Below are 57,671 nucleotides of genomic sequence, written 5' to 3'. Positions count from 1 at the left end.
GCTGTTCGGCATTGTATCTGGCCGCTTATTGCCTTTAGAGAAATTCCCTGGGATTGATATTCCAGAAATGGTAGTGCAGATCCCCTACCCTGATGCAACGCCAGTTGAGATTGAAACCATGATCACCCGCCCGGTTGAAGAGGCCGTTGCTACCATGTCGGGGATAAAGCGATTAAGGGCACGGTCGTACGACAATATGGCTGAGGTCATTGTAGAGTTCGATTGGGATGAAAACCTCAAAGCCAAAAGTATTGAAGCGCGGGAGAAGATTGACGCTATTCGCCACGAACTTCCTGACGATATAGAGCGGATCATGGTGTATAAATTTAACACCAACGATATGCCTATATTTCAGCTTCGCGTATCGAGCGACCGCGACTTATCAAATGCCTACGACTTGCTAGAACGCAACCTCAAGCGTCCGCTAGAGCGTGTTCCGGGTGTATCGAAAGTTGAGCTATACGGCACCATGAAGCGTCAAATTACTATTCGCTTAGATCCTAAGAAAATGGCGGCCTACCAAATAGACGGTACACGCTTAGAGCAGCAGCTTCTAAACGCAAACTTCTCGCTAACCGCGGGCTACATGTACAATAACGGTGAAAAAATTCTGGTTAACCCAACTGGCGAATTTACCGATGTAAACGATTTTAAAAATATGTGGGTTACTCGCAGCGTTCGCTTGTCTGATATTGCCAGCGTGACTTACGAGCTCCCTCAACGCAACGAAGGACGTCATTTAGATCGCACCTTTGCGGTAGGCTTTAACGTATTTCGCGAATCGGGCAGCAATCTTGTAGAAGTTTCCGACGCGGTAATGAAAGTTATCGAAAAAGCCAAGGAAGACCCTGAGTTTACAGGCATTAGTTTATTTGTAATGGACGACACCGCGAAAAGCGTAACTTCGTCGCTGAGCGATTTGCTAAACGCTGGCCTTTTAGGTGCGTTACTTTCAGTTATTGTGCTGTACTTATTCTTGCGCCAGCTTACCACCACCTTAATCGTGGTGCTTTCTGTACCATTCTCAATTTGTATTACCTTAGGTGTGATGTATCTATTAGGTTATACACTCAACATCTTATCGTTAATGGGCCTCATGCTAGCGGTAGGTATGCTGGTAGACAACGCCGTTGTGATCACTGAAAGCGTATTTCAAGAACGCCAACAAGAGGGAGACATTAAGCGAGCCACCCAGATTGGTGTAAACAAAGTCAGTCTTGCAGTCATTGCCGGAACTGCAACCACGGCAATAGTGTTTTTACCTAATATTATTGGGGTAAAAATAGACGTGACTATTTTCCTAGAGCACGTTGCTGTGGCTATCTGTATATCTCTGTTCGCGTCGCTTTTCATTGCTAAAACACTTATTCCCTTGCTGACAACTAAGGTAAAGATCCCTGTTGTAAAAACGCCTAAAACACCGTCCTACATAAAAGGCTATGGTCGTGCGCTTAACTGGATGTTGAAACACCAGGGCGTAACTTGTGTTATTGCTCTGCTTATTCTCGCGTCGACCTTTGTGCCTATGCAGGTGGTTACGTCTGACGATGAGGGTAACGACAACCAAGAGCGTATTTGGCTTAATTACCATGTGACGCAAAACTTCACTCTAGAAGAAGTGGAAAAAACCGTAAATAAAATGGAAGCTTATCTTTATGAAAACCAAGAACGCTTTCATATTAAGCAGGTGTATACCTATTTTACTGCTGGTCATGCAGTAAGCGGTATCACACTTAATGACGAGTTGCCCGTAAGTGTGGGTAAAATTAAGGAGGATATTCGCGAAAACATGCCTTCATTCGTTCGTGCTCGCCCCTCTTTCCAGTGGGATAGCGGCAACGGTGGTGGCGTAAGAGTAACGCTGTTGGGCGAGTCTTCAGAAACCTTGCTAAATATTTCAGAGCAGATCATCCCTATTCTTTCCACTATAGAAGGGCTGGAAGATGTAAAAGCCGACACGGGATCTACCCGTGATGAGGTTCAAATACGCATAGACAGAGAGAAAGCAAACCGCTTTGGCATACAAGTAAACGATGTGGCTAAACTTATCTCTACGGCACTACGCGGCAGTAATTTACGTACATTCCGCTATGGTGACGCCGGAGAAGTGGCGGTGCAGCTTAAGTTTGGCAGCGATATTCAAGCCTCGCTAAGCGAACTTAAGAACATCAATATTGGGTTTACGCAGGGTCAATCGGTAACGCTGAACATGATTGCAGATTTCACTGTGGTGCCACAGCTTTCGCAAATTAACCGCAACTATCGTCAAACAGCGCTAGCTATTGGTGCAAATCTAGAGGGTGAAACCACCACCGAACAAGCTCGTGAACGCATAGAAAAAGCATTAGCTAATATCGAATTGCCGACAGGCTATAAGTGGACGCTAGACGGCAGCTTCTCTCGCCAGGATGAAGCCAATGCCGTAATGCAAATGAATATGCTATTAGCGCTTTGCATGATATACGTTGTGATGGCCGCGCTGTTTGAATCGCTAATTCTTCCAACATCTGTAATTACGTCACTACTGTTTTCCTTCACAGGTGTTTTTTGGGCATTCATGGTTACAGGCACATCTATGTCTATCATGGGGATGATTGGCATGCTGATTCTGATGGGTATTGTGGTTAACAATGGCATCGTATTGGTAGACAGAATTAATCAGCTAATTAATGAAGGCTTGTCGCTGTATGACGCAGTGATTGAAGGATGTATGACACGTATCAGGCCTATTCTGATGACAGTAGCCACTACAGTTCTAGGGCTTATTCCACTTGCGATGGGGAGTACTCGAATTGGCGGCGACGGCCCTCCCTACTCGCCAATGGCCATTGCAATCATTGGTGGGCTGGTGTTCTCAACACTAACCAGCTTGTTCTTAGTACCACTTGCTTACGTGTTGCTACTAAAGCTTAGGTTTAAAACGCAACGTTTGTTTAAAACCAGTAAAGCGCGTGTAGCCACGTATATTAAAATCGCTAATTAAGGCGCATTTTAAAGCAAAAAGTAAGACAAAAAGCGGGTCTAGTTTTCACCATTTACGTCAACGTGATTGACGATGAGTGCAAGCTAGCCCGCTTTTTCTGGATTTATCGTAACCGCTACCACGCCTTAGCTACGCGACGTTAAGTATTCATGTACGGCATCAGCGTGACGCTCAACTGAAAACTCAATTAGGCTACTGCCATTGCACGTTAATCCTTCTTCAGACGTTACCATACGCAACACTTCACGCTGACTAGCACCAATGCGACCTACGTTACGTGAAAGACTAGAGCGAAGTACTCTAACATCATCATTTATCACAGCTTTACAAAACCCTGCAAATTGGGTTTCGCCTACAAAGCGTATGTCTTTTTGCGGTGCTGCGGCAGTTGCGTTAACGCTAAATGCTGCGGTTGCAGTTACAGCTAGCACTTTTACCGCGTTGGCTAGTTTCGATTTAACTGGTTTCATGTTTAATTCCTCAATGTGTAGATAAAGGCTTTAATCAAGTTTGTGGCAAACTCTTAGTTTTTGGTTGAACAAAGCTGAACAATCAACAATTCGCTCAACGCCCTTTATTTATGCATCAAGAATTAAAACTTTTCTGTTGAATGATTGTGTAATGGGGGTAAATGTGTGGTAAATCAGTTTGTTACACCATTGTTACTAGGCTAAATCACTGTTTTATCGAGATTAATTTAGATTACATATTACTAATATATCTAGCGATGGAACTTGTAGGATGAAAGAAATATAAGACTTAAGTATAAAAAGGCCCCTTTTGGGGCCTTAAAACTGTAATTTTAACAAAATATATAATGGTAAAGCGCATCTAATGTACAGAAAACCTCACCATTTCCGTAATTAAATTACAGAAAACGTGGGCGATTACTCATATTTGCGTTCGCGCTTAGTTTCAATGGCATCAATATAAGCATGCCATGAAGCGTAGCCGATAATAGGCATTAACACGATAAAACCAATAAACCCGGTTACGTAACCAATCGCAACGGTGGTAAAGATGATCGCCCCCCAAATAAGCATGGGCACCTTATTAAGCCACACTGCGTTAACACTGGTTAATACAGCGGTGGCAAGGTCAACTTTGCGTTCCATCAAAATTGGTTGGGTAAACGCCGTAATGAAAAGCATGGCCAATGTAAAACCCGCACCAACAATTGTGCCTAGCGCCAAAAATGGTAATAAGCTTTCTAAATCGTTTTCGATATAAGGCGGATAAAGTGCATGGATTAGCGATGCAACACGCAACCAGAATATCATCATCACCATAAGTAAAATGGCAAAGCCCCACTCGTTAAACGCATTTCTGCGCATTGCACGCAAAGAATGGCGTAACGTGGGCTTATGGCCTTTCTCCATTTCCCAGCTCACATCATAAAGACCAGCAGCCAAAAATGGACCTACCAACATAAAGCAAACAATGGCCGGTAGAATGACCAAGTGCCAACCTGTCATTTCAACCAAGTACATAATAAACCAAGGAATAACCGCGAAGAGAACGCCATAAAACAATGTGAGACCTGGTGCGCGCATAGCGTCTCGTAATGCCAATGACAACCATTTTATAGGGTCGCCAACGTCTAATTCTTTACAGGGAATAACGCGTGCTATACCACTTTGCGTGATTGCATTCTCTGGTGTTTCTTTGAAATGGTGCGACATATTCTTATCACCTCTGCTTGTTAGCCTGTTTGTTACTAACGCGTTTTTTATACACGCCTTACTACTACGATAGGCGCTGAATGAAAAGTTCACAAGCTATTAACATAAATTTTATACTTAAGTGACAAGCGGATCATTCATCTCGTTATGTGGTCAATAAATAGCCACTTGGTGAAAAAAGTAGTGCTTAAAGCAGAAATACTGCAAAAAGGCCATCGCATATGGCTTTGTATTGCGATAATCTCAGGGTATGTAAATCAACCAGATAGACCATGAAAACTGTATCTCGCTCACATAAATTAGATAACGTTTGTTACGACATTAGAGGCCCAATCGCTGCGCAAGCACGCAAAATGGAAGACGAAGGACACCGCATATTAAAGCTGAATATCGGTAACCCTGCCCCATTTGGATTTGAAGCCCCTGACGATATCGTAAAAGACGTTATTCATAACCTGCCTACGTCTCAAGGATATTCAGACTCGACAGGAATTTATGCTGCCCGTGTGGCCGTGATGCAGTACTACCAGCAGCGCAACATTAAAGACATCCGTGTAGACGACGTTTATATTGGTAACGGCGTATCTGAGTTAATTATGATGGCAATGCAGGCGCTACTTAATCATGGCGATGAAGTGCTTATTCCAAGCCCTGACTACCCGCTTTGGACAGCAGCAGTTAGCCTCTCGTCAGGTTCACCCGTTCATTATCGCTGCGACGAGCAAGCAGGCTGGTTCCCAGATATTGACGACATAAAAAGTAAAATCACCAGTAAAACTCGCGCGATCGTACTGATCAACCCTAACAACCCAACCGGCGCAGTTTACGACAAAGCCCTTTTACAAGATGTGGTTGAAGTCGCCCGCGAACACGGACTTGTTGTATTTAGCGACGAGATTTACGACAAAATTCTTTACGATGAAGCAAAACACACCAGTATTGCTTCACTGGCTGACGATGTTTTTTTTGTTACCTTTGGCGGTTTAAGCAAAAACTACCGTGTGGCGGGCTTTCGTTCAGGTTGGCTAGTTGTCAGCGGCAATAAGCGCCTGGCGTCGGACTATATTGAAGGGCTTAATATCCTATCTTCCATGCGGATGTGCGCTAACGTACCGTGTCAAAGTGCTATTCAAACTGCATTAGGCGGCTATCAAAGCATTGACGACTTGGTGAAAGAAAACGGGCGCCTTCGCATTCAGCGCGACGTCACTACAGATATGCTAAACGGCATTGACGGTATTTCGTGCGTTAAACCTAAAGGTGCCATGTATTGTTTCGCCAAAGTAGATGAAAAGAAATTCAACATTCAAAATGATGAACAAATGGTGCTGGACTTATTAAGCTCTGAAAAAATTCTGCTGGTACACGGTCGCGCGTTTAACCTGACCGAAGGCACGTACTTTCGATTAGTATTTTTACCGCACAGCGATGTATTGGTGCCTGCTCTGCATCGTATTGGCAACTTCTTTAGAACGTATAAGCAAGGGGCGTAATGTGTCTGATAAAAGTCACTTTTTTGCGCACCTGGCGCGCTTAAAGCTTATTAATCGCTGGCCGCTAATGCACAACGTGCGCACAGAAAATGTGCAGGAGCACAGTTTGCAGGTGGCCATGGTTGCCCACGCACTTGCTTTAATAAAAAATAAGTTTTTTGGCGGCACACTAAACCCTGATCGTATTGCTACCATGGCAATATTTCACGACGTGTCGGAGGTACTCACCGGAGACCTCCCTACCCCAGTGAAATACTTTAACCCTGCGATTAAAGAAGAATATAAAAAGATCGAAAAAATTGCAGAGAACAAGCTAATTGAAATGGCACCAGAGGCATTTCGAGAAGACTATGCGGCGCTTATTGATCATCACTACCATAGTGAAGAAGAAGCTTTTATTGTGAAAGCAGCAGACGTACTTTGCGCTTATCTAAAAACGCTTGAAGAATTAGCTGCTGGTAACCAAGAGTTTAAGCTGGCTAAAAAACGATTAGATAAAACCCTTAAAGAGTATCATTCTGAAGAAGTAGACTACTTCTTAACGCGTTACGTACCAAGCTTTTCTTTAAGTCTTGATGAAATTACGCAAGACGATATGTGAGCAAGGCGATTAACAGCGCTTAAATCACTATACTGACGAATAGAAGTAGCATACACAGCAAGGCAGCGAGGTTTTTTTGGCAACAAGCGATTGGGAATTAGCATTACACGAGCGTCGTTTACCCCGCAGTGAAACAAGAGACGGCGATCACCGCAATCCGTATCAACGTGATAAAGCACGCGTTCTTCATAGCGCCGCCTTTCGTAGATTACAGGCAAAAACGCAAGTGCTCGGTGTGGGGCTGAGCGACTTCTATCGCACTCGATTAACCCACTCTCTAGAAGCCGCCCAAATTGGCACCGGTATTACTGCCCAACTTTGGGTGAAATTTCCAGATATCGCCACGACGTTAGCGCTTGATCCTACGTTAATCGAAACCCTCTGCTTGGCTCACGATATTGGTCATCCCCCATTCGGCCATGGTGGTGAAATTGCGCTTAATTACATGATGCACCAATACGGCGGGTTTGAAGGAAACGGACAAACTTTTAGGATCATCACTCAGCTAGAGCCCTATACCGCCGAACACGGCATGAATTTATGCAGAAGAAGCGTGTTAGGCTTGGTTAAATATCCAAACTTTATCGATGCCCTTCATAGTAAAGGACCTACGCCAGAGCGCCCTGTTTCACTTCGTCAGGTAAAGGCCCACGACTGGCATCCGCCAAAAGGTCTGTTTCGCTGCGATGAGCCCCTATTCGACTGGCTACTTGCGCCATTTAGCAATGAAGATAAAGATGGGTTTATGCAGTTTACTGCAAAACTGAATGCACACAGTAAAACGCAATTTAAATCGTTCGACTGCTCAATTATGGAACTGTCTGACGATATCGCCTATGGCATTCACGACTTAGAAGATGCCATTGTAATGGATATGGTCGACAAGCATCATTTTGTCGAGGATGTAACCACCCCGCTAAAAGCGCTAGATGTACCGTGGCTGTCAGACAATATAGAAGTGCTAACCAATAAGCTATTTAGCGCTGCACATCACGAAAGGAAAAATGCCATAGGCGCGCTGGTAAATAGCTTTATTACAGCTATTGAAATAAAAGGCGTTGAGGGTTTCGCTCACCCGTTACTGGCGTTCAACGCCGTAATGCCTGAACATTTTGCACAAGCCTTGGAGCTTTTCAAACGCTTTGTGTTTAACAAAGTAATACGCCGCCCCGATGTGCAGCTTCTTGAATACAAAGGACAGCTGGTGGTTATGGAGCTTTTTGAAGCCTTTGCATCAGATCCTGACCGCTTACTTCCCGAAAACACCCAAGTTCGCTGGCGTAAGGCCTGTGAGAGCGGCAATGGTATGCGCGTTCTCGCCGACTATATATCGGGTATGACCGATGAATTCGCATCTCGCCTATACAGTAATATCTTTTCACCTAAACAAGGCGGTATTCAAGATAGTCTGCATATGTAGATTGTTTTGTTTTTCCAAATTAATTGAAATGAAAAGACCGTACTCTCGGTCTTTTTTATTATGTTGAACTTACTCGTTACATTAACGTAGCTAAATGTACTGGGCGAAGTGACGACCATTTCTCATAGTCTTATCATAATTTAGGTGACGTAATGCCAAAACCATTTAAACCCTCAGTAAAATTAACTGATAACGACGTAACCAATGAAGGCGTTTATATGAATCGCCGTTCATTGCTCAAATCTATGGGCTTTGTGGGAGCGTCTACGCTGTTGGCGAAGTCGGCAGGCGCTGCCGGTTGGTTTTGGGAAGATGAAGAAGAGAAGGCAGCGTTTAAGGGAAAGGCGCTGGAGTTTAGTCAGCCCCCTAAGTTTCAAATAACGGAAACCCAAACGCCTGAAGATAAAGTGACCAGCTACAACAACTTCTATGAGTTTGGCACATCTAAAGATGCACCAGCCAAAAATGCGACTGAATTTCAAACTAATCCATGGACGTTAAAAGTTGACGGGATGGTTAAAAACCCCATTGAGCTTGATCACGATGCCTTAACAAAGCGTTTTCCCCTTGAAGAACGCATTTACCGCTTGCGCTGTGTGGAAGCATGGTCGATGGTGGTGCCTTGGATTGGGTTTGAGTTGGGGGCGTTGTTAAAACAAGCCGAGCCATTAATGTCAGCCAAGTACGTGGCGTTTGAAACCCTATACGACCCTGAGCAAATGCCCGGTCAACGAAGCCGCTTTACCGGTGGTGGTATTGATTACCCTTACGTAGAGGGTTTGCGTCTTGACGAAGCCATGCACCCGTTAACGCTCATGTCGGTTGGTCTTTACGGGAAGACCTTGCCACCTCAAAACGGTGCGCCTATCAGGCTTGTTGTACCGTGGAAGTATGGTTTTAAGAGCATTAAGTCTATTGTCAGAATTCGCCTTACCGATAAGAAACCGCCTACCACATGGAATCGACTGGCCGCCAACGAGTATGGCTTTTACGCCAACGTGAATCCAAACGTGTCGCACCCAAGGTGGAGCCAGGCCAGCGAGCGTAGAATAACCACAGGTGGGCTACTCGCCAGAAATCGCATCGACACCCAAATGTTCAACGGTTACAGCGAAGTCGCGCCGCTATACAAAGATATGGACTTATCCCGTTATTACTAGCTGGTACGTTTTATAGGGCTACGAGCAAATAGCTAGCCCTTCTAACCAATATCTCATGACCGAAGCTATTAAACATTATTATTAAGTTGTTCATTTAATGCCGTTAAGAAAAAAACCATTTCGACTCTCTGTTTGGCAACGCCGCAGCCTAAAAGGTCTTATTCACCTTTTCGCATTGGGCTATCTCGCCTGGTTGTTTTTTGCAGGGGTAACCGATCAGCTTGGTCCAGACCCTGTAAACACGCTCATCAATGAGACTGGAACCTGGGCAATTCACTTTCTTTTACTAACGCTTACTCTTAGCCCACTTGCTAAATGGCTACCAAGCCCAGAACCGATGCAATTCAGACGTATGATTGGCGTATACACCTTTGTGTACGCCTTCGCACACCTGCTCACTTACATTGTGTTTGAACTCCAGCTTGATATGGCACTAGTGGCTAGCGAGATAGTAAGCAGGCCTTACATCATTGTTGGCATGGCAGCGTTACTTCTTCTTTTTGCTCTCACCGCTACGTCGTTCAAGCGTATCCAGCGCAACATGGGAAAAAAGTGGCAGAAGCTTCACAACAGCATTTACCTGATCTTGCCCCTTGCACTACTTCATTTCAGCTGGTCGCAGAAGACGTTTTGGCAAGAGCCCGTTTGGTATTGGATGATTGGACTGATATTAATGAGCCCAAGAATGAAGCTGTGGTATGTGACGTATCAGAAGAAAAGTCAAAAGAAGTCGAGAGACAAAAACGCAGTGGCGTGAGAAAACTAAAGTCGAAAACCTTTTAAACAAGTACGTAAAGCAGCGCAGCATAACGCGCTGTTTTACTAAGCGTTACCGCGAGAATAAAAAACCAAAACGGGCTTCTAAGTACACCTGCTACTAAAGTAATAGGGTCGCCAATAATAGGTACCCAGCATAAAAACAAGCTCCACTTCCCCCACTTTGTAAAGGTGTAACTTGCACGGTTAAACGCCGCTTCGCTCACTTTTAACTTATCGGTCGCAATTTCTTTTCCGAACTTGAAGCCCAATGCATAATTAACCACCGAGCCGAGTACATTTCCTAACGAAGCAACAACAAGCAACAACAACCAGCTCAACCCACTACTGTATAAAGCACTAAGCACAATTTCAGAACTAAAAGGCAATATAGTGGCAGCCAAAAATGCCGATAAGAACATCCCCAAGTAGCCTAAATGTATTAATGCGCTCAACGCTCCTCCAGCTTTATACAGTAGTTTTCTATGTAAGATTCTCGCGCATCTTACCTTAATCGGAGTATGAATACTTCCTTCAGAATTCGAAAGCACAAAAAAACCATTATCTTTTATATAGTTACTGACAAAGCACCAATTTGTGTGAAAAAAGTACAACTAAATACTTGCCAAATCCCTCTTTTATGAATACTGTATACACATTCACACTGTATAAATAACCAGTATCAATTAATAACAATATTCCTGAAGTTCGATTTATGAACTTAAGGGCAAATGCATAAAGGGTTTTACTATGAACACATCTTCAGTTTCACGATTCAATGCTTTACGCGCTTCGGTTTCAAATGTTGTTCAACTACCTTTGCCGATAGAAGGGTTTCCAGGCGAAAAACAAGGTAATGGAAAAGGAACTAACGACAAAGGTTGGAATTATCTGCTTTCAAATACGGTGTCGTTTTCTAAATCTGTAGATCACGCTATCCGTATTCAGAAACCTGAAAAAGAAAAAATGCCCGAATGGATCAGTAAGCTGATTACAGGTGGCCAGTGTAAAACACTGTATGTGGAAAACATTGATTTAGACCTTCAACCAACCGATAGTGAAATGATCAGAAAGCTGTGTGAGCTTTACTCTGTCAGCCTGGTGAATGTACGTGTTAACAGCATTAATGACGAACAAAACGTAGCATTAGGTCCTTGGTAATACAAAGCCTGTTTATGCTTACATCTTACGTTTGCCTGAGTAGCGGTGCGTAAACAAAACCTAAATATTTATTTTCATACAACTCTTTGGCGTGGAATCTCTGACATGTACCCTTTGGCATGGACCGCCAAGGAATCTTTGAATATCGGCAACATTTACGTTTAAAAAAGTTGGGGCTCACGCAACTTATACTTATACTGTAGCGCTTTGTTTTACTCTTAAACTGCGAGTTGTCTTATGCGCTGTTACTGTTGCTCATCAAAATCCTTCGACGAATGCTGCGAGCCTTTTATTAAGGGTGATAAACACCCTAGTTCTGCAGAGCAACTTATGCGCTCCCGGTTTTCAGCCTACGCCACAGCACATTATCAATATATTCTTGAAACCTACACCAAAGAAAAGCAGCAGGGTCTCTCTGTAGAGGATTTGGCGCAAAGCGCACAAGGTGCGACATGGTTCGCACTTAAAGTACACCCCACTCTAGCGGCTAGCTCCGTAGATAGCTTGGTAGGTAACTTGGTCAGTAGTACTGAAGATAGTTCGATAGACAGTACTGTACATGCCGACGCTAAAGTCGAAGCAGTAACCAACGCCGAGCCAATCTCTAAGACTAATTTAAAGTCCATCTCCAAACCCATCACCAAACCCATCACCAAACCCATCACCAAACCCAATAATGCCATTGTTGAATTCACTGCTTACTATTTTGAAAATAAAAGTATGTATCAGCTTCACGAAACGTCGAATTTTAGTGTTGAAGACGGTAAGTGGCGTTATCACGACGGCGTATTACACGACGACTGCGGCAAAATTAAATACGGGAGAAACCTACCTTGTGTTTGCGGTAGCAACAAAAAATTCAAACAGTGCTGCGCAACTAAGAGCCGCTAACCCAATTGCAATAACTAACTGTACTCCCTTCCCTGCGTATCTTGATTGTTCACCTTTCCTTTAATTTAAAATTAAAGGTGAATAGAATACGTATGCATGATGTTTATTATTTGTAAACAAAATGTAAGCATTATTTTCATCTTTTATCTCGCTCCCACATAAAATAGGACACACTATGAAGATGAAGAAACATGCGGCAGGCGTTTTAATAGGCGCAGCACTGAGTACATTAAGTTATCAAAGCTATGCCGACGTTATACTACACGCATTTAACTGGACCTACGACGACGTAGCCGCAAAAGCCCAGGAAATTGCGGATCTTGGTTACACCAAAGTACTTGTTTCACCTGCTTATAAATCGACAGGTGACCAGTGGTGGGCGCGATATCAACCACAGGACTATCGAGTTATTGATAACCCACTTGGTGACACTGCTGACTTTCAAGCGATGGTTAATGCATTAAATGCCAAAGGTGTAGAGACCTATGCGGATATTGTCTTTAATCATATGGCGAACGAAGCATGGAAACGTTCAGACTTAAACTACCCCGGAAGTGAAGTACTACAGCAATACTCATCAAATCAGGGATACTACAATGGCATCACATTATTTGGTGATGTAAGTAGCGGCCTTTTTGGCGGTGGTGACTTCCACGGTACGTATGATCAAGGTGGTCCTAAGTGCATTAGTAACTACAGCGACGTGGGCGATGTTCAGTACAATAGATTATGCGGCGCCGCGCCAGATCCTGGCTTGCCCGACCTAGACCCCAATAATTGGGTAGTAGCCCAGCAAAAAGCGTATCTTCAGGCGTTAAAAGACATGGGTGTAACCGGTTTCCGCGTTGATGCTGCAAAGCACATGACCAACTATCATATCAACGCGGTGTTCGACAGCAATATAAAAAACGGCGTGCATGTTTTCGGAGAAATAATTACCACGGGCGGTGCAGGCTCTAGTGAGTATGATAACTTCCTTGCACCTTATTTATCAGCAACAGGTCACTCGGCCTACGACTTCCCGCTTTTCGCGCAAATACGTAGTGCATTTAGCTTCGGTGGTTCGATGAATGCCTTAGTTGACCCAGGTGCGTACGGTCAGGCTTTATCAGGCGACAAGGCCATCACATTTAGTATTACCCACGACATCCCGCTAAACGACGGCTTCCGCTACCAGTTACTTGACCCTACCGACGAACATTTGGCAAATGCCTATGTACTAGGCCGTGACGGTGGTGTTCCATTACTGTACTCAGATAACAATGAAAGTGGTGATAATCGTTGGGTAGATTTGTACAAGCGTGATGACATCAAGGGTATGGTTAAATTCCATAACGGAGTTCAGGGCAGTGGCATGCAAGTGGTAAGTCATAATGACTGCGTTATTTTCTTCAAACGTGACCATCAAGGCGTTGTGGGTATTAATAAATGCGCAGACGGCCAAGATATATGGGTAGATACATCTACGGACAATTTGTGGTGGTATAGAAATTACCGCGATACGTTAAGTAATGATGTGCAATATATTACAACTCAGTGGCACAAGTTCTATGTACCAGGAAGAAGCGCCCGAATGTGGCTTATGGAATAACCCACTGTTAACAAGAAAAGCCTGAACATCGATTGTTCAGGCTTTATTGTTAAGTTACCCACGTGTCAGGCTTGTAGGATCAGGGCACAAGCACCATCTTACCTTTCACTTCCCGGTTCATTACCTTGGCCATGGCTTTCGTTGCTTGTTCTAAGGGTAATGCTTCATCTACGACCACCTTCACCTTACCTTGCACATACCAAGTTAAAAGCTCTTGCATATTTTCCGCAAAGCCTTTTGGATCGTGCTGAGTAAACGAGCCCCAAAATACGCCCATAACCGAATAGCCTTTTACCAACGCTAAATTAACCGGGAATTTCGGGATCTCACCGCCAGCAAAGCCAACCACAAGTAAACGACCTTCCCATGCCATACTGCGGCTGCAAGCGTGGAATGTGTCACCGCCAACGCATTCATAAACTACATCGACACCTTTGCCGCCTGTGACTTCTTTCAGCGTTTCTTTGAGATCTTTTTCTTTGTAGTTAATTAAAACGTCTGCGCCATACTCTTTAGCAAGCGCCAGCTTTTCTTCTGTTGAGCAAACTGCAATAACTTTAGCGCCCATAATCTTGCCTATTTGCACTGCTGCTAAGCCAGTACCACCCGCTGCGCCGGTTACAACCAGTGTTTCGCCTGGCTGCAGTTTTGCGCGCTGCTTTAACGCGTGATGTGCTGTCGCATGCGCAGTTACAAGAGCAGCCCCCTCATTAACATGGATGGGATCAGGTAACGGCATAACATGAGTGGCAGGGATCAGCGCTTTTTCTGCGTAACCACCTAAGTTAGACAACGCAATAACTCGTTGCCCTTCTTTTAAATGGCTTACGCCCTCACCTACTTCAGATATGGTGCCTGCCACTTCATTGCCAGGAATAAACGGGAAGTCTGGCTGCATTTGATACAGACCTTGCACCAATAGTCCGTCTGGAAAGTTCACCCCTGCGGCTTCAACATTTACGACTACATGCCCTTTTTTTACTTGCGGGTCTGCAACGTCTTTAAATTGAAGTTCTTCAAGTGGTCCAAAAGATTCGCATACAATTGCTTTCATACTGTCTCCAGTTGCTTTGTTCGACGAGCACGCTATTGATAGCATGACCTGTCATTAAATAGGTTATATGGCGTTTATTCGCTTTGGTGAATGGTTTGGTTCGCAATTTGCGCCAGAGGTCGCACCATTGCGCCTAATTGCATAGCCTTCTCGCTTGACGCATTGCCATCGTGTGCGCGTTTTACCACGCCTTGTAAAATAGCGGCTAAACGGAAAAAACTAAATGCGAGGTAAAACGTCCAATTGCTAATGGCATCAATACCTCTTCGCTCGCAATACGCATTGATATATTCTTGTTCACTTGGAATACCTAACTGCTCTCTGTCTAAACCACCTAACCCAGCTGCGTGCGCAATGTCAGAGGGAAGGCGCAACTGCATACATTGGTAAGCCAAATCGGCATACGGATGCCCCAACGTTGATAATTCCCAATCAAGTACTGCGACTACTCTTGGTTTTTTAGGGTCAGACATATCAAACATCATGTTGTCTAAACGAAAATCGCCATGGACCAACGAGACTTGACCATCATCTTTTGGCAGGTTGGCCTCAAGATACTGAATAAGACTTTCAATTTCTTCAACATGCTCAAGTTCAGATGCACGATACTGTTTTGTCCACCTGCTTAGCTGACGTTCAAAGTAGCTGCCAGGCTTTCCATAATCGCGTAAGCCTGCGCTTTCAATATCTACACTGTGAAGCGCTGCAAGCACCCGGTTCATTTCATCATACATGGCACCGCGAGTAGCAGAAGACGCTATTTCAGGCAGTGCACTATTCCAAAAAATGTCACCTTCAACATAGGCCATAATGTAAAACATGCTACCGATTATGCTGGCATCTTCACATAAATGGTACGCTTTGGGCACAGGCACTTCTGAGCCCTGCAACGCATTAATAACGCGAAATTCTCGGTCAACTGCATGGGCCGATTTCAGTAACTTACCCGGAGGTTGACGGCGTAACACGTAGACGCCGTTATCCGTAGTAAGCTTGAACGTCGGGTTCGATTGCCCACCCGCAAATTTCTCAGCACTTTTGACGTGCCCAATACTGGGGCACGCAGAAGATAAATACGAATTCAGCACTGCTAAATCTATGACATGTGGGGCTTTCGCATTGTCTTTAGACACATTCACTCCTTACCCGTAATTTTTTGTATTGTTTATTTACAACACTGACTTATTCAGCGACTGCTTTTTCAGCAATAAGATTACGACCTAACTGCATCATGTGAACCTGATCAGGGCCATCTGCCAGTTTGATAGTACGCGCATAAGCGTACATGGCAGACAATACGAAATCTTGGCTTGTACCTGCAGCGCCGTGCATCTGAATGGCATGGTCGATAACGTTACAGGCCATAGTAGGTGCAACTATCTTGATAGCAGCGATAAGGTCGCGCGATACTTTGTTGCCATAGCGATCCATCTTATCAGCCGCTTTCAACGTAAGCAGACGCGCCTGTTCAATATCACAGTGCATCTGCGCAATGCTTTCTCTAACCGATTGCTGTTTTGACAACGGTTTGCCAAACGCCACTCGGCTTTCAACTCGTTCACAGGCCATATCGAGCGCGCGCTGTGCACAGCCAATAAGGCGCATACAATGGTGAATACGGCCCGGGCCTAAGCGCCCTTGTGCGATTTCAAAACCACGCCCTTCACCAAGCAGTAAGTTTTCTGCCGGTACACGTACGTTTTCAAACAAGACTTCAGCATGACCAATAGGCTCGTCGTAATAGCCCATTGCTGCCATTGGGCGAACAATAGTTACACCCTTGGTGTCCATAGGAACTAAGATTTGAGACTGCTGCTGGTGACGAGGCGCATCGAAATCAGTTTTGCCCATTACAACCATAATCTTACAGTTTTCATTCATAGCACCGCTGGTGTACCACTTACGGCCGTTGATAACGTATTCATCACCATCGCGCTTAATGGAAGTTTCGATGTTAGTCGCGTCACTTGATGCCACTGCAGGCTCTGTCATAGCAAAGGCTGAGCGTATTTCCCCGTTTAAGAGAGGCTCTAACCACTGCTTTTTCTGACTCTCGTTACCGTATTTCGCCAGCACTTCCATATTGCCGGTATCTGGCGCACTACAGTTGAAGATTTCAGAGCTAAACAAAACTCTGCCCATTTCTTCACAAAGTGGTGCATACTCTGCGTTAGTCAAGCCCGCGCCATATGGCTTATATTCTTCAGGTAAAAATAGATTCCAAAGACCCGCTTCTTTTGCACGCTTTTTCAATGTATGCATCATTTCAGGCGTTTTCCAACGACCTTCGCCATTGTTGGCAGAGCCATTTTCTACGGCGTGAATGTATTCCTTTTCAATTGGATACACTTCTTCTTTCATAAACGCTTTTAGTTTTTCTAAAAGTGCTTGGGTCTTTTCATTATATTCAAAGTTCATAACTGCCCCATTTAGCTGTAGGTAATGGCGTGTAACCTGTCAATCACATCCAGGTGAGGTACGCTGTTGAAGTTATTAAGGTGAACGCCTCGCGCATTGGCAAAGCATTGAGAAAAACTGGCATTTCGGATCTGCAAATTCATATTCACAACGGTGGCCGCATCGTAGCCAAGAATGTGTTTGAGCATCATGGCAATTGCACCGCCAGAACTCACAACGAGAACACGCTTCGCATCTATACTTTGAAGGTGCGTGAGCATACTGTGAACTCTGTCTTCGAACTGACCCCATGTTTCATCAAGGAGTTCATGCGCCAATTCGTCTTGCGACCAGGCAAGCATTGCTTTTTTTAGCAATCGGTAATATTCAGAAGGCGAAGCACCTTCAGGTACTTTTGCTTCTGGGTAGCGTGTTAAATAGGCGGTAGCCACTGCCTGAAAATTGAATTCATTCAGTGCGCTATTCACTGTAACTTCAGGTAGCGTATAGTCTTCAGTAGCAATACCCGAGGCAATACCTTCTTTGGTTTCGTGATGCCTAACCATGTCGCCAGAGAAAACTGCATCAAATTCAACATTGCGATGCTTGAAATAGTCACCAAGCCAAATGGCCTGTTGCCCACCCAGTTCACTAAGTTTGTCATAGTTCGCTTTGCCAAAAGACGCTTGACCATGTCGCACTAAATAGATGTCTGTCATACCGCTGCCTGATGTTATTAATATGTTAACTTTCAACCAACATACTAAGGAAAACAGCGATATAAGTTTAATTGATATTTTGAATGAGTATGCATCATGTGAAACTATTCACTGCCAAATATCTGTTCGCTTTTTGCACGTTGCGAACAAAATTTGACATGATAGCTTCAAATGCGTGCAATATATGTTCATTAGATTGTATAGTGAAAAAGCACTACACGACGTCATAGGGAAGTTGGCGTATTTAAAATGTAAAGGACTGTACGCATTTGGACGCGACCTTGTCGTGATTAATTTTGTTTAAAGCCCCCCGCTTTTGAAAAATAAAAAGAACCAAAATGAAGTCACTTACACACGCTTTGTCTTGTAATAGCTTAAGCATATCTACACCACAAAACGCCATTACGCGTTGCCTGTGTAGTTCGCCGTTTATTGCCTCTATTGTTTCGTCGACACTTGCTTTGGCTCCCCACGCTCACGCCGATGAGAATGCTCTATCTACTCCGCATAACAAAAAGGCGCTGGAACACATTGTTGTACAGGCGCAAAAGACCAGTCAAAACTTGCAAGATGTGCCCGTTGCGGTCACTGCGCTTTCAGGTCAAGACCTAGTTGAAACAGTTAGCCGAGATGTGTTTGACCTGCAAAACTACGTACCTGCCTTTGGCGCGTTTCAAAATCAAAGCGTAACAAATTCAGGGTTTTCAATACGCGGCATTGGCACGTCTTCACAAAACTTCGGCTTCGAGTCTTCGGTGGGTTTATACGTAGATGGTGTGTACCGTGCACGACAAAACGCGTTAATAAACGACTTAGTCGATATTGAATCCATAGAAGTGTTGCGTGGGCCACAGGGCACACTATTCGGAAAGAATACCGCCGCTGGCGCAATGACGTTAACTACGGTCGCACCTTCACACGACGAGCGCGACGGCTTTGTCGAAGCCATCATCGGCAATGATAACTTGGTTCGTTTAAGCGCTGGCTCGTCGTTTTCGCTAATCGACGATGTACTCGCCATGCGAGTATCTGGCTTTAGTTCTCACAGTGACGGTTTCATTACCGACGAGCGCAGCGGACAAACCCTAAATAACCGTAACCGTTCTGCGATAAAAGCACAGTTGCTTTACACTCCAACAGATGAAATTAGCGTGCGACTTATTGCTGATTACGGCGAGCTAGACGAACGATGCTGCGGCGCACTTACTTTTCAAAACAACATTCAGGCTAATGACATAGCGGGTAAATTCGGCACTGATGCACTGCTGCTACAACCGCCGTTTAATGCAACTATTTACGGGCGCGATAACTTTTATGACTATAAAACCTCGCTGTCGCAAACTCCCCTTTCAAAAATGAAAGACAAAGGACTATCAGTTCAAGTAGATGTGGCTTTAAACAAAGCATGGGATTTTGTGAGCATAAGCGCGTACCGCGCGTTTGACAGCTTAGATACGGTAGATACCGACTTTTCTGATGCGGACCTTCTTACTGCCACTAACGACGCCAAGCAGCAGTCGTTTTCTCAAGAAATTAGATTACATTACACCAGTGAAGATGTGCGCGGTTTAATAGGTGTTTACTATTACAGCCAAAACTTAGATCTAACCTTTGATACTACCACGCAAGATGATTTTAGTGCGTTCTTTAATGCCGCCGCGCCCGATCTGCTGCCTTTGGCTAACGCCATCAACGAGCTATCTGCAGTTACATCAGGCTTTATTGCGCCTGCTGCAGCACCCGCGCCGTCCGGTACTGCTTTCGCGCACAGCGCCTATCAAGAGCAAGATAGTATTGCTTTATTCTCTCAGCTGGATTGGCTGTTAAACAGTGATTTCACTTTAACAACGGGCTTACGCTATACCCGCGAAGAAAAGTCGATTATCGGAGCCTACGATGAGCAAGGGCCTGGTATTGATGGACTAACTCAAGACCCAGCGCAATGGCCTAATGTAGGTCGTGCTGTAGTGGGGTTACAAAACATCGCTGCTGCGTTAGCGGCGGGACAAGCTCCTACAGCACAGTCCCTTAACGCAATAGCACCATTTCAACAAGCGGGCTGGGGATATTTTTTCTTGGGATCTGCAGCGGTTATGCCGCGCCCTGACTTAAACGAAGAGCTTGATGATTCACAGTTAACCGGCACGGTAAAACTGGCTTATCACCCTAATGACAACACGCTAACCTACGCTAGTTTTGCGACTGGTTACAAAGCTGGCGGTACGAATACCGACAGAATCTTACCTTCGCTTAGCCCGCTTTTTGATGCTGAAAAATCGCGAAGTGCTGAAATAGGTATAAAACACGATTTTGAAGAATACGGCGTGCGCGTAAATGCTGCGGCGCACTATACACAAATTAGCGACTTTCAGGCGACGACCTTTACCGGAACGGGGTTCAACCTGCAAAATGCGGGCGATATCATAGTAAAAGGCATAGAGCTTGAAGCCACATGGCTAATGACAGAAAGCACCGAATTACATGCAGTTGCTTCGCGCACATTGGCGAATTTTGATGAGTTTAAACGCGGTACCTGTTGGGTAGCGTACACGTGGCACACGGGCATTGACGACCCGGGCCGTGTGGCGCCTAACGACCCGTTCTGTTCAAGAGACGATGACCGCGTAGGCTTCGAGCCTCAGAACTCACTGTCTCTTATGCTGAATCACTATTTCGAAGTTGGGAATTATCCTGCCTCCGCCAGTATTGACTACCAATACACGGGCGACGTATTTCTTGATGATGCGAACGACCCGTACAAGTACGCTGACGACTTTTCATTATTTAACGTTCGCGTAAGTTTCACTATCCCACAATGGGATAGCGAAATTATTGCGTGGTCGCGCAACGTTTTCGATGAAGAGTACGTTGCACGAAGTGGCTTTGATGTACCCGTACAAACCGGAAAGATCATGGCCTACCCAGGCGCGCCTAGAAGCTTTGGCGTTACCTTCAGAAAGTCTTTCTAACGCTTTAAATGCGTAGGTTTGGTATGAAACACCGCATGGCACTGAGCAATAACAGACAGCGCTATATGCTCAGGTAGCTCACCACCAATGTCGAAACCAGCGGGGCTTGCAAAATACTGAGTAAAGTTGGTATCGCCAAGCCCGGCTAAATCCATAATTTCCTGCTTACGGTGCAGTGGCCCGAGCATTGCCGTATAGGTTAACGATTGCTTGCTTAGCACCTGCAGCGCCTTTGCATCAATTTCACGGTGATGGGACATAAGCACTGCTGCTTGAACGTTATGTTCGCCCATGTGAAGACGTAAGCCTTCAGTAGACGGGTCTTCAATCAAGTAATTTACCTCGGGAAAATGTTCAAGTCTTGCTTGTGCAGGCCTTGGATCCCAAAGGCTGACTAAATAGCCCTGCAAACTAGCAAGCTTAGTCATAAAGGTAGCGTCGTACCCACCTCCAACAACAAGTAGGTGGATAGGCGGCAGCATCAAAACCGACAACATGCGCTTGCCATCAACGGTGTCTAGCACAGCTTTTCTAGGTTTAGCAGAATGGTCTTCCAATTCCGTGCAATCACCCAAAGTACCGTCTACAGCGCAGCGCCACTCACACGCTTTTCCGTTTGATAAGCTTTTGCTAACCACATCCAACGATAAATACTGGTTACTCTCGTTAACTGGTACGAGTGCCAAGTGCACCACACCGCCGCATCCAACACCTAGCTTAAACGCGATGTCTTCTTCATCTTCGTCATCGTAAACCGCGGTACGACTTACCCCGTCTGTCATTACTCGCTGGGCTTTTTTAACGATGTCACTTTCTAAGCAGCCACCGCTTAATATACCTAACTGATGCCCAGCGTCACTAAACAACATCATGGCGCCTGCTTTGCGGTAGCATGAGCCTTCGGTTTTAAAAATAAAACCTAACACCCACTTATGCTTGTTTTTAAGTGGAAGCCACTGGGCCAACAAATGGTTAACGTGATTACTCATAACTACCTCTACACCCGTTTAACCTGCTTATTGCTGTGATGCTGCTTGGGCAATAAATGCAGCCAATGTTGCTGGCTCTTGTGCCCCGGCTACGCCCTGATTACCAATGACAAAAGTAGGTACACTTTGGATACCGCGCTGCATCCAAAGGGCTTCTTCCTCGCGCACTGCTTGCGCGTATTTTTCACTCTTAAGCGCTTGTTCAGCTTCAGACTTATCAAGGCCAACCGTTTGTGCCAACGCTACTAGAACACCTAGATCATTAATGTTTTTACCGTCTGTGAAGTAGGCATTAAATAAGGCCAGCTTCATTTCTTCTTCAAGGCCGTTTTCTGCAGCAAAGTGAATAAGTTGGTGAGCCTTAAACGTGTTCTGCATGCGAGAGTCGTCAGTAAAGTTAAACGAAAAGCCTAATTGCTCGCCCGCTTCTACTAACCGTGCTCGGTTCTGCGCGCTTTGCTGCTCACTAATGCCGTATTTTTCCATTATGTGCTCGCGAAGGTTTTGCCCTTCTTCTGGCATATTGGGGTTTAGCTCGAAGGGATGAAACTTAATATCCACTTCAATGTTATCAAGGGTTTTAATGGCTTCTTGCAAACGCTGGTACCCAACAATACACCATGGACATACTACGTCAGAAACCATATTAACTGTTACACTCTGCATACCGCTCGCACTTTGTACACCTTGCTCATTTGCTGCCATGATAGGCCTCGCTTTATTGAATTCATGAAGATATAAGGGCTTAGATAAGGTTACAAAAAGAAACTTCAACCCCACACTGCGATTATTTCGTCGCAGTTACATCAGTTTCTGCTGTGACTTTTGTTGTCGTGCCCATTGTGGTGCTGTAAAGCGTGGAAAGTTTTTCAAGGGCTGAGTGTGCCCATATTTCATAGCCTTTCGTGGAGGGATGAAAGCCATCTTCTGCCATCAAACCACTTTGCTGAATATCCGTCATAGTTCCGCTCACATTAAGTGCACTAACATATAATATGTCTGCGTTAGCCCGGGCTGTTACGCTATCAGCCAAAGCTTGGTTTAGTAACCACGCGCGGTAACCTAATAGTGCACGCAAAGGTTGCGGAAGCGCTGGAAAGCAATGAATTGGCGGTAGCGCAGTAAATAATATTGTTTCGCACCCAAATTTATCTGACAGTAGCGTACTAATAGCATCGATGTTTTGTCGCCACCGTTTCAACGGTACAAATTTGGTCACATCGTTAACACCAATAGAGACGAGCACCGACGAAAAGTACTCGGCAGGCATTTCATGAAGAAGCTTGAGCACATCTTCACTTTTAAAACCTGTTTTAGCATTCAACGTCACTCGCGTTGGCCCATGCTTAACAAGGTTTGAGTACAGCAGACCTGTGAGTGCCCCCATTTGCGTCGTTGCACCAACACCAGCGGCGGCAGAATCGCCTATAACCAAAACGTTATTAGTTAGCAGCAATTTACTATCGGCAGAGGTTAATACCCGCTCGCCGTCGGGCTCTGGTAGTACAGCGGTCTTCTTCCTCACCCACAATGCTTGAAGCAAAATGACTGGAAGAAGTAAAACAATTATCAGGTTTAATACCAAAACCTTGAAGTAGATCAAATCAGCCTCCTAAGCAATCCATTAAGCTTTAACCATCGAATTGAATTCGCGCCTAGATATCTACATATAAGTGCAGAGCCAATATGACAATAATTGCCGTACAACAACGTCCTGTATCAATCATTACCAAATATGCGTTGAATGCTCCTCGCTATACCTCTTACCCTACTGCACTTAAATTTGAACCGCTACAAGATGACATACTTCCACAAGCACTTGCAGTGTCAAAAGCGCCGGCAGTAAGTCTCTACGTGCACATTCCATTTTGCAAAACGCTGTGCTACTACTGTGGCTGCAATAAAATGGTGACACGTCACAATGAAAAAGCGGACGAATATTTAGATTACATAGAAAAAGAAATTCTGTCTAAGCGTTATTTAACTGACGGCAGGCGTGCAGTTTCTCTGCACTTGGGTGGCGGTTCACCCAGTTTTTTGAGCGAGACTCAGCATACTTATTTAATGTACCTGCTTAAGAAACACTTTACCTTTGAAGCAGGTGCTGAACTGTCAATTGAGTTAGATCCCAGAAATATCGATAAACACTATCTTCAAAACTTAAAATGTCTCGGCTACACACGCATTAGCTTTGGTTTACAAGATACTGATTACAATGTTCAGAAAACCATAAATCGCATACAAAGCACGTCTCACATTGCCGATTTAGTATTCGAGGCTCGATCGCTGGGTTTCGACTCAGTTAACTTAGATCTAATTTATGGTTTACCAAATCAGTCAATTGAAACATTCTCATCAACCATCGCCGCGACAAAAGCCATGATGCCAGATCGTATTTCGCTTTTTAGCTATGCACACCTTCCCGAGAGGTTCGCAGCGCAGCGTAAATTTGCTGAAGAAACACTGCCAAGTAGTGAAGAAAAAGCGGCGCTTTACAAGCTTGCCGTTAACAGCTTTACAAACATAGGTTATGAAATGATTGGTCTTGATCATTTTGCCTTAAGCAAAGACTCACTGGCTATTGCGAAAAATAAAGGCGAGCTTCACCGCAACTTTCAAGGGTATACCTTACGTGGCGATACCGACCTTATAGGGTTCGGCGTATCAGCCATTAGCACGGTAGGTAATGCCTTTGCGCAAAATGCTAAGGAGCTAAAAGAATATTACCATCGCTTAGACAACCACCTGCCCAATGCGAAAGTTGGACTGTCATTAAGTGTCGACGACCTGATTCGCAGAGACGTGATTTCTAGCTTAATGTGCAATTTAGCGGTAGACAAGCAAGCAATTGCCGACAAGCACCACATCATTTTTGATGAATACTTTGCTTCAGCCTTAAACAACCTTGAAGAACTTAAAGAAGACGGGCTTATCGAAATAACACCTCGGTATATTCGAGTGCCAGAGTCTGCTCGCATTTACATTCGGGCTATTTGTGCGCGTTTCGACGCTTATTTGAACGCAAGTGAAATACTCAGTAGCTACTCCAAAGCCATTTAAACCTAGGGCAATTTAAACCGCGCAATCACTTGCATCCCTACATCAAGCTTAAGACGCGATAGAGAGATACAGCTAATGCTGGCATAAAGGGTTTGGTTACTGCCTAGTACATCAAGTTTTAACAACACTTTCGCGCTGTTTACGGTCGCTAGCTTTTTAGAAGTTAGCTTTGTATCTGCGAGTTTTGTATCGGCGTTATTTTCAGGCTCGTTCAGGGGACTGAGTGGATTCGCCACGGGTTCGATGCTAGATATAACACATGGCAGCGCATTTAAAATACTGATTGTGCTGGCATTGCCAAAGTCAGCAGTATTGGTATCGATACTTACATCACAAGCTTTAACTGCAAAACGAACAGAAACTTTTTCACCGCTTTGCTGAGGCAAATAAGACACTGATTCTGCAGTGACGAATATCTCTTGCCCCGCTACCTCAACGCGCTCAATTCCGTTTTCCGACTGGCACTGCTCATTGCCTTGTAAGGTTAGAACATTTTGATCTTGTTGCGTTTGGCTACCGTGTTTGTAGCTGACAACGGCGCTTTGTGACTGGTTGCTGTCGTGTGCTCCGCTTCGCGCAGTAACTTTAAATCCCTCAAGTACGCTAGACGGTGTCGCAAATCCTTCTTTTTCGAATACTTGAGTCAATACATCGCGCGTTTTTCCACAAAGCTCGGTACGGCCTTGGTCAATAAAAACCAACTCATCGCTGAACAAGGCAAGGTCATCTAAATCGTGAGAGATTACAAGGCAGGTGAGCTTCCCCGACACACACAAATTGTTCAAAAACTGGTAAATTTTGCGACGGGTGAAGATATCAATTGCGCTTAACGATTCATCTAGCAATAACACATCTGGCCCATTGACCAACGCCCGTGCAATCGCGACCCGCTGCGCTTCACCACCAGAAAGCGCTTGAACTGGCTTATCGATTAAATGTTCGCAATAACAGCCGCGCAAACACGCATCGATAGACATTGCATTAGGGCTTGTGTGACGCTGCGCAAGGGCTAAATTACCGCGCACATCGGTATGGGGAAATAGCATGGGCTGCTGAAAAACGATGCCGACCTTTTGAGAGGTCCACGGCGTTTGCACACTTGCGCTTTTTTCTACGCCAGCTAGGGCGCGAAACAAGCTGCTTTTTCCCGCACCTGATGGACCGGTAATCCCAATGAATCGGCTTTGTGGCTGCAATGAGATTTGTGCGTTAATGCGATTTGGTAGTAGCGCAGATATTTGCATGTTAACGCGCCTCATCACTACGGGTGACACCGTTAAAACGATAGAGCGCCGCGAGCATTACGAATGAAAAAATCAAAAGGGCCAACGCAAGGTTGTGTGCACTGTTATATTCCAACGCTTCTACCTGTTCATATAGCGCGATAGACAGCACCTGAGTTGCTCCAGGAATATTGCCACCTATCATTAGTACTACGCCAAACTCGCCTATGGTATGTGCAAAGCTTAAGCCTAATGCCACCACGATGGGCGCTTTGCTTAAAGGAAGCACTATTTTTATAAACGCTTCAAAAGCCGAAAACCCCAGCGTTTTTGCTACATCTAAATAACGGTTATCCAATTGTGAAAAGCCGCTGTACAAAGGCTGCAGAGCAAATGGTAGGGAGTAGATGACAGACCCCAACACCAAACCTTCAAAGCTAAATGCTAAATTGCTCCCGGTTAGGCTTTGCCATCCCTGCCCCAACGCACTTTGCGGCGAAAAAGCAATAAGCAAATAAAAACCCAGCACAGTTGGCGGTAACACCAAAGGCAACGCGAGTATCGACATAAACAGAGGCTTAGCTTTGCTCTGCCATTTCGCTAAAAACCACGCTAGCGGCAATGCGATTAACAACAGTAGACCACTGGTTATAAAGGCCAGTTTTAAGGTGAGTAATATGGCTTCAAGTGTCGATGCCCCGAAGAATTCTGTGAGCATACTTAGTTACCGACGCCCGATGCAATGGTAGGTTCATAGCCCCATTCAATTAAGCTGTGCTGCACCCCTTGCGACATTAAATATTGTACGAACAGGCTGGGTGATGACACTCCATTAGCGTCACTCAAACGAAACGCTCTGGTTGTCTCAACGTTGTCGTTGTGAATAGGCTCATCAACTGGCGCTGTCACATTTTTAATTGGAAGTGGTTCGAACAGATTCGGAGATAATGTAGCTACCGTTTTACTATTAACCACCAACGACTGAATGATGGGTTGATACAAGGTTTCAGGTACGGGGACGATAACCGTAACAGCATCGGCGCTTTTGGTATTCACAACACTGTTAAAATTAGAAGGCAAATTAGAGGATAAGTCTGCGGGCAAATCTAACGCCGATGAGTATGCAACGAACGCCCCTTTCACGCTGCCGGTGGTATAAAACTGCAAGGTTTGTAGCACGTTTTTACCCATCACTCTGTGAGGTAAAAACTGTTGCCATAAGGATAAGTTTTGCAACGTCTGTTGCGCAGCATCACCATAGGGAGCCAGTTTAGGATTTGCGATAGCTACCTTGTTTTGTGGATTTTCCATTAATTGAACAAGCTGCTTCGACAAGCAATCGGTAAGCTGAACGTTTATTTGTGCAGTTGTGTCTCCAGTAGATGAGCGCGCGATCTGCTCGCAATTCCTTTCACCGGATGTTTCATGTGATGCCTCACTTGATAATTCGCCAGCATAGACAAACACAAGCTTGCCTTTAGCGTAATCCACCAGATTGCCGTGGTGAACTACGTTGTTATCAACCAACGCTTGCGGCCTAGCGCGATCAGCAGATAGAAAAACGTCGAAGCTAGCACCATGTTGAATTTGCGCATACAAAGTACCGCTAGAAGATACCGTTACCGCGACTTCTATGCCGGTTAGCTCAGTAAACTGCTCGGCAATACTCTTTAGCGGTTTTGCAAAGTTTGCCGCAACGGCTATGTTAATTTTTTCGTCGCGCTTGAAATTTACTGACTGGTTTTGTTTTTCGGCACTAATAACGCTCCCTTCATTTACATTATTATTTGCCGCTTCAAAACTGCTCGCCTGTGCCACAGAACTTGAAAAAGCCGTAACGCCTAGAGCTACACTTGCACTTACCAAAATAAGCATGGCCCAGTTAACAAAGCTTGAAAGTCGCGTTGCTAAAGAACAAACCATTACTTTTTGCGCATCCACTTAAGTGCCGCTTTATCGTCAGATGCTTTTGCCGCAACCCATTCAGATTTATCGCCCTTAAATTCTTTTTTCCAAAGCGGTACCGACTGTTTAAGCATGTCCATTAAGTAGCAGGCAGCGTCAAACGCCGCCTGGCGGTGGGGAGCGGCGGCACCTACCCATACAATTTGTTCGTTGTTGTGTATGCGCCCTACTCTGTGCAGTGCGCCAGCACTGTTAAGTGAAAAGCGTTCGCTCGCTTGTTCAACCAGAAGCATTAACGCTTTTTCAGTCATGCCCGGGTAATGCTCTAATTCGATGCCGTCTATATCGCCAGCGTTATTAAAATCTCGCACCAGCCCGGTAAAAGTAACAATCGCGCCGGTGTTACCGCAGGCCTTCTCATCTGCCGACTGTTTTAGCCTAGCGTACAGCTCGCCTTGATCGAAATCTTCAACTTGAACTAGCGCGAACATAGCTAGCCCCCAGTCACAGGTGGAAATAGCGCCAGCTCATCACCGTCGCTAAGTTCGGTTTGGTGATCGCAGAGCTCTTGATTACAGGCAGTTAGCACACTGCCCTCTAGGGCTAATGCCCACTTGTCACTACGCGTTTTAAGCTGCGATATCACGGTCTCAATAGTGCTGTTCTCGCTTATATGAAGCGCGATATTGTCCTCTCCCGTAATCTCTCTGGTTTGTGCGAATGTTTTTACCGTTACCTGCATGCTTTGCCTGTTATCTACGTTGTTAAGGTTGCTTTGTGCGCGCTAATTAATCTTTCCAAGCCTCGGAAATACGTTGAGCCTAAAGTGCGTTGCGTCTTGAATGCTTGTTCGCTTTATACACGTTACTTTTTTAGCTCACTGGCCTTTCACTGGCCTTTGTGAAAACTAGGTTTCGGACTGCCAGTGGCCTGTCTTACCGCCTTTTTTCTCCAGTACCCGTACCCCTTCCATATGCATGCCAGGGTCGATGGCTTTGCACATATCAAACAAGGTTAACAGCGCCACATTTACACCCGTGAGCGCTTCCATTTCAACGCCGGTTTTACCGCTTAGCTTGCAATAGCAGGTGGCTTGAATTCGATTTTGGTCGGCCTGAATGTCGAAGTTTATATCCACCTTTGATAGTGCCAATGGGTGACAAAGAGGAATAAGATCGGCGCAGCGTTTCGCCCCTTGAATACCCGCTACACGGGCAACTGCAAATACATCACCTTTTGCAATTTTTGCTTCAGAGATTTGGCGAATAACGTCTTCGCTTACGTATAAAAAACCTTCTGCTGTGGCTTCTCGCTTGGTAACGTCTTTGTCGCTAACGTCGACCATATTGGCTTCACCGCCAGCGTTTAAATGGCTAAAGGTGCTCATGCTTCCACCAAATGCTTCACAAAGTTACACGGTCTAAAGTCGGCATCAAGTTGGCTAGAAATAATCTTTTCCCACGCTGTGCGACACGCCCCTGTAGACCCTGGTAAGCAGAAAATAACCGTATTATTAGCAAAGCCCGCAACCGCGCGAGACTGAATGGTTGATGTTCCAATCTCTTCATAGCTAATTTGACGAAATAGCTCGCCAAAGCCGTCGACTTCTTTGTCGAACAATACACTGATGGCCTCTGGCGTTGAGTCACGGTGGGTAAAACCTGTACCACCGGTAATTAATACAGCGTGAATGTTTTTATCGGCAATCCATTTCGACACCACGGCGCGCTGCTGATAAATATCGTCTTTCACCAAATCGCGATCGTAAAGGTTATGGCCAACCGAGGTAAGCGCCTCTTTCAAGTAGTCTCCCGACTTGTCGTTTTCGAGGGTGCGCGTATCTGAAATAGTGAGTACGGCAATATTAAGGGGTTGGCTGACAACTGACATATGAAATCCTAATTTGATATGCGACATTTTGGAGGTTTTTGATAAAGTACCAGCCAAAATACTATTTGGTAATCACTTTATAAGGGTGCATGCCATGAATTCAACAACTAAGTTGGCATAAACTATGTCTAAAAGCCTAACTCATCAGCAGGCTATGCGTTATAACCGCCATATCGTGCTTCCAAAAGTGGATCTAGACGGTCAAGAAGCGCTGCTAAACGCCAATATTTGTATCATTGGTATTGGCGGGCTTGGCACCGCGGCTGCTACTAACCTTTGCGCCAGTGGCGTGGGCTCTCTTACACTTATCGACCACGACACAGTTGAGGCCACCAACCTGCCAAGGCAAACCTTGTTTAGCGAACAAGATGTAGGCACAAATAAAGTAGAGGCGGCTAAAGTGCGGCTTATTGCAATAAACAGCGACTGCGACATTACCGTAATGGCAGAACCGTTTTCGGCGCCCAGCTCTACTCAGCTTTCACCAGTGTTAAAACAAGCCATAGAGCGTGCTGACGTTGTGCTAGATTGCACCGACAATACAAACTCGCGAGATTTAATAAACCTACTGTGTTTTAAACTAAATACCCCGCTAGTATCGGGTGCAGCCATTCGCTTTGAAGGCCAGCTATTCGTCGCTATACCCGGTGAGAGCCGTTGCTATGCATGCTTGCGGACGCTATTTGAATCGCCTGATCTAAGCTGTGTTGAGGCAGGTATATTCTCGCCAGTAGTAAATATTGTTGGTACTTACCAAGCTATGCTTGCCATGCAAGTATTGATGGATTTCGATAATATTCCTAAAAACACGTTAATGACGTTTGATGCTCTGTCGCACGAGTGGCGAAACTGGAAGCTACCTAAAGGCGTAGACTGCGAGCTATGTGCTTGCTAACTATACCTGCTTTTGCAGCATGAATGATAAAAGCTGTGTTTAAAAGCAGCATATTTAAACAAAGAATAAGACAGAAAATAGGTTGATTTAAATGACAACCCAAGTAGTGAAAAAACACATGGTAGTGGCGCAAAACGCGTCTGGACGTAACATGAACGTGCCAATTTATCGTATGAAGGGCGCGCGCCCTGGCCCCACCGTGTATATTCAAAGTTCTATTCACGGCGCAGAAGTACAAGGTAACGTGGTTATTTACCATCTTATACAGCGCTTAAAAGACATGGATATTTGCGGCGAAATTATCCTAGTGCCCAACTGTAATCCCATTGGCACTAACATTAAAGCCGGTGAGTTCACTTTAGGCCGGTTCGATCCTGTGAACGGCACAAACTGGAACCGCGGCTATTTCTTCGATAAAGAAGCAGTTGAGCATTTCGCCAAAACGGTAACCCGCGAAGAGTCTATTGAAGGCATAAAACAACGTTTTCGCGCTCATTTATCTAACGCTATCGACAACAAATTGGCTGAACCATGGGGTTTAGGCTTGGCACAGCAGTTAAACCTAAAGCTACAGCAAATGGCGGTCAACGCCGATTTCGTGTTAGATCTCCACAACGGCCCGGTGTCTACCCGCCACGTTTATATTCCCGAATACGCCAAAGACAGCGCCAAGCTATTTAACATTCCTCACTGTATTTTTATTCCAAACGTATTTGCGGGGGCGTTGGACGAAGCGACGTTCTGCCCATGGTGGACACTACAAGAAAGCATAAAAACTAATTTAGCGCGTGAGGTAAGCTTTAACGTTGAAGCGTTTACGCTTGAAATGGGTAGCCAAGAAGTTATCGACTTTAACGAAGGTAATATAGACGCCACCAGTATTCTTAGCTACTTAAACGCCAAAGGCGTATTGCACGAATGCGATATTAAACCGACAGAAATGAAGCGTTTAGGCGTGTATTTAAAAGACTATAAAACCCTGTTTACTAACTGGGGCGGCATGGTGGAATACATGGCGAAACCAGGCCAAACGGTGAAGAAAGGCGAACCACTGGCGCAAATTTTAAATATTGACGATCTGGATACCGACAACGGCAGCAGGACCTTAGAAGCGCCTTGCGATTTGATCCCTATTCTACACTTCCCGTCGGCTTCGGTATTGAGTGGGACGCAGTTGTATAAGGTGTTTACTAATTACAAGGAGTTGTAGGTTTTATCTACAAATAGATACGATGCGAACTTGGTTGCAACAAATTGGACTAGAGTTTGTTGCAACCGCCCTAAGGGAGTGCTTATTCGCTGATTCATAAAGCAGCTACAAAGCGCACCTTTTTCACGAGAAAAATTGGCGAACTACGCAAGGGTCAATAGTCCGTTTTGCTAGATTCACTGAATATTTAGCAAGATAAAGCTTAGTTAATCCTATTTAGTACAAATTCGGCAATTTTTAAATCCTGAACTGCCAAACCCGTTAAATCTACAACCGTTGTCTCTGTTGCCATCGTTGGTCGCCTCCCCTTTGCGATTTCTGCTCCCAACTCGAACACTTGATGTTCACCGATAGCGGATGCACGAAGTGCTCTAGATACCTCACCACGTGTTAAACTTTGCTTTTTACTGTCCACAATAATTTTGGTGGCATTCACCAAAATATCTGTATCCAGCTCCTGCTTCTCGGGTGTATCAGTGCCAATTGCAATTATTAATGTTCCTGCTTGGATCATCTTCTGGCTTAGTAACGGTCGGGAAGACGGGGTTGTGGTAATGATAAGGTTTGACTTCTCCGCCAACGACTCCAAGTGCTCGATAAGCTCTACACTATAACCTTCGACTTGCATGGACCGTCTAAAGCGTTCAGCAGCTTCCGTTGAACGTCCCCACACTATAATCTTCTTACATCCCGTCACTTGACTCACTCGCTTCACCTGAAGACGTGCCTGAATACCAGTACCTACTACCCCAATGGCAGAGACCACGGCAGGAGCAAAATACTTGGCAACAATGGCGCCTGCAATTGCAGTACGATGGTCGGTTAAAATACCTTCATCTTGCAGTAAACATTTGGCTTCACCTGTTTCGGTGGAGAACAGCATCATCAAGCCATTGCTGGACGGCAAGCCTAATACACTATTGCCATAAAAGCCTGATGCAACCTTAATCACATAATGAACTCCGGCCTTGAGGTAACCGCACTTAACATGTACTTCACCTTTCTCAAGCACTAGTTCACTTACAGGCGGGATGCACGCTAAGCCTTTGGAATAGTCAACAAATCCACTTTCAACATCAAGCAATGGGTCGAATTGCCTCAGCACGGTCAGAATTTCAGATTTAGTGACAATCTTCATGTTTACACCCCATATTTGTGCTTCACATAATGACTAATTCTCTCCAACCCTTTTTCTAAATGATCGTTAGGCGCGCCTATTCCTACTCTGAAGTAACCGTCTAAGCCATACACGTCACCAGGTAAAATAAGCACGCTCAATTCTTGTCTAAACTCGTGGGCAAGTTCAGTCGAGTTAACTGGTAAATCATAACGAATAAATGCCATACCTCCTGCCTTGGGCGGTACAAACGAGGCCCAGGAATTCCCATCGACCCACTCACTAATTCTATTTAGATTATCTATTAAGAATTCTTTACTGCGGGTTAATACCTGATGCCGAAAGGTTGGTTCTAGCACTATATTCGCTACATATTCGCTTACAGCACTAGTGGTGATGCTGGTATAATCCTTACACTGCCACGTTTTGTAGATGTCGTCGGGTAGCCCAACTAGCCATCCTAGGCGTAAACCAGGCATCGCCATAGCTTTTGACAAGCCGCAGGTAATAATCGCCTTTTCATATTCATCTGCAAAACTAGGTAGTTCATTTCCATCAAACTCCGCACCTTTGTATACCTCATCAGCATGGATATAAATGTCGTGCCGTTTTGCAAAGTTCACCAATTCCTGTATTTGTTCAAGAGGCAGCGTAGATCCCGTTGGGTTGTTGGGATGACAAATAGTGAGCATCTTGGTGTTAGCCGATATACTTTTTTCTAGCAGTTCAAAGTTTGGTAGCCAACCGTCTTGTTCCAATAATGGAATTTCGACGACCTTCACCCCTAACGACCTAGCCCACCCAGCTATCTGCATGTAGTTAGGAACAATAACTATTAGCTCATCGCCTTTTTCAAGTAAGCTCATTACCATTAGGAAATTTGCTTCAGCCGAGCCATTTGTAACGATTACATTGTCAGAAGTTCGATTGCTGTATAGGGCAGCAATGCGCTCTCGAAGTTGCACACTACCATTAGTCCAACCGTATCCAAGTTCAATATTCAATAGCTCTTGTTGCTGCTCCTGATTGAGCAGTTCGTTTAATCGATATGGGTGAACACCGCTATCAGATAGGTTCAATTCAACTAAGTTTTCATAGAGTGATTGGATTCGTTCAAGTGTAAATTCATCGATTTGCATGATTTGTCTTCTATAGGTCAATTGATACTGCTCAGTGTATGCTTGACCTGCTAAGCGATGAATAACACAATAATTGAATTTCGCGCATTTAACTTTGTAAAACAAAGGAAAAGGCTGCGTTTACTTTGGAAAAATAAGATGGACAAGATTAACAGAAATATTCTACATATTTTGCAGTCTGAGGGGCGTATTTCCTTCTCGGAATTAGCGAAACGTGTCCACCTTTCCGCCCCCGCGGTTGCTGAACGCGTAAAGCGATTAGAAGAGGAAAGCGTAATTACTGGCTATACTGCAACAATCGATAGCCACAACATGGGATTACCTATTACAGCCATGGTTCAAGCCCGTGTATTTATTGGTAAGGAGCCGCAAATACTAGCATTTATGAAAGAACGGCTAGAGGTCGTTGAAGGATACAATGTGACGGGTGAACGCGCCTTCATAATGAAAGTAGCGACAGATTCAATGAAAGCACTAGACGGCTTTTTGGAAGATCTATCAATAATGGCAGAGTCCAATACAATGATGATATTGTCCAGCGTGACGAGGAAGCCGCTCACAATTTAAGTACAATTTATCCCATTCAAACCAATATCATGTTTAAACTCTCCACGTCCGTTAAACACGCCAAAACCAACATCGGTTGCTTTAAGCTGTAAATCTAAAACCCAGTCTGTTTGTTCAATTGGTTTTAATTCAAAACGGTGTAAAGGAAGTGGGCATTTTAAGTAAAAGTTATGATAAGCCTTTCCCAAAGCACCTTGGTCTAGGGTATGCACGTAAATAGTGTTTTTGCCTATTTCAAATTCTTTATGAAAGTAGTCTGTATTATCGGTTAACACCATATCCATCGCGACGTCAAAAAAACCTAGGTTAACCTGAATAAAAGCCACTACAGCGATAAAAATGTTAAGGATGTTAGAAACCCATTTATTTTTGAACAAAAGCTTAAGTGCACCTTTCTGCTTAAAAATCAGGTAAACACCTGCACATACCGCTATCAATTTCACCCAGGCTACCATATCCCCGACCTGTGACATGAGCTTTGGGGAATGGTAGTTCATCCCCCACAAAACACTTCCATTAACGCTTTCAGCTAAAGGTATGAGAATTAGCAGTAGCCCAACAAATACAGGAATACGCCGTACCGCAGCATCCCTGTGCGGCATTGACGTTTTTTTACTACTATGGTTTTGCATCAGCAGCGTCCTTGGTAGCAGCGCATTTTAAATCGGCGAACCTGGCGGTAGCGGCTCTACTTCAAAGGTACTTGGCCATGCCTTACTAGCCCAATAAGTATCGAACTGTTCTTTCAGTATTTCATACTGATTGTCGTCTGCTTTGTCGTCTAACCATTCGCTAAATTCAAGAAGAGCAAGTTCGGCTTCCATTCTTACTTCAGGCGCCAACTTATCGTTAGTTACTGCTTTCATCACTGCATTTAACGCCACTAACTGTAAGCGTTTTGCTAATGGGCTTTGTGACTTATTTTTATACCAGTGAACGTTAAGTATTTGCTTCACCAGCATAGAAACGCCTACTTTTTTGCGTCTGTCATTACTACTTCTTGTTTGCCACTCTAAGCGGTTTAAGCGCTCTGGGTGCAATAGTAATTCAAACGCAAAGTTAGATGCTGAAGCAGCGGCAGAAACAGGGTCTAACATTAACCCCATTTTGCCCTTAAAGTGCTCGCGAGTAATATCGTCGCCATAGGCTGTAGGTGGAATAAGGGCGAGTACCGATTCAGGTATAGTCAGGTAATCAGCAGTAGTGGCAGTAATTAACTGTTGCATTGCGCGCTGCTGCACCGCAGGTGCTACAAACTGTTGGCCCTGTGCTTGGGTGTAGTCACCTTTGCGCTCGTATTCATACACTAAACCGCCGACTTGCTTTGCAACGGCTTCTAACTGATAACGGTGGAGTAAGTAAATAGGCACTAAAGCATTTTCAAGCGAGGATAAACTGCTATTTGGGCTTAAGGTGTCTAAACCCAAATTGGCTAACGCCAGTTCGCGCACTTGTGAAATTTCATCGAAAGCATCTAGCGGATTGCTACCGTTTTCCCACATATGACCATTTGCTGATGCATGACGACTACTGCGGGTATCGGGGTCTGACTTAAAACTTAAACCCTCATTACGGCCTTTTACGATAATTTTTGCCAAGGCTTCCGTTGCCTCTACGTCGCTGGCAAAATCTTGATAGCCATACGCGACGGCGTGAATATCCCATGCGCCTATGCCTTTATCATACGCGCCTTCCAAGCTAATTTTGCCGTTTTTAATACTAATTTTGGGATGAGGATAATCCATTACCGACGCACGGTTATTTTCACTTGCCGCAAAGTTGTGGGCTATACCCAATGTGTGCCCTACTTCGTGGGCTGAAAGCTGCCTAATGCGGTCTAAAGCCATTTCTTGCTGTGCAGTGGTGTCGGTGCTGCCGTCCTTAAAAGGACTGGTTAGGCCAAGGGCAATTAAATAATCTTGTCTTACACGCAATGAGCCGAGCGTAACGTGACCTTTGATAATTTCACCAGTGCGCGGGTCGACAACCGACGAACCATAAGACCAACCGCGCGTTGCGCGATGTACCCAGTTGATTACGTTATAGCGCACGTCCATTGGGTCGGCACCTTCGGGCAATACTTTCACCTGAAACGCATCTTTGTAGCCTGCGGCTTCATAGGCTTGATTCCACCAGCTCGCCCCTTCTTTAAGCGCGGTCATTACGGGTTCTGGAGTACCAGGATCTAGGTAATACACAATAGGCTCCACTGCTTCGCTCATTGCAGCATGCGGGGTTTTCTTGTTTAAACGATGGCGGGTAATAAAACGCTGTTCAGTAGGCTCGCTGATAGGCGTTGAATAATCAAAGTAACTGAATTTCCAGTAGCCCGAGTACGGGTGGTACTCTCTGGGCGTGTAATTGTCGTCAGGCAGTGCCACAAACGAGTGATGCAAATGCACCGACAAGCTTTCTGGGTCGGGCGTAACTTGCTGCACGTATTCGCCTGGCTTCTTACCTGCAAAGGTGACTAAAGCCTCTAATTCAGTATTCTTTTCAAAGCCTTTGGTTTTAGGTAAATACACGCCGCTTCGCATGTTATCTACGCTAAAACTGCCTTGGTTAGTTCCCGCTAAGCGATTGCCAATGCCGTGAATATCGCTTAATAAGAACGGTGTGTAATCTATTAGACTGGCACGGTCGTTTTTGGCTACCAGCGTAAAACCTGCGATAACCGAATCAGCAAAGGCTTCATCAATGCTCTGTTTCTCAGCGTCGCTGCCGTGAGCTGCTCGATATTTGGTGTTGTGCTGCTTTAATAAAACCTTGTTTCCAAATTTTTCAAAGCTTACTAAACGCGTATTGCCTAGCTGGCCGCGATCAAGGCCAATGTCGTTAGACCCTACGCCATACGGCAAACTACTTTGAAACAGGTATTCGGCGTGGTCTGTTGGCACCGCCAAGTAAACTTTGTCACTTTCATCGTCATAGTAAACAGGAATTAAGCCATCTTTTTTGGTCATATCGCTGGTGAATTCACCAATGCTTGGCAGCGCTGCCAATGCGGAAGACGTAGACACGACAAATAATACGGTAATCGCAATGGCCGATTTGCCCGATGCTTTTACTTGTCGCGCCGCTTTATGAAAAATGTTCAATTGCAGCATGCAGTTAGTCCTTATTATTGTGAATTTCTAGCCTACCCTATGTGGTGGGTTTTGCCCATGGTAGTTCATCGTTTAGTGCGCTCTTTTTGCTTGTTATTTAGCTGTGAACAGGCTTGGTTTTTCCTACCGAAGGTAATGCACTAAAAACGCAACTATATGGAAGAAAACAGCTGGCATTGACTCTGCTCAATTGCCGTTTAAACATTCAAAAACATGAGCGACAACAAATTATTTGATCTTGGTCAACACCAAGCTTTGTTTGAGTTGTAGAGGTATTTTACGGCTTATAAAATCCGCCGCCTTGTTTAAAGCGTCTAGTAGCGGTTTTTATCTATGACTTCAAAATTATCACCTAATCGCAGCTCTTCTAACCTACGTGAAGACTCAGTTTCAACATTGCCAAACCAAACGTTAATCGCGCCAGAGTTGCTTGCACCTGCGGGTAGCTTACGCAACATGCGCTACGCTTTCGCCTATGGCGCTGATGCTGTTTATGCTGGGCAGCCACGCTACTCGCTTCGCGTAAGAAACAACGAATTCAGCCTTGAAAACTTAGCGATAGGCATAGAAGAAGCACATGCTTTAGGTAAAAAGTTCTATGTAGTAAGCAACATTGCTCCGCACAACAGTAAGCTAGGTACCTACTTAAAAGATATTTCACCAGTAATTGCTATGAAGCCCGATGCGTTAATTATGTCGGACCCAGGGCTTATTATGATGGTGCGCGACGCCTTCCCTGAAATGCCTATTCACTTGAGTGTGCAGGCCAATGCGGTGAACTACGCCACGGTGAAGTTTTGGCAGAAACAAGGCATAGAGCGCGTTATTTTGTCCCGAGAGCTCTCTTTGGAAGAAATTGAAACTATTCGCGAGCATGTTCCAGACATGGAGTTGGAAGTGTTTGTGCATGGCGCGCTTTGTATGGCGTATTCGGGGCGCTGCTTATTGTCTGGATATATGAATAAACGCGATCCTAATCAGGGCACTTGTACCAATGCTTGTCGATGGTCTTACGATGTTAAGGCAGGCGAGGAAAACGAAACTGGCGACATCGTTCTAACCAGTGAGATTAATAAGGCAGTTACAGCACCTCAAGTGGTAAATCCTACCCTTGGTGAAGGCACGCCAAGCCCCAAAGTGTTTATGTTAGAAGAAAAGGAAAAGCCTGGAGAACTGATGCCAGCTTTTGAAGACGAACATGGCACCTATATTATGAATTCTAAAGATTTGCGTGCCGTGCAACATGTTGGCAGGTTAACCCAAATGGGCGTGCATAGTTTAAAAATAGAAGGCCGCACTAAATCACATTACTACTGTGCCCGAACCGCTCAAGTCTATAGAAAAGCAATTGACGACGCGGTAGCAGGAAAGCCTTTTGATAGTACATTAATGGGAAGCTTGGAAACTTTAGCTCATCGAGGTTATACCGAGGGTTTCTTGCGTCGCCATGCGCACCACGCGTATCAGAACTATGAGTATGGCCACTCAGTCAGCGATAAACAGCAATTTGTTGGTGAAGTGATTGACCGTTGTGAAGAGTCTGGCTATGCAATTATAAACGTTAAAAACAAATTCTGTGTAGGTGACTCGCTTGAGTTGATGACGCCAAGCGGCAACATTACCTTTACTCTAAATGAGATGCTGGATAAGAGAAACCATTCTATTACGGATGCTAAGGGTTCAGGACACCAAGTAAGAATACCGATACCCAGCGATGTGTCTCTAAACTTTGCCCTACTGCTGCGAAATTTAGATGAAGGCGTTGATACCCGCAATCCGTTTCGAAAAGCTCCTAGTGCAGTAACACCCGAAAACGCGAGCGAGGCATAATGCATGGCACTGCTTATTCTTGATAGCTGCATTAACTGCGACATGTGCGAACCCGAATGCCCTAATGCCGCTATAAGCATGGGTAATAAAGTGTATGAAATAGACCCGTTACGCTGTACAGAATGCGTGGGGCATTACGATGCCCCTACTTGCGTAGCGGTATGCCCTATCGATGTGGTTAAGCCCGACCCGAACAATAGAGAGTCACTAGACGAGCTGGCCGAAAAGTTTGTTCGTTTAAATAGTTAGCTATGAAGTAAGTCAGCGAGTTAATTGTACTTCTCGAAGAATTCCCTTGAATCATGACCAAGAGTGATCACTAATTGCGGTACAGTTTGAATTGGCACTTACTAATAAGGGTTTTATTTTGAAGTTTGCCTCTCGCGCTACGGCGATCTCTCCGTTTCTTGCTATGGCCTATGGCGAAAAAGCCACGACACTAGAACAGCAAGGTAAAGATGTTATAAGACTTAATTTAGGCGAGCCTGATTTCGGCGCACCCGCGGCAGTACTCGAGGCAATGAAAGAAAGCTTGAGTGCCCCAGATTTTCCCTATACCTCGGCGCTGGGCATGCCTGAACTACGTGAAGCCATTGCACGCTTTTATGAAGTTAAACATGGCGTAGCGGTAAGCCCTTCTAGAGTGGTCGTGACCGCTGGGGCTTCTGGCGCTTTACTTTTGGCAAGTGCTGCCTTGGTTGAACCAGGCGACAACGTGATATTGGGCGACCCTTCTTACCCTTGTAACCGACGTTTTTTAAACGCATTTGGCGCAGAGGTAACGCTGGTACCAACACGCAGTGAGGATAACTTTCAGCTAACCGTAACAAGTGTTGCCGATAATTGGAAGCACAACACGAAAGGCGTACTTATTGCCACACCTGCCAATCCTACTGGTACGGTTATAGATGCAGAAGAGTTGACTAAAATTGGCGAGTACTGCAAATCCAAAGGTGGCTTTTTAATTGTTGACGAAATTTACTTGGATCTATCGCTTTCGGCTGATCTTGATGTACGCAATGATACATTCGCTTCCCAATCGACCTTGGGCACTGATACCAAACTTCAAACCGTACTTGCCAATGCACAGCTTGAAGAAACAGTGGTCGTAATAAACAGTTTTTCCAAATATTTTGGCATGACCGGCTGGCGTCTTGGCTGGTGTGTGGTACCTGAAGCGATGACGCCCATCGTTGAAAAACTCGCGCAGAATTTGTTTATTTGCCCCTCTACCCTATCGCAAAAGGCTGCTCTTGCATGCTTTACACCAGAAGCATTGGCGCAATGCGAGCAAAACCGCCATACGCTGGAAAAGCGTGCTTCCCTTGTTTTTAGTGCACTTGAAAATATGGGGCTTGGTTTAGATGCAAAGCCTGACGGTGCGTTTTATGCCTACATCAATATTAAGCACATAGGGCTAAGTGCAATTGAATTTTGTGATGCCCTACTTTCACAACATCATGTAGCGCTTACGCCGGGTAATGATTTTGGTGAGCACAATGCAAACCATTACGTAAGACTGTCTTTCGCCACTAGCATTGAACGCTTGGAGGAAGGGCTTTCACGGCTAGCTGAGTTTGTAGAATCATTAAGCTAACGCTTTTTATGCTCACCATTTAATTTCGTGAATAGACAAATATTACCGAAAAAAATGATAGATATGGGTGCTTGTGCGTATATTGAGTAACGCATATTGATGACACGTGTCGAAACGAAATAAAACAGGACAAAACAATGAGTAACGAACGGGAATTTGATGTAGTTATCTTCGGTGCTACAGGTTTTACGGGTAAGTTAGTAGCTGAATATTTTCAGGCTCAGTATGGCAGCGATGACAACGTTAAGTGGGCGGTCGCAGGCCGAAACGAAGCTAAACTCAACGGCGTAAAAAAGGAGCTAGGCATTAGTGAAAGCGTTGCTAGCATTGTAGCCGATGGTGATGATGACGACGCGCTAGATGCGTTGACGAAGCGCACAGCCGTTGTACTTACCACTGTTGGTCCGTATCAAATTTACGGTGAAAAGTTACTTTCTGCATGTGTCGATAACGGCACCGGCTATACAGATCTTTGCGGTGAGCCAGCCTGGATGCACCAAATGATCAATAAGTACGAAGCGAAAGCTAAAGAAACCGGCGCAAACATTGTGTTCTCGTGTGGCTTTGACTCTGTGCCTTTTGACCTTGGTGTGTACTACCTTCAAGAACATGCAAAAAAGCAAACTGGCGATGTCATTGAATATGTAAAAGGTCGCGTTCGTAAAATGCAGGGCACGTTCTCTGGCGGTACGGCTGCAAGTTTAAAAGCGACCATGGCGGCTGCGCACAAAGATAAGTCTGTCATGGCGGCACTTATTAACCCGCACTCATTAACCGATGGCGCGTCAAATCAGCCACAGCCCGATGGCAATAAACCTTACTTCGATGAGCAGTTAGGCACATGGGTTGCACCATTTATTATGGCGGCCATCAATACTAAAAACGTTCATCGCACGAACTACCTGGGCGGATATAGCTACGGCAAGAACTTTCAATATGATGAAATGATGATGACTGGCCCAGGTGAGAAAGGTGAAGCCATGGCGAATCACGTTGCCAAAGATAAGTCGCTTGCAAGTGATGATGGCCCTAAACCAGGTGAAGGCCCGAGCAAAGAAGAGCGCGAAAATGGCTTTTACGATGTCATGTTTGTGGGTACCGCTACCAATGGTGATATGCTAGCCGTATCGGTAAAAGGCGACAAGGATCCAGGTTACGGCTCTACCAGTAAAATGATTTCAGAATCTGCCCTTTGCTTGTGCAAAGACGTTAGTTTATCTGGTGGTTTCTTCACACCTGCGGCAGCACTTGGTAACAAGCTTATCCGCCGTTTAGAAGAAAAAGCAGGCTTAACGTTTGCTATCGAGAAATAGCGATTCAAAAAACGAAGGCTGAACACAAATTGCGTTCAGCCTTTTCTCTCTGCGCTAGGTGTTATTGTTGTTTTTTAAGCGAGTACCGCTTTTAATGCTTTAACGCACGCGTCAGTTTCTTCAGGTGTCCCTACGCTAATGCGTGACCATGAGTCGTACCCAGGCCACGTACGCCCTACGACCTTTATACCTTGAGCTTTCATCTTTTCTGCAAATTTATCGTGCGGCATGCCCGTATCTATGTAAATAAAATTCCCTTGTGGATTTGGCGCAAACGGCTGCTTTAACTCTTTAGCTACTTTTACTAACTTTTCACGCTCAGTTTTAATGCGTGAGCGCATTGTGTTTAAGTTCTCATGATCATCCATACTTGCCATACCCGCTACTAATGCCAAGTAATTCACACCACCCATGCGCAGCATACCGCCCATTGTTTTAGCTTGCTCAGCAGGCATGATGGCGTAACCGAGACGCTGTCCCGCCATGGCGTGAATTTTAGAGAAGGTGCGGCAAATCACCACGTTGTACCCTTCAGCTACTAGCTTCGATTGCACATTAGCGGGGTAAGCATCAGACATTTCAATGTAGGCTTCATCGATGAAAACCTGTGCTTTCTTCGATACGCGTTTTGCAAAAGCGGTAAGCTTCGCCGCATCTACCATGCTCCCTGTCGGATTATTTGGATTACATACGTACACAGCAGTCGTATCTTCGGTTACTGCAGCTTCAATTGCATCTAGGTCAAAAGTCATATCATTGGCTAACGGCACGTAGGTCACGTCTGCCCCCATAAACTCAGCGCCCCGTGGTACGCCTTCGTAGGTTGCCATAGACGTTACCAGCTTATTGCCGTTTTTGGTGATCCAGTCCGCATAGCCAAAAAGAATAGGTGAAGATCCATTCGTAATTACGATTTGCTCAGCAGATACGCCTTCTTGCTCAGCAATTTTTTGCGCTAACACTTCAACCGTAGCGTCGGTATAACGCGCTAGGTTTAAAAGCTCGCTTTGCATTGCCTTTGCGGCTTTTTTTGACGGCCCAAAGGCGTTTTCATTTGACGATAAGCGAATAAGACCATCGTTTACATTGGGGGTAGCAGACGGGAAGTGTTCAGTTTGCATACCTGCGGCACGAAGGTCGCCCATAATACTGTCAACGCTGGTCGTTAGCGCTACTGCTCCTGCACCTAATCCCGCAGACTTTAACCAATTACGGCGTGAAGAATTCACGGTACTCTGTTGTTCATTTTTATTCATATTTCGCTCTGCCTTCCGTCTATATTCACTTTAGACTAAAGGCTTAATTTTGAACGCGCAATAGCATAAAAACGCTAAACCATTGACATAAATGCACTTTTTACGTGCATGTGGCGCACTAAAATTGACAACATAAGAAGTTTTAACGCGTTAAGTCGTTACATTACGGTGCAGCGTTATTTTGTCGTTTTTGGCGTTTGCGATGAATGACATTTTTACTGATGTTAAAGGCGCAGCACTCTCTCGCTATTGGTTCTTCGCACTTGAAGCCTGCCTTTTAAACGACTGTGTAATCCATCTATATAAATACAAAGTAAGAATTACGGCGAAACATTAATCGATTACTCAGTATGCAAAACAGGAGTTAAACATGTCTAAGGACCACGGCAACCAAATTAAAAACGACGACACTTACGAAGCCCTTCGCGAGGAAGGCTATAGCAAAGAGAAGTCGGCGCGCATTGCCAATGCGCAAGCCAATAGCGAACAAACGCCTTCTAAAGATGGTGGAAAAGGCAAAAAGTACGAGGATCGCACTAAAGAGGAACTGTATCAAAAGGCCAAGGAAGTCGGCATTGAAGGTCGCTCTAACATGAGCAAAGACGAATTAATTGATGCGTTACGCAATCATTAGCGGCGGATAGACCGCCACATACAAAAACTGGTCACTGTGGCGGTGATGATTACGTTTTATCAGACACGCATAATTTGTGCATTTCGTGGCAAACCTCAACTTCAAGTAAAGATCTACCACCTCAATAGTAGGCGACTAGCTCTTCGCCCGCTCAATATATGACAATATTTCATGATAAAATGAAAATAAGTCATTTTTATTCATAGTTAAATCAACGTATAACGTGTTCATAGCTTTTACAGCAGTCTCACTACTCGGTTTAACTTTAGGAATAGAAGCGCATTCTCATGAACAACAACGTGAACACAGATTTCTCTTTTACTATTAACAGCGTTCAGTTTAATGAAGATTATCGCCCTTCAGACAACACACGCATCACCACCAACTTCGCCAATTTAGCTCGTGGTCAACGCCGCAAAGAAAATTTGCGCGATGCACTAAGCATGATAAACAACCGCTTCAATGCACTGGCTAGCTGGGATAATGAATGTGGCGATCGCTATGCTGTCGAACTTGAAATTGTGTCGGTAGATATCGACGTTGAGGGTAACGGCAACACATTCCCAACTATCGAAATCTTACAAACCAATATAATTGACAAAAAAACGGGTAAACGCACTCAAGGTATTGTAGGAAACAACTTCTCGTCTTATGTGCGCGATTATGACTTTAGCGTTCGTCTATCTAATCACAACCGTGGCCAGTCTTCGTTCAGTGTCCCTACCGATTTTGGTGATCTGCACGGAAAGTTGTTTAAGTATTTCGTTAATTCAGAAGCCTATAAAGCACATTTTTCAAAGCTGCCGGTCATTTGTTTAAGCGTTTCCGACAATAAAACCTACCGTCGAACAGAAAATCAGCACCCCGTTTTAGGCGTTGAATATCAGCCTAATGAATCATCACTAACTGAACAGTATTTCAAGAAGATGGGCTTAAACGTGCGCTATTTCATGCCACCAAACAGTGCTGCTCCTTTTGCATTTTATTTCTTTGGTGATTTGTTAAACGACTACACCAATTTAGAACTTATCAGCACTATTGCTACGATGGAGACCTTCCAGAAAATTTATCGCCCTGAGATTTATAACGCTAACGCCCAGGCAGGTTTAAGCTACAAACCAAACTTGAAAAATAGCGATCACTCAGTGACTCGCATTGTTTATGACCGTGAAGAGCGGACTCATCTAGCCGTTGAACAGGGCAAGTTCGTAGAAGAGAACTTTATAAAGCCTTATCAACACAAGTTAGCGCAATTCACAGCAAGCTACGCCTGATCCGTTCATTTAAATACTTGCGATATTCAAACCGCACACGTTGCGACAACAAAACTATGATAAGGGCAGCAGGTTCTGCCCTTCGCGCATCCATACAAATTATTGATTAGAAGAAAGCGAATCACATGAAAAAACTACTCCCCACTTCAATTGCAGGCAGTCTTCCAAAACCATCGTGGCTTGCACAGCCTGAAACCCTGTGGTCGCCGTGGAAGCTAGAAGATGAAGCATTAGAGGAAGGCAAAAAAGACGCGCTTCGCGTTACGCTTCAGGAACAAGCTCTATCAGGCATCGATATTGTGTGTGACGGTGAGCAAACCCGTCAGCATTTTGTAACTACTTTTATTGAGCACCTAGACGGTGTTGATTTTGAAAACCGTAAAACCGTACGTATTCGCAATCGCTACGACGCTAGCGTACCTGTCGTTACCCAAGCTGTTACACGGCCAAAATCAGTGTTCGTTGAAGACGCAAAGTTCTTGAGAAGCCAAACCGATCAGCCCATCAAATGGGCGTTACCTGGTCCTATGACGATGGTTGATACGCTGTACGACGACCATTATAAAAGTCGCGAAAAACTTGCGTGGGAGTTTGCCAAAATACTAAACCAAGAGGCAAAGGAGCTTGAGGCTGCTGGTGTTGACATTATCCAGTTTGATGAACCTTCGTTTAACGTATTTTTCGATGAAGTCAATGAATGGGGTATTGCCGCTTTAGAAAGAGCCATTGAAGGGCTTAAATGCGAAACTGCAGTGCACATTTGCTACGGATATGGCATCAAAGCTAATACCGATTGGAAGAAGACATTAGGCTCTGAGTGGCGACAATATGAGGAGAGCTTTCCTAAGTTAGCAAAATCCAATATTGATATGGTTTCTCTGGAGTGCCATAACTCTCATGTACCCATTGAACTGATCTCGCTTCTTAAAGGCAAAAAAGTGATGGTGGGCGCTATTGATGTTGCAACTGACACAATAGAGACACCAGAAGAAGTAGCAGCTACATTACGTGAAGCATTAAAGTACGTGGATGCCGACAAACTCTACCCTTGTACAAACTGTGGTATGGCGCCCCTTTCACGACAGGTTGCTCGAGGCAAGCTTGAGGCGCTCAGCGCTGGCGCTGAAATAGTAAGGCAGGAATTAGCTCAGAAGCTCAGTGCTTAATACGCCTCAAAACTTTTGTTAAGCAAGAGCATTTTGAAAGCGCACTAAAGCCCATATCAACGTGGGCTTTTTTATTTCTAGCGGTTCAAAACAGTATCAGCGTTATTCTCATCTATTCGACCTTATTTAAGGTTAACTCCCTTACATTATTTATAGTTTCCACAGAATCAAGGATAATTAAAAACATCATTAAGAAATAAGAGGAAAAATATAACACATGGAAAAGCAACAAACATTTAACTTATGAGCAACATTAGCAATTACCTGATTTAAAACAGCGACAAAACAACTATTATTCACGTTAAAAAAAGAAACTTTAATATACACGGTTTAAATTTACTCAGTTAGTGCAATATACGAGCAAAAACCTTCTAACTCAAAATTAACCAAGAAAATTAAAAACAAGACGAAAACCGCCTAATAAGCGCTCTAAAAAGACACTTTTCGACCACATGGTCAATATAAAAACAATTATTGAACATTATTAATACAATACTTAAAAATATTAATTAAACCTACTATTTATAAATTCTTTAAAATTAAGTTAACTCTTTCATAGCTAGAATTTAATTCACCGCAAAAAATTGATTTATTTAATACTAGATAATTAGAATGCGCGCCATTGCAACATAAGTAAAAACTACGCATGCAATTTGGCTAGCCCTTGCCTATTTACGGGGCGTTAACCAACAACAAGCACGTAAATCTAATTCACTAGGAACAATCCATGAAAAATATTGCAACTGCAGTTCAGTTAGCATTAGCAGGAAGTGTCGCGTTGACCTCAGGCAACGTTCTTGCACAGGACTCAACAAATGAAAGCGCTGACGTTGAAAAAATTCAGGTCACCGGTTCTCGTATCTCTCGTCAGGGCGCTATCGCTCCATCACCAGTAACAGCCATTTCTGGTGAGTCACTTCTTAATTCAGGTGCGATGAATATTTGGTGAGGTGCTTAATGAGCTTCCTTCACTTGCAAACACATTCTCATTGGGTAATTCAGGTCAATTTATTGGAACTGCTGGTCTAAATATTCTTGACCTACGAGGTATGGGTACTGACCGCACGTTAGTATTGGTAGACGGTAAACGTCACGTATCTTCTTCAGCAGGTTCTGCAGCGGTTGATACCAACACCATCCCTACTTCATGGATTGAGCGCGTAGAAATCGTTACTGGCGGTGCTTCTGCGGTTTATGGTGCAGATGCAGTAACTGGTGTTGTTAACTTCATTCTTAAAAAGAACATTGAAGGTTTCGACGTGAGTGCGACGCAAGGCTTTGCACAGGAAAACGGTTATAAGAACGATAAATACCAAGCATCATACGGCTTTAACTTCGACAATGATCGCGGCAACATTGCTTTTGCAGCCGAATACAGCTCACAAGAAGCTTTAGAGGCCCTTGACAACCCTTGGACTGCAACGTCGTATCGTAATATGAGCTTTGAAAGCATCATGGGATACGAGCGCAGTGATGACCAGTTAAATTCAACGGCATTTCCTGACAACTTTTACACTGCTAATGCGGGCTACTACACACTAAACAACTCTGGCGTTTTTGGCGGCAACTCTCAGACTTTCAACGCTGACGGTTCAATTCGCGAAATCTACACCGGTGACCAAGTAGACGGTGCGTTCTGCGCAAACTGTGATTCGTTTAACCTGCGCCAGTTTACGCAGCTTCAGCCTGAGTTTGATCGTACTAACCTAAATGTAAAAGGTAACTACGAGCTAAACGACGACACCACAGTGTATGCACAGGCTAAGTACGCGCGTACTCGTGCAATTACAATGGGCCAGCCTGCTTTCTTCTATGGCGGCTCAGAGACAACCATTTATCGTAACAATGCCTTTCTAGATGATAGCGTTGCCGCATACATGGATGAAAACGAACTAGACAGCATTCAGCTTAACCGCATGATGACTGACCTAGGGCGCCGCACCGAAGCAGACGAGCGTGAAACTTATCGCTACGTGCTAGGTATCGAAGGCTACATGGGTGACGAGTGGAGCTACGAGGCATTTGTAAACTACGGCAAAACTGAATTAGAGCGTGAGAACCGCAACAACCTTGTTTTGCAAAACTTCGAAAATGCACTTAATGCAGTAACTGACGGCGATGGAAACATTGTTTGTGCGTCAGGTAGTGATGACGGCTGTGTACCGCTGAACATTATGGGCTTTGGTCAGCCTTCACAAGAAGCAATTGACTACGTCAATACTACATCAGTTGGCACAAGCAAAATTGAACAATACAACGCTGGCGCAACCATCGCAAACTCTGGTATTTATGAATTACCTGCAGGATACGTTGGCTTTGCAGCCGGTGTTGAATATCGCAAAGAAAAAAGCGAAATTGAAGAACCTGATAATGCAGCGGGTACCTTTTTCAACACTCTAGGTGAAGATAAAGGCGATTACGATGTATCAGAAGTATTTACTGAAGTTACTATTCCACTACTTGCCGATCTCCCTGGCGTAGAAATGCTGACATTTGATACTGCGGCGCGTATTGCCAACTACTCTTCGATTGGCAACGCGAAAAGCTGGAAGCTTGGTCTAGATTGGAAAGTGTATGAAGATTTACGTCTACGTGCGACAAAATCATCTGCACTACGCGCGCCGAACATCGGTGAACTTTATGGTGAAGCAAGCCAAACCTTCTTCCGCGTAGACGATCCATGTCGTACAGACAACCTTGCTGACTTAGCCAACGCCGACCAACGCATTGCAAACTGTGCAGCGTTAGGTATCCCTGCAGATTTCAACTCTGATTACGACTCAGCAACGCTAGAAGGCGTAAACGGTGGAAACATTGACTTGCAAGCGGAGAGCTCAATCTCTAAAACACTAGGTGTTGTCTATACTCCTAGCTGGTTTGAAGGCTTTACCGCTACTGTTGACTACTGGGAAATCGAGCTGACAGACGCGATTTCGTCTATTGACGGCCAAACAATTTTGGACCGCTGTGTTGACTCTGAGTCGGGTATTAACAACGTATACTGTGGCCTTATCGACCGTGATGGAACTACCGGTGAAATCACTCAGATTCGTAGCTATGCATTGAACATCGCGGGTCAAGAAGCCAAGGGTATCGACTTCGAACTAGGATATGATTTCGACGCGCTAGAAGGCGCATTCCGTACTAGCTTGATTGCGACTTACCTTAAAGACCGCAAAGAATTCCCATTCCAAGATAACCCTGAGGTATTCTATCAGTACGCAGGTACGGCAGGTGAATCTGATTGGCAGGGTGTATTCACCATCAACTATAGCCGTGGTGATTGGGAAGCAAGCTGGAAAACTCGCTACCTAGAACGTTCAAGCCTTTACGACAACCAAGAGTTAGCGCGTAACCCAAATCCGAGCAACCGTATGGAACTGCCTTCATACGCTGTGACTGACGTGACCGCGGGTTACAACTTTGCTAACGGTGTTAGCCTAACCGTGGGTATTGATAACCTGTTTAACCGTGCGCTACCGACAGGCACGACAGGCACGGGTTCAATAGACGGCGCGTACGACAATATTGGCCGCTTCGGATACGTTACCGTAGCGTACAAAATGTAATTTACGTAATATTGAGCAATGATAAAAACGGCGCTTATTAGCGCCGTTTTTTTATTATAAAGTTAACATGACGTCATTTTATCGCTATATAGACGTCTATATGATTGCCATTCACATAGTGCTCGAAGTCTATTGAAAACGTCCTTTCATACTCGGCACCTCCTTCTGTGAAATAGCGCCAAATATCGCTCCATGCATCAATGGCAATTTGCGGCATTTCACCTTGTCGCGAAAAAACGAGATACTTTCCTGCGGGAATAGTGATGTGCTCAACCTTTAAATGTTCGGGCACTGAGTCACCGTCAAACCCAGCCAACACGGAAAAGTCACCGGAATGATCGGATTCGTAGTTGAAATACACGCCATACACTCGCTCGCCGCCTTTATAGTCAACAGCTATCGAATTATCAAACCTTTGCCAAAGTGTGGGTATCTTTCCCTGTGGTGAGAATTCAGTGTGATTATTGGTAATCACCGAAAAGCCTTTAATATCTATCGGTGAAGAGAGTTGTCGCATTTCCATGTCTTTATTCCATTTATTTGTGCGAGATAATCATGATACACGCTTGTGCTTTGCCCACCATTCAGATCTTGGTTATTTCACTTACTTTTCATGTGTATTCTAACTGCAAAGTAAAAGGCTCATTGGTTTAAAATAATGAAACTAGCTGTTATCACCTTTTAATTTTCAATACTTTCCCTTATCAACGAGCATTTCAGTTTTAGAACAAATATAATCCTGTTTTGTCTCATCCAGGTTGCAATATATTGTGAATCAACGTTTTTTACTTGCCATAGTCGCAGTGCTTCTGGCGATGGTAACCATACAGTCTGGTGCATCGTTTGCGAAGCAACTCTTTCCTATCGTCGGCCCTGAAGGCACCAGTGCTCTTCGTGCGTTTTTCGCCGCGTTGGTGTTAACAATAATTTTTAGGCCTTGGAGAGCGCGCTTAAGCGCAAAAGGATGGCGTAACGTTATTTTCTACGGCGCTTGCTTAGGCGCAATGAATATCATCTTCTATCTTGCGATTGAGCGTATTCCCCTTGGCATAGGTGTTGCGCTTGAGTTCACCGGACCATTGGCTGTGGCATTTTTTAGTGCCAGAAAAAAGAGAGACTTTGCTTGGGCTATTTTAGCCGTTGCAGGCGTTTGTTTGCTGCTTCCCGATATTGGCGGCGCGTCGGCCGAGAGCTTAGATCCCGTCGGCGTTATTCTTGCCCTTACAGCCGGAGCGTTTTGGGCCGGTTACATCGTATTTGGAAACAAAACAGGCAACGAAGGTTCTGGCGGTGTTACGGTAACATTAGGCATGCTAGTGGCCGCTATCTGTGTAGTGCCTATTGGCGTTGCAAGTCAAGGTATCGCCTTACTCTCGCCACAGGCTATTTTCATCGGGTTCGCTGTAGGCGTATTCTCGTCGGCTATTCCATATACGTTAGAAATGAGTGCGATGCGCAATATGCCTAAGCAAACCTTCAGCATTATGATGAGTGTTGAGCCTGCCGTTGCAGCCATAGCGGCGTTCATCATTATTGATGAAACCCTCACGCTTTCACAATGGTTTGCAGTGGCTTTAGTCGTTATTGCTACCGCCGGGAGTTCAGCTACGCAAAAACAACTACCCAAACAAAAACAAATTGAAACCCTATCCTAGGGCCTGTTGACCTTTGGTGTACGAATTTTGGTCTAAATGGAAGCCTTTTAATCGCGAAACAGTCCTGCAAGCCTAGCGAGCTAAGTTAAAGGACTGTGACAAAGAGTAAAAGGCTTCCATAACGACCCCTTCGGGCAGCGCCTTTGTGCCATCTATACTGCGTTGAATGTTTTCGATTTAGAACCACTAAACCGTCAAACATCCGCCTTGTCTAGATGGCACACAGACCGCTGCAAAAATGTACAACAAAGGTCAACAGGCCCTAGAGTTTCAAACTTTCTTTACTTTTTTACCATCCTTATTTTCCCCCTTTTTGAACTCAGGTCTTATTCTTTTCGTTAAACAACTAAGTTAATAGTTGATTTAGTGGCTTAGGGAAAAATTATGAAACATTATGCGGTAAATACAGAAGTAGAATGGGAATGGGGAAACGGTAGTGCAACGGGTAATATCAGAGAAAAATTTACCAATGATGTAGAGCGCACGATTAAGGGTTCGTCGGTAAAACGAGAGGCTAGCGACAGCGACCCAGCATATCTCATTGAACAGGACGACGGTAGCAAAGTGCTAAAATCTCACAGCGAAATTATGAAGTCGTCTTAATTTGTTGATTAATAAACCTAAACGAAAAATACAGCGTTCTTTTTTCACTGATAGCGATGTCGTCAATATAGCGAAATCGCTCATTGGTAACTTCTTGTTTAGTAATGTCGACGGCGTACTAACCGGGGGAACGATAACAGAAACGGAAGCCTACCGTGGTCATCAGGATCTTGCCATGGAAAAACACCTGTTGCGGCGCCCTTCTTCGATAACAACACTTAAAAAGCAAGGCGGCGTTGCTTACATCTACACCATTTATGGTTCTCACAGTATGTTGAATATTGTTACAAATGACGCTGACCACACTGATTCAGTTCTGATCCGAAAAATTAAGCCTACAGAAGGTGTAGACAAAATGCGTGAACGTCGCGGCATGAAGACATCATTGCGTAATCTATGTGACGGTCCAGCTAAGCTGACACAAGCTCTTGCAATAACACCTGCGCTTAACGGTGAGCCTGTGTTAAATAACACTCTGATTTGGATTGAGGAAAGTAACCATGCCATTGCTAGCAAACACATCGCTAGTTCGCCTCGCATTGGCATAGACTACGCAAAAGACGCTCAATCCGGTAAGCTAGGTGCACGAGATGACACAACCTTGCCTTGGCGGTTCACGCTTAAGTAGCGCACCTCAATTGAAACTACTTCGCAAAAGCGAAAGTCAGCTTGCAGTCGATGTATTTGAGCAATTTGTTTACCACCCTTGGCACGGCAATATCACCGTTAGCAATTTTTGATTCAACATAAATATCGCAGTCATCATATTGAATTTGCTGGCGAATAACGTAATCGTTGAGTTCGTCAAACAGGCTTTCTTTTAAAGGCACCATGCCAATGAACGCACCTGAGCCTTTTTCATCTACAAATTCTTCACGCTTACTAAAGTAAGCGCCTTCAATTTCTCGTTTTAGCGTATACGCCTGCATGGCATCTAATTTTGTTAAGCGAAAGTGCACGCTAGTTTGGGAGTCTGTCACTGGTTATCTCAGTTTTTCTTGAAGTTTATCTAAATGGCTACTGCTTTATTTCCACTTTCCAAGGCGGGTTCACTCTATTCTCTCCTGCCCAGTACAGCTTTATTTTGTTGCCAGATGGATCTCTTAAAATGGCCTCTTTCCAAAGGTAGCGCTGCTGCGTTGGCGGCTGCTCAAAACGAATACCTTTTTCCACAAGAGAGGTATACAACTCTTCTAGCGCCTCGTGTTCAAAATAGATCACACTGTGATTTTGAGCACTTTCGCTTTCTAAAGAGAGCGAAAAAGTGGACGAGCCTTCAGGACAGGTGAATCTGGCATAATGCGGTGTATCTACAATTTGAGTGAACCCAAGTGTAAGGTAAAACTCCACCGCTTCGACCATATTAGTAACGGGTAACGTGACTTGGTTCAATTCCATGAAGACCTGCTCCTTGTATTTGTATTGTTTGCGCTAGATTTAATCGTCGCGTCCTAGATAAGCATGAATAGCTATGATTTTACCGTTTTCATTAAATTTCAAGACATCAACAACGAACAGTGTTTCAGACTTATCCACCACAATTTTGAGCTCACCAGACACCATCTTCTCGTTTACCATAGTAGACAGCACATCTATTTCTATCGAGTCAGCATTCTCAAAGTTCTTACGTGTTTCATCAACGGCCAACCGTTTACCTTTTACAGAAATTTTCCAGTCCCTTAATGCAATGTCATCCGCAAACATATCGGAAACACTGTCTAGGTCCTTTTGTTCATAGGCTCTTAAGTATTGAATAAAGACTTCGACCCACTCCATTTTACGTGTTCCCTTTATCAGTTTTTTAAAAGACACCAGCCAATCGGTTTACACCCAAAAGGCCAGCGTCCAGTTAATATAACCGTTACACTATCAAAAATAACGTGGCTGCTGTGGCCGCGCCCATTGTAAGGTTAAACTGCCGTCTTCGAGTTGGCGAACTCAACCACACGCGTATTTTTGCGCCTACCGCTGCCCAAAGCGAGATGCTTGGAAAACCAATCACGGCAAAAGCGGTAACAATCGCAATACCAGATTGGGTGTAGTGCTCGCCAGGCAGTGAAAACGTGCCTACGCTGGCTAACGCCATCATCCATGCTTTAGGGTTAATTAACTGAAATAATGCCCCTTCCCACCACTTGAGCGGCCCTTGGCGTTTGGTCGACTTAATTTTGTTTTCTACTAGGCCTACTGGCTCATCTACGGGGCCAGTGGCAATTTTAAATGCTAACCATAACAGGTATGCCACGCCAAGTACTTTTAGCACACTGTACAGTACGGGAAATATGTTGAACAGCGCACCAATGCCTAGCAGTGTGCTTATCATTAGACCTGCAACACCAATTACAATACCCAGCATGTGCGGCAGCGAACGTTTATAACCGTATTGTGCCCCAGAAGCCAATAGCATCATATTATTCGGGCCAGGCGTTACCGTACTGATGAACGCGAATGTCGCAAGCGCGATGAGTAAAGATGTTTCCATGACAGTCCTTATGTGTTGAGGTGAGCAATGCGTTTCTTTAAAAGAAAGGGGTCGGTTAACCAAACGCTTGTTTTTCACCAACACAATACAATCATATTTTTGTATGCATCATACCCAAACACACTTAAAAACAGCCATACAGTTTAGTCATTGTAACGTCTGTATGGTAGTTATTTCACCAATCTGTATGGTTAAAAGCTCCTGCCAATTAAGATATAGTTATCTGTATGCAGATGACTTCATAAGAATAAATATTGCGATGACGCTTTACGAAACATTAGCCAATGAACTTAAAGCCCAAATCGAGCGTGGTGTTTTTGAGGTGGGGAACAAGTTACCTTCGGTTAGGCAGCTGTCAACGGAGCATAAAGTAAGTATAGCTACCGTGCAGGAAGCATATCGAGTGTTAGAAGCGCAGCAACTGGTAGAGGCAAAACCTAAATCAGGTTATTTTGTCGCCCGTAGTATCTTAATAGATAACACCCCTAGCATGACGAAGCCTCCGCAACGCCCTATGGATGTGTCTCAATGGGAAGATGTGCTAGACACTTTACTTAATACCTTCAATAAAGATCATGACGCTAAAACCCTGTGCCAGTTTCAGCATGCCATGCCCAACATGACTGCCAAAACCCTTAAACCGCTTATAAAACGCCTGCATGAACTCACCAAACATCGAGCCTTGGACGGCATGATATACGGTGACGTAAAAGGTGATGAAACTCTGCGAAAACAGCTAAGCCGATTGGCCGCAGCATCTGGCTGTGTGTTGCAAAGCGACGAATTCATTGTGACTTCTGGCTGCCAGGAAGCCTTATCTGTTTGCCTTCGCGCAGTGGCGAGCGCCGGTGATGTGATAGCGGTAGAATCCCCCGGATTCTATGGTGCTATGCAAGCTATAAAAGGCGCTGAATTAAAAGCATTAGAGATCCCCACCGACTCTGAAACAGGACTGAGTTTAGAGGCATTAAAGCTAGCGCTTGATCAATGGCCGATCAAGGCCATTTTAGTCGCCCCAACGGTAAATAACCCTCAAGGATTCGTTATGCCTGAGGCGAAAAAGAAAGCGTTATATGAATTGGCCAGAGAGTACGACGTAGCCATTATAGAGGACGACATTTACGGCGATATTGCCTACGCTTACCCTCGTCCAAAAACCATTAAATCTTTCGATAAAGATGGGCGTGTTTTACTGTGCTCCTCGTTTTCAAAAACGCTAGCGCCTGGTTTTCGCGTGGGTTGGATAGCGCCGGGAAGCTATAGAAATAAAGTGCTCCACGTTAAATATGTCAGTAGCTCTATGTGCCCTACTCTACCCCAATTAGCTATAGCCAGTTTCATTGAGCAAGGCGGTTATGACAAACATATTCGGGCTATGCGTCACCATTACCTAAGTGCACGAGACGCACTACGTTCAGACATTAAGCGTTACTTTCCCGCCGACACCTGTATTAGCTACCCTCAAGGGGGCTATGTGCTTTGGGTAGAGCTAAACAGCCGTTATGACTCCGTGAAGCTGGCTGACGAAGCCAAGCAAAAAGGAATTTATGTCGCGCCAGGGCAACTATTTTCGGCAACAGGTAAGTATCGACATTGCCTGCGTTTTAATTTCATTGATAGTACGCAGGCTGCACGCACCGAAGCTATTCAGCGTCTTGGTGAGATGCTTGTTGCACAAGAAGCCTAATTTTTTATACAAAGTGCGTAAACCCAAGGGCAGTTGATCCACATCAACGCAGGCTAGCCGTAAGTCCACCAAAATAAAACCATCCAAACTAACCTGTGAAACTTTGTATGCTTACGTTAGTGAATAATACAGATGCGAATGATGACATTGTGCCTGAAGCACACGGACTATACCGTCTGCATTTAAAGCCTAACACGCAAATGGCGATAGAGAATAAGCCCGTCTTCGGTGCGAATATTACGCTACATAGCAGCGTATTGAGGCACGATAATTTTGTGGCAACGCCAGATAATATATTAGGTTGGCTGGATCACTGCGGTTTGTCACACTTTGCAGTGAAAGCCGAGACCGACAATTCAGAAAGTGAAGACACGTCTGTACTTTTGCCTTCACAGTTTTTAAATGCCGAAGGCGGAATTTTGCGTGTAACTGCCCCCACTCGCATTTATCTAATCAGCAAAACCCCAATTGATATTAACAAACGCGGCCTGTGCCTTTTTACGCCAGTAAAATAACCACACAGAAATGTACTCTGACCCTGAGGGATCCCCACGAATTTAATTCCATGTGCCTGCGGTCCAGGCCCCGTCGACTATGGAGCTGTACCATTTGAGTGCAGTTTTCCA

At 44.7% G+C, this 57,671-nt stretch carries 53 protein-coding genes and 1 pseudogene (1 of these 54 running past the window's edge); 27 read left to right on the top strand and 27 right to left on the bottom strand.

From position 1 onward, the window contains the following. Nucleotides 1–2,983: the 3' portion of an efflux RND transporter permease subunit gene (locus MHN09_RS10730; RefSeq protein ID WP_239240649.1), read on the top strand. Its footprint begins 197 nt before the window's first position; only the last 2,983 of its 3,180 coding nucleotides appear in the window; its start codon lies beyond the left edge, outside the window; it ends in the stop codon at nucleotides 2,981–2,983. A gap of 125 nt (nucleotides 2,984–3,108) precedes the next feature. On the opposite strand, the gene MHN09_RS10725 is transcribed toward MHN09_RS10730, so the two are convergent. After that, a complete protein-coding gene (locus MHN09_RS10725; protein ID WP_014949750.1) occupies nucleotides 3,109–3,453 on the bottom strand; it encodes a DUF3718 domain-containing protein in 345 nt (114 codons plus the stop codon). A 417-nt stretch (nucleotides 3,454–3,870) separates the two neighbouring features. After that, nucleotides 3,871–4,665 (bottom strand): DUF2189 domain-containing protein, encoded by a 795-nt coding sequence (locus MHN09_RS10720; RefSeq protein WP_014949751.1) that lies wholly within the window; start codon nucleotides 4,663–4,665, stop codon nucleotides 3,871–3,873. A 272-nt stretch (nucleotides 4,666–4,937) separates the two neighbouring features. Between MHN09_RS10720 and MHN09_RS10715 the strand changes: the two genes are divergently transcribed. The 5 genes from MHN09_RS10715 to MHN09_RS10695 all read left to right on the top strand — a co-directional run bounded on the left by MHN09_RS10715 (nucleotide 4,938) and on the right by MHN09_RS10695 (nucleotide 10,096). Continuing rightward, nucleotides 4,938–6,158, top strand: a complete 1,221-nt coding sequence (locus MHN09_RS10715; protein WP_014976750.1) for a pyridoxal phosphate-dependent aminotransferase — start codon at nucleotides 4,938–4,940, stop codon at nucleotides 6,156–6,158. Nucleotide 6,159: 1 nt separating this feature from the next. Continuing rightward, nucleotides 6,160–6,759 carry a 5'-deoxynucleotidase gene (gene yfbR / locus MHN09_RS10710; protein ID WP_012519109.1) on the top strand — a complete coding sequence of 200 codons (600 nt, stop codon included), beginning with the start codon at nucleotides 6,160–6,162 and terminating at the stop codon, nucleotides 6,757–6,759. Nucleotides 6,760–6,835: 76 nt separating this feature from the next. Next, a complete protein-coding gene (locus tag MHN09_RS10705) occupies nucleotides 6,836–8,179 on the top strand; it encodes an anti-phage deoxyguanosine triphosphatase (RefSeq protein WP_187446797.1) in 1,344 nt (447 codons plus the stop codon). A gap of 152 nt (nucleotides 8,180–8,331) precedes the next feature. Then, entirely contained in the window at nucleotides 8,332–9,339 is a 1,008-nt protein-coding gene (gene msrP, locus MHN09_RS10700; protein WP_239240647.1) for a protein-methionine-sulfoxide reductase catalytic subunit MsrP, read from the top strand. Between the two features lie 97 nt (nucleotides 9,340–9,436). Beyond that, complete coding sequence (locus MHN09_RS10695) at nucleotides 9,437–10,096, top strand: protein-methionine-sulfoxide reductase heme-binding subunit MsrQ (RefSeq protein ID WP_239240644.1); 660 nt, start codon at nucleotides 9,437–9,439, stop codon at nucleotides 10,094–10,096. Nucleotides 10,097–10,118: 22 nt separating this feature from the next. Here the strand turns inward: MHN09_RS10695 and MHN09_RS10690 are convergent, their stop codons facing one another. Next, on the bottom strand, nucleotides 10,119–10,517 hold the full coding sequence (locus MHN09_RS10690; RefSeq protein ID WP_239240664.1) for a YqaA family protein: 399 nt from the start codon (nucleotides 10,515–10,517) through the stop codon (nucleotides 10,119–10,121). Nucleotides 10,518–10,845: 328 nt separating this feature from the next. On the opposite strand from MHN09_RS10690, the gene MHN09_RS10685 reads away from it, so the two are divergent. The 3 genes from MHN09_RS10685 to MHN09_RS10675 all read left to right on the top strand — a co-directional run bounded on the left by MHN09_RS10685 (nucleotide 10,846) and on the right by MHN09_RS10675 (nucleotide 13,738). Beyond that, nucleotides 10,846–11,256, top strand: coding sequence for a hypothetical protein (locus tag MHN09_RS10685; RefSeq protein WP_049587264.1), 411 nt, complete (start codon nucleotides 10,846–10,848; stop codon nucleotides 11,254–11,256). Between the two features lie 237 nt (nucleotides 11,257–11,493). Further along, on the top strand, nucleotides 11,494–12,147 hold the full coding sequence (locus MHN09_RS10680; RefSeq protein WP_061486003.1) for a YchJ family metal-binding protein: 654 nt from the start codon (nucleotides 11,494–11,496) through the stop codon (nucleotides 12,145–12,147). Nucleotides 12,148–12,322: 175 nt separating this feature from the next. After that, the gene (locus MHN09_RS10675; protein WP_080589184.1) at nucleotides 12,323–13,738 is read left to right on the top strand and encodes an alpha-amylase family protein; all 1,416 of its coding nucleotides are present in this window, start codon (nucleotides 12,323–12,325) and stop codon (nucleotides 13,736–13,738) included. 79 nt (nucleotides 13,739–13,817) lie between these two features. Here MHN09_RS10675 and MHN09_RS10670 read toward each other — a convergent pair whose 3' ends face one another. The 4 genes from MHN09_RS10670 to MHN09_RS10655 all read right to left on the bottom strand — a co-directional run bounded on the left by MHN09_RS10670 (nucleotide 13,818) and on the right by MHN09_RS10655 (nucleotide 17,908). Beyond that, nucleotides 13,818–14,792 (bottom strand): NADPH:quinone oxidoreductase family protein, encoded by a 975-nt coding sequence (locus MHN09_RS10670; RefSeq protein WP_061486004.1) that lies wholly within the window; start codon nucleotides 14,790–14,792, stop codon nucleotides 13,818–13,820. Nucleotides 14,793–14,866: 74 nt separating this feature from the next. Continuing rightward, nucleotides 14,867–15,925, bottom strand: coding sequence for a phosphotransferase family protein (locus tag MHN09_RS10665; protein WP_061486005.1), 1,059 nt, complete (start codon nucleotides 15,923–15,925; stop codon nucleotides 14,867–14,869). A gap of 49 nt (nucleotides 15,926–15,974) precedes the next feature. Further along, a complete protein-coding gene (locus MHN09_RS10660; protein ID WP_014949762.1) occupies nucleotides 15,975–17,210 on the bottom strand; it encodes an acyl-CoA dehydrogenase family protein in 1,236 nt (411 codons plus the stop codon). An 11-nt stretch (nucleotides 17,211–17,221) separates the two neighbouring features. Continuing rightward, complete coding sequence (locus MHN09_RS10655; protein WP_039216471.1) at nucleotides 17,222–17,908, bottom strand: histidine phosphatase family protein; 687 nt, start codon at nucleotides 17,906–17,908, stop codon at nucleotides 17,222–17,224. Nucleotides 17,909–18,246: 338 nt separating this feature from the next. On the opposite strand from MHN09_RS10655, the gene MHN09_RS10650 reads away from it, so the two are divergent. Next, the gene (locus MHN09_RS10650; RefSeq protein WP_061486006.1) at nucleotides 18,247–20,877 is read left to right on the top strand and encodes a TonB-dependent receptor; all 2,631 of its coding nucleotides are present in this window, start codon (nucleotides 18,247–18,249) and stop codon (nucleotides 20,875–20,877) included. On the opposite strand, the gene MHN09_RS10645 is transcribed toward MHN09_RS10650, so the two are convergent. The 3 genes from MHN09_RS10645 to MHN09_RS10635 form a co-directional block, all read right to left on the bottom strand. Beyond that, nucleotides 20,874–21,866 (bottom strand): XdhC/CoxI family protein, encoded by a 993-nt coding sequence (locus MHN09_RS10645; protein WP_039225462.1) that lies wholly within the window; start codon nucleotides 21,864–21,866, stop codon nucleotides 20,874–20,876. The two genes, MHN09_RS10650 and MHN09_RS10645, sit on opposite strands and share 4 nt — an antisense overlap. 27 nt (nucleotides 21,867–21,893) lie before the next feature. Then, a complete protein-coding gene (locus MHN09_RS10640; protein WP_061486007.1) occupies nucleotides 21,894–22,571 on the bottom strand; it encodes a DsbA family oxidoreductase in 678 nt (225 codons plus the stop codon). Nucleotides 22,572–22,653: 82 nt separating this feature from the next. Further along, complete coding sequence (locus tag MHN09_RS10635; RefSeq protein ID WP_061486008.1) at nucleotides 22,654–23,469, bottom strand: SGNH/GDSL hydrolase family protein; 816 nt, start codon at nucleotides 23,467–23,469, stop codon at nucleotides 22,654–22,656. 83 nt (nucleotides 23,470–23,552) lie between these two features. On the opposite strand from MHN09_RS10635, the gene hemN reads away from it, so the two are divergent. After that, entirely contained in the window at nucleotides 23,553–24,926 is a 1,374-nt protein-coding gene (gene hemN, locus MHN09_RS10630) for an oxygen-independent coproporphyrinogen III oxidase (protein ID WP_061486009.1), read from the top strand. A 2-nt stretch (nucleotides 24,927–24,928) separates the two neighbouring features. Here hemN and MHN09_RS10625 read toward each other — a convergent pair whose 3' ends face one another. The 7 genes from MHN09_RS10625 to moaB all read right to left on the bottom strand — a co-directional run bounded on the left by MHN09_RS10625 (nucleotide 24,929) and on the right by moaB (nucleotide 29,944). Next, entirely contained in the window at nucleotides 24,929–26,170 is a 1,242-nt protein-coding gene (locus tag MHN09_RS10625) for an ATP-binding cassette domain-containing protein (RefSeq protein ID WP_239240641.1), read from the bottom strand. A gap of 1 nt (nucleotide 26,171) precedes the next feature. Then, on the bottom strand, nucleotides 26,172–26,867 hold the full coding sequence (gene modB, locus MHN09_RS10620) for a molybdate ABC transporter permease subunit (protein ID WP_239240638.1): 696 nt from the start codon (nucleotides 26,865–26,867) through the stop codon (nucleotides 26,172–26,174). A 2-nt stretch (nucleotides 26,868–26,869) separates the two neighbouring features. Then, on the bottom strand, nucleotides 26,870–28,090 hold the full coding sequence (gene modA / locus MHN09_RS10615; protein ID WP_239240635.1) for a molybdate ABC transporter substrate-binding protein: 1,221 nt from the start codon (nucleotides 28,088–28,090) through the stop codon (nucleotides 26,870–26,872). Continuing rightward, the gene (locus tag MHN09_RS10610; protein ID WP_014949772.1) at nucleotides 28,072–28,545 is read right to left on the bottom strand and encodes a molybdenum cofactor biosynthesis protein MoaE; all 474 of its coding nucleotides are present in this window, start codon (nucleotides 28,543–28,545) and stop codon (nucleotides 28,072–28,074) included. The genes modA and MHN09_RS10610 overlap by 19 nt, the downstream gene beginning before the upstream one ends. Nucleotides 28,546–28,547: 2 nt before the next feature. Then, nucleotides 28,548–28,796, bottom strand: a complete 249-nt coding sequence (locus tag MHN09_RS10605) for a MoaD family protein (protein ID WP_075177406.1) — start codon at nucleotides 28,794–28,796, stop codon at nucleotides 28,548–28,550. 165 nt (nucleotides 28,797–28,961) lie between these two features. Further along, nucleotides 28,962–29,441 (bottom strand): cyclic pyranopterin monophosphate synthase MoaC, encoded by a 480-nt coding sequence (gene moaC / locus MHN09_RS10600; RefSeq protein ID WP_239240632.1) that lies wholly within the window; start codon nucleotides 29,439–29,441, stop codon nucleotides 28,962–28,964. Continuing rightward, nucleotides 29,438–29,944 (bottom strand): molybdenum cofactor biosynthesis protein B, encoded by a 507-nt coding sequence (moaB, locus tag MHN09_RS10595; RefSeq protein ID WP_014949775.1) that lies wholly within the window; start codon nucleotides 29,942–29,944, stop codon nucleotides 29,438–29,440. Before moaB ends, moaC begins: the two co-directional genes overlap by 4 nt. A gap of 124 nt (nucleotides 29,945–30,068) precedes the next feature. Here moaB and MHN09_RS10590 point away from each other — a divergent pair, with 124 nt between their 5' ends. Both MHN09_RS10590 and MHN09_RS10585 read left to right on the top strand, forming a co-directional pair. Next, the gene (locus tag MHN09_RS10590; RefSeq protein ID WP_239240629.1) at nucleotides 30,069–30,839 is read left to right on the top strand and encodes a HesA/MoeB/ThiF family protein; all 771 of its coding nucleotides are present in this window, start codon (nucleotides 30,069–30,071) and stop codon (nucleotides 30,837–30,839) included. A 91-nt stretch (nucleotides 30,840–30,930) separates the two neighbouring features. After that, nucleotides 30,931–32,049, top strand: a complete 1,119-nt coding sequence (locus tag MHN09_RS10585; protein WP_239240626.1) for a succinylglutamate desuccinylase/aspartoacylase family protein — start codon at nucleotides 30,931–30,933, stop codon at nucleotides 32,047–32,049. 202 nt (nucleotides 32,050–32,251) lie between these two features. On the opposite strand, the gene MHN09_RS10580 is transcribed toward MHN09_RS10585, so the two are convergent. Further along, nucleotides 32,252–33,187 carry a hypothetical protein gene (locus MHN09_RS10580; RefSeq protein WP_239240623.1) on the bottom strand — a complete coding sequence of 312 codons (936 nt, stop codon included), beginning with the start codon at nucleotides 33,185–33,187 and terminating at the stop codon, nucleotides 32,252–32,254. A 2-nt stretch (nucleotides 33,188–33,189) separates the two neighbouring features. Then, nucleotides 33,190–34,305: an aminotransferase class I/II-fold pyridoxal phosphate-dependent enzyme gene (locus MHN09_RS10575; RefSeq protein ID WP_239240620.1), complete on the bottom strand. Its 1,116-nt coding sequence runs from the start codon at nucleotides 34,303–34,305 to the stop codon at nucleotides 33,190–33,192. Between the two features lie 138 nt (nucleotides 34,306–34,443). On the opposite strand from MHN09_RS10575, the gene MHN09_RS10570 reads away from it, so the two are divergent. Next, entirely contained in the window at nucleotides 34,444–34,872 is a 429-nt protein-coding gene (locus tag MHN09_RS10570) for an Lrp/AsnC family transcriptional regulator (protein WP_014976775.1), read from the top strand. Here MHN09_RS10570 and MHN09_RS10565 read toward each other — a convergent pair. Then, on the bottom strand, nucleotides 34,869–35,369 hold the full coding sequence (locus tag MHN09_RS10565; protein WP_239240661.1) for a hypothetical protein: 501 nt from the start codon (nucleotides 35,367–35,369) through the stop codon (nucleotides 34,869–34,871). The two genes, MHN09_RS10570 and MHN09_RS10565, sit on opposite strands and share 4 nt — an antisense overlap. A gap of 162 nt (nucleotides 35,370–35,531) precedes the next feature. After that, nucleotides 35,532–37,979: a zinc-dependent metalloprotease gene (locus MHN09_RS10560; protein ID WP_239240617.1), complete on the bottom strand. Its 2,448-nt coding sequence runs from the start codon at nucleotides 37,977–37,979 to the stop codon at nucleotides 35,532–35,534. Between the two features lie 333 nt (nucleotides 37,980–38,312). On the opposite strand from MHN09_RS10560, the gene yegQ reads away from it, so the two are divergent. From yegQ to MHN09_RS10540, 4 genes are all read left to right on the top strand, one after another. Next, nucleotides 38,313–39,809 (top strand): tRNA 5-hydroxyuridine modification protein YegQ, encoded by a 1,497-nt coding sequence (gene yegQ, locus MHN09_RS10555; protein WP_275446496.1) that lies wholly within the window; start codon nucleotides 38,313–38,315, stop codon nucleotides 39,807–39,809. 3 nt (nucleotides 39,810–39,812) lie between these two features. After that, nucleotides 39,813–40,058 carry a YfhL family 4Fe-4S dicluster ferredoxin gene (locus MHN09_RS10550; protein WP_014976780.1) on the top strand — a complete coding sequence of 82 codons (246 nt, stop codon included), beginning with the start codon at nucleotides 39,813–39,815 and terminating at the stop codon, nucleotides 40,056–40,058. A gap of 118 nt (nucleotides 40,059–40,176) precedes the next feature. Beyond that, entirely contained in the window at nucleotides 40,177–41,406 is a 1,230-nt protein-coding gene (locus MHN09_RS10545) for an aminotransferase class I/II-fold pyridoxal phosphate-dependent enzyme (RefSeq protein ID WP_168463354.1), read from the top strand. A gap of 137 nt (nucleotides 41,407–41,543) precedes the next feature. After that, entirely contained in the window at nucleotides 41,544–42,719 is a 1,176-nt protein-coding gene (locus MHN09_RS10540) for a saccharopine dehydrogenase NADP-binding domain-containing protein (protein WP_014949786.1), read from the top strand. A 74-nt stretch (nucleotides 42,720–42,793) separates the two neighbouring features. Here MHN09_RS10540 and MHN09_RS10535 read toward each other — a convergent pair whose 3' ends face one another. Continuing rightward, on the bottom strand, nucleotides 42,794–43,975 hold the full coding sequence (locus MHN09_RS10535) for a histidinol-phosphate transaminase (protein ID WP_239240614.1): 1,182 nt from the start codon (nucleotides 43,973–43,975) through the stop codon (nucleotides 42,794–42,796). A 370-nt stretch (nucleotides 43,976–44,345) separates the two neighbouring features. Between MHN09_RS10535 and MHN09_RS10530 the strand changes: the two genes are divergently transcribed. From MHN09_RS10530 to MHN09_RS10515, 4 genes and pseudogenes are all read left to right on the top strand, one after another. Then, nucleotides 44,346–44,609 (top strand): Rho termination factor N-terminal domain-containing protein, encoded by a 264-nt coding sequence (locus tag MHN09_RS10530; RefSeq protein WP_168463356.1) that lies wholly within the window; start codon nucleotides 44,346–44,348, stop codon nucleotides 44,607–44,609. 299 nt (nucleotides 44,610–44,908) lie between these two features. After that, entirely contained in the window at nucleotides 44,909–45,883 is a 975-nt protein-coding gene (locus MHN09_RS10525; protein ID WP_168463359.1) for a DUF1852 domain-containing protein, read from the top strand. Between the two features lie 125 nt (nucleotides 45,884–46,008). Beyond that, the gene (locus tag MHN09_RS10520; protein WP_039216499.1) at nucleotides 46,009–47,049 is read left to right on the top strand and encodes a methionine synthase; all 1,041 of its coding nucleotides are present in this window, start codon (nucleotides 46,009–46,011) and stop codon (nucleotides 47,047–47,049) included. 727 nt (nucleotides 47,050–47,776) lie between these two features. Then, nucleotides 47,777–50,618, top strand: a pseudogene (locus tag MHN09_RS10515) (TonB-dependent receptor). A 73-nt stretch (nucleotides 50,619–50,691) separates the two neighbouring features. Here MHN09_RS10515 and MHN09_RS10510 read toward each other — a convergent pair. After that, complete coding sequence (locus MHN09_RS10510) at nucleotides 50,692–51,141, bottom strand: effector binding domain-containing protein (protein WP_239240611.1); 450 nt, start codon at nucleotides 51,139–51,141, stop codon at nucleotides 50,692–50,694. 247 nt (nucleotides 51,142–51,388) lie between these two features. Between MHN09_RS10510 and MHN09_RS10505 the strand changes: the two genes are divergently transcribed. From MHN09_RS10505 to MHN09_RS10495, 3 genes are all read left to right on the top strand, one after another. Next, the gene (locus MHN09_RS10505) at nucleotides 51,389–52,273 is read left to right on the top strand and encodes a DMT family transporter (RefSeq protein WP_171338728.1); all 885 of its coding nucleotides are present in this window, start codon (nucleotides 51,389–51,391) and stop codon (nucleotides 52,271–52,273) included. 384 nt (nucleotides 52,274–52,657) lie between these two features. Next, nucleotides 52,658–52,876, top strand: a complete 219-nt coding sequence (locus MHN09_RS10500) for a DUF2945 domain-containing protein (protein ID WP_239240608.1) — start codon at nucleotides 52,658–52,660, stop codon at nucleotides 52,874–52,876. Nucleotide 52,877: 1 nt separating this feature from the next. Beyond that, nucleotides 52,878–53,504: a DNA-3-methyladenine glycosylase gene (locus MHN09_RS10495; protein WP_239240605.1), complete on the top strand. Its 627-nt coding sequence runs from the start codon at nucleotides 52,878–52,880 to the stop codon at nucleotides 53,502–53,504. Between the two features lie 16 nt (nucleotides 53,505–53,520). On the opposite strand, the gene MHN09_RS10490 is transcribed toward MHN09_RS10495, so the two are convergent. The 4 genes from MHN09_RS10490 to MHN09_RS10475 all read right to left on the bottom strand — a co-directional run bounded on the left by MHN09_RS10490 (nucleotide 53,521) and on the right by MHN09_RS10475 (nucleotide 55,358). Further along, nucleotides 53,521–53,856, bottom strand: coding sequence for a hypothetical protein (locus MHN09_RS10490; protein ID WP_014979563.1), 336 nt, complete (start codon nucleotides 53,854–53,856; stop codon nucleotides 53,521–53,523). A 37-nt stretch (nucleotides 53,857–53,893) separates the two neighbouring features. Beyond that, entirely contained in the window at nucleotides 53,894–54,274 is a 381-nt protein-coding gene (locus tag MHN09_RS10485; protein ID WP_014976792.1) for a VOC family protein, read from the bottom strand. 39 nt (nucleotides 54,275–54,313) lie between these two features. Then, on the bottom strand, nucleotides 54,314–54,652 hold the full coding sequence (locus MHN09_RS10480) for a nuclear transport factor 2 family protein (protein WP_039225393.1): 339 nt from the start codon (nucleotides 54,650–54,652) through the stop codon (nucleotides 54,314–54,316). Nucleotides 54,653–54,737: 85 nt separating this feature from the next. Beyond that, the gene (locus tag MHN09_RS10475) at nucleotides 54,738–55,358 is read right to left on the bottom strand and encodes a LysE family translocator (protein WP_039225391.1); all 621 of its coding nucleotides are present in this window, start codon (nucleotides 55,356–55,358) and stop codon (nucleotides 54,738–54,740) included. A gap of 259 nt (nucleotides 55,359–55,617) precedes the next feature. Between MHN09_RS10475 and MHN09_RS10470 the strand changes: the two genes are divergently transcribed. Further along, nucleotides 55,618–57,045, top strand: coding sequence for a PLP-dependent aminotransferase family protein (locus MHN09_RS10470; RefSeq protein WP_039225389.1), 1,428 nt, complete (start codon nucleotides 55,618–55,620; stop codon nucleotides 57,043–57,045). A gap of 107 nt (nucleotides 57,046–57,152) precedes the next feature. Further along, nucleotides 57,153–57,560, top strand: a complete 408-nt coding sequence (locus MHN09_RS10465; RefSeq protein ID WP_014949801.1) for a hypothetical protein — start codon at nucleotides 57,153–57,155, stop codon at nucleotides 57,558–57,560. Nucleotides 57,561–57,671: the final 111 nt, after the last annotated feature.

The organism is Alteromonas sp. MmMcT2-5, from assembly GCF_022348315.1.
In the GTDB taxonomy this organism is placed as follows: domain Bacteria; phylum Pseudomonadota; class Gammaproteobacteria; order Enterobacterales; family Alteromonadaceae; genus Alteromonas; species Alteromonas macleodii.
The sequence above is the reverse complement of the archived record's forward strand: the minus strand, read 5'-3'. Positions and strand labels throughout refer to the sequence as shown.

What these genes read in the sequence shown, in the direction of transcription:
- MHN09_RS10580 (WP_239240623.1), bottom strand. Translation starts at nt 33,187, where the DNA reads ATGAAGATTGTCACTAAATCTGAAATTCTGACCGTGCTGAGGCAATTC.
- MHN09_RS10570 (WP_014976775.1), top strand. Translation starts at nt 34,444, where the DNA reads ATGGACAAGATTAACAGAAATATTCTACATATTTTGCAGTCTGAGGGG.
- MHN09_RS10585 (WP_239240626.1), top strand. Translation starts at nt 30,931, where the DNA reads ATGACAACCCAAGTAGTGAAAAAACACATGGTAGTGGCGCAAAACGCG.
- moaC (WP_239240632.1), bottom strand. Translation starts at nt 29,441, where the DNA reads ATGAGCACCTTTAGCCATTTAAACGCTGGCGGTGAAGCCAATATGGTC.
- hemN (WP_061486009.1), top strand. Translation starts at nt 23,553, where the DNA reads ATGACAATAATTGCCGTACAACAACGTCCTGTATCAATCATTACCAAA.
- MHN09_RS10655 (WP_039216471.1), bottom strand. Translation starts at nt 17,908, where the DNA reads ATGACAGACATCTATTTAGTGCGACATGGTCAAGCGTCTTTTGGCAAA.
- MHN09_RS10660 (WP_014949762.1), bottom strand. Translation starts at nt 17,210, where the DNA reads ATGAACTTTGAATATAATGAAAAGACCCAAGCACTTTTAGAAAAACTA.
- MHN09_RS10695 (WP_239240644.1), top strand. Translation starts at nt 9,437, where the DNA reads ATGCCGTTAAGAAAAAAACCATTTCGACTCTCTGTTTGGCAACGCCGC.
- MHN09_RS10470 (WP_039225389.1), top strand. Translation starts at nt 55,618, where the DNA reads ATGACGCTTTACGAAACATTAGCCAATGAACTTAAAGCCCAAATCGAG.
- MHN09_RS10475 (WP_039225391.1), bottom strand. Translation starts at nt 55,358, where the DNA reads ATGGAAACATCTTTACTCATCGCGCTTGCGACATTCGCGTTCATCAGT.
- MHN09_RS10590 (WP_239240629.1), top strand. Translation starts at nt 30,069, where the DNA reads ATGTCTAAAAGCCTAACTCATCAGCAGGCTATGCGTTATAACCGCCAT.
- MHN09_RS10575 (WP_239240620.1), bottom strand. Translation starts at nt 34,305, where the DNA reads ATGCAAATCGATGAATTTACACTTGAACGAATCCAATCACTCTATGAA.
- MHN09_RS10465 (WP_014949801.1), top strand. Translation starts at nt 57,153, where the DNA reads ATGCTTACGTTAGTGAATAATACAGATGCGAATGATGACATTGTGCCT.
- MHN09_RS10540 (WP_014949786.1), top strand. Translation starts at nt 41,544, where the DNA reads ATGAGTAACGAACGGGAATTTGATGTAGTTATCTTCGGTGCTACAGGT.
- MHN09_RS10720 (WP_014949751.1), bottom strand. Translation starts at nt 4,665, where the DNA reads ATGTCGCACCATTTCAAAGAAACACCAGAGAATGCAATCACGCAAAGT.
- MHN09_RS10480 (WP_039225393.1), bottom strand. Translation starts at nt 54,652, where the DNA reads ATGGAGTGGGTCGAAGTCTTTATTCAATACTTAAGAGCCTATGAACAA.
- MHN09_RS10565 (WP_239240661.1), bottom strand. Translation starts at nt 35,369, where the DNA reads ATGAACTACCATTCCCCAAAGCTCATGTCACAGGTCGGGGATATGGTA.
- moaB (WP_014949775.1), bottom strand. Translation starts at nt 29,944, where the DNA reads ATGTCAGTTGTCAGCCAACCCCTTAATATTGCCGTACTCACTATTTCA.
- MHN09_RS10535 (WP_239240614.1), bottom strand. Translation starts at nt 43,975, where the DNA reads ATGAATAAAAATGAACAACAGAGTACCGTGAATTCTTCACGCCGTAAT.
- MHN09_RS10510 (WP_239240611.1), bottom strand. Translation starts at nt 51,141, where the DNA reads ATGGAAATGCGACAACTCTCTTCACCGATAGATATTAAAGGCTTTTCG.
- MHN09_RS10675 (WP_080589184.1), top strand. Translation starts at nt 12,323, where the DNA reads ATGAAGATGAAGAAACATGCGGCAGGCGTTTTAATAGGCGCAGCACTG.
- MHN09_RS10550 (WP_014976780.1), top strand. Translation starts at nt 39,813, where the DNA reads ATGGCACTGCTTATTCTTGATAGCTGCATTAACTGCGACATGTGCGAA.
- MHN09_RS10485 (WP_014976792.1), bottom strand. Translation starts at nt 54,274, where the DNA reads ATGGAATTGAACCAAGTCACGTTACCCGTTACTAATATGGTCGAAGCG.
- MHN09_RS10715 (WP_014976750.1), top strand. Translation starts at nt 4,938, where the DNA reads ATGAAAACTGTATCTCGCTCACATAAATTAGATAACGTTTGTTACGAC.
- MHN09_RS10640 (WP_061486007.1), bottom strand. Translation starts at nt 22,571, where the DNA reads ATGGCAGCAAATGAGCAAGGTGTACAAAGTGCGAGCGGTATGCAGAGT.
- modB (WP_239240638.1), bottom strand. Translation starts at nt 26,867, where the DNA reads ATGCTCACAGAATTCTTCGGGGCATCGACACTTGAAGCCATATTACTC.
- MHN09_RS10530 (WP_168463356.1), top strand. Translation starts at nt 44,346, where the DNA reads ATGTCTAAGGACCACGGCAACCAAATTAAAAACGACGACACTTACGAA.
- MHN09_RS10685 (WP_049587264.1), top strand. Translation starts at nt 10,846, where the DNA reads ATGAACACATCTTCAGTTTCACGATTCAATGCTTTACGCGCTTCGGTT.
- MHN09_RS10560 (WP_239240617.1), bottom strand. Translation starts at nt 37,979, where the DNA reads ATGCTGCAATTGAACATTTTTCATAAAGCGGCGCGACAAGTAAAAGCA.
- MHN09_RS10500 (WP_239240608.1), top strand. Translation starts at nt 52,658, where the DNA reads ATGAAACATTATGCGGTAAATACAGAAGTAGAATGGGAATGGGGAAAC.
- MHN09_RS10625 (WP_239240641.1), bottom strand. Translation starts at nt 26,170, where the DNA reads ATGCAAATATCTGCGCTACTACCAAATCGCATTAACGCACAAATCTCA.
- msrP (WP_239240647.1), top strand. Translation starts at nt 8,332, where the DNA reads ATGCCAAAACCATTTAAACCCTCAGTAAAATTAACTGATAACGACGTA.
- MHN09_RS10605 (WP_075177406.1), bottom strand. Translation starts at nt 28,796, where the DNA reads ATGCAGGTAACGGTAAAAACATTCGCACAAACCAGAGAGATTACGGGA.
- MHN09_RS10645 (WP_039225462.1), bottom strand. Translation starts at nt 21,866, where the DNA reads ATGAGTAATCACGTTAACCATTTGTTGGCCCAGTGGCTTCCACTTAAA.
- yegQ (WP_275446496.1), top strand. Translation starts at nt 38,313, where the DNA reads ATGACTTCAAAATTATCACCTAATCGCAGCTCTTCTAACCTACGTGAA.
- MHN09_RS10670 (WP_061486004.1), bottom strand. Translation starts at nt 14,792, where the DNA reads ATGAAAGCAATTGTATGCGAATCTTTTGGACCACTTGAAGAACTTCAA.
- MHN09_RS10520 (WP_039216499.1), top strand. Translation starts at nt 46,009, where the DNA reads ATGAAAAAACTACTCCCCACTTCAATTGCAGGCAGTCTTCCAAAACCA.
- MHN09_RS10610 (WP_014949772.1), bottom strand. Translation starts at nt 28,545, where the DNA reads ATGTTCGCGCTAGTTCAAGTTGAAGATTTCGATCAAGGCGAGCTGTAC.
- MHN09_RS10680 (WP_061486003.1), top strand. Translation starts at nt 11,494, where the DNA reads ATGCGCTGTTACTGTTGCTCATCAAAATCCTTCGACGAATGCTGCGAG.
- MHN09_RS10725 (WP_014949750.1), bottom strand. Translation starts at nt 3,453, where the DNA reads ATGAAACCAGTTAAATCGAAACTAGCCAACGCGGTAAAAGTGCTAGCT.
- MHN09_RS10650 (WP_061486006.1), top strand. Translation starts at nt 18,247, where the DNA reads ATGAAGTCACTTACACACGCTTTGTCTTGTAATAGCTTAAGCATATCT.
- MHN09_RS10690 (WP_239240664.1), bottom strand. Translation starts at nt 10,517, where the DNA reads ATGTTCTTATCGGCATTTTTGGCTGCCACTATATTGCCTTTTAGTTCT.